The following is a 57,513-nucleotide window of genomic DNA, read 5'->3' on the forward strand; positions in this document are numbered from 1 at the left end:
AGCCCCACGCGGATCCAAGGAGGAGCAATGCAGCTTCGTGAAGGAACAGCCGTTTTTGTTCGCGCGAACGGAGACGTACAAGTTGGCATGGGGCCAGCGAGCACAGTACTCACCGGTCTTGAACCCGTAGAGCAGTCCTACTTGCAGAGTTTGAAGTTCCACTCGTCCAACACAGCCACACATGCACGCGCGAAGAAGCGCAATATTTCTGAAGCTCGCGTCCACAAGCTTGAAGATCTACTAAAACAGCGCCATCTAACCCAGCTTGCCGCAGAGGTGCAGTCAACCAGTGACAGTAAGCGACTAATGCGAAGAGATGGCACCACCAACGCCCTCGGCAAGCGCGAGCAGATCCGCGTTGACATAGTGGCGCACAGTTGTGGCGATCCCACGCAGTTCCTCAAGATGAGGACCTATTTGTCAGCCCTCGTGGAGTCGCTTCGCGGCGCGTCGATCAAACGACTTGACCTGCGGTATTTGGGCGATGACATGGGCAATTCTTCGCGCACAACGTTAAATCGGAGTGTTGGTTTGGGCAAGCCGTTGGCATCTGAACCACATCTCATTATTGCGTTGTTCGCGAGGGCATCGTCATACTCGCTGATCCGTGAGTGGCAGGATTCGGGTATCCCGTTACTATCAGTAATTTTTAACGAGGATAATGTCCAGGTTGGCCCATTTGTCCGCACGGGCGGATCCCCGTGTCTGGAGTGCGTGGACCGCAACTTACGCGACGTTGACGAGGAGTGGCCCGCGTTGCAGGTTCAGTGTCGCCATCAACCATTTCCGAGCCTCTCCCCTGACTTGATAGCAGCCTCGGCAATGATGACGGCGCGCCTGGTGGCGAACGAGATAGATGGTTATGGTTTGCCACCGGGCGAGGTTCGGTTCATTGACGAGAATTTTGTTGTGGATAGATTCAGCTGGCCGATCCACCGCGAATGCTCATGCACTGGCCTGCCAGCGAGTGTGAAGGTTCCGGTGCAGAAGCAATCGGATCACGACTAAAAAGATAAGTCAGCGAAATGGAGGAAACACACTAGTGTCGCAGTGGGAGCACAAAGCAGGTTTTCGCCCCCGCCTCCTGGCGAGCGCCGAGGCTGCAGCAACAAAGCGGCGCTTCCCCGGGCGCATAAACAAAGCGGCCCTCGCCCGCGTTTCATTCCCCCGCAAAGTCTCGAATAATCTTCAGAACATCGGCGCCGTACTTTTCGCTCTTAGTGGCTCCAATACCGGGGATTGTCCGCAGTTGAATCAGCGTTTCGGGTTTCGCGTCGGCTATGGCCATGAGCGTGCGGTCGGTGAATATGGTGTAGGCCGGTTTGGAGATCTCTTTCGATAACTGCAAGCGCCATTGTCTGAGTTCTTCGAATAGACGCTTTACATCTTCGGGAGCGTCGGCAAGCTCGTCTTTCAACTTGGGAGCGACACGTTTAGGCTTGATGGGTTTGTACTCTTCAACGGGCCAAATCGAGTCGAGGAATCTCGAGTTCTCACGCGTCTTGTTTCTGCCTGCTCCGCGCGATTTGGCGTAGGAAACCACGAGGCGTGTTTTCGCTCTGGTTACTCCCACATAGAGCAAACGCCGCTCCTCCTCAATCGCTTCCGGTGTTTTTGCAAGCGAGATGGGAAGTAAACCCTCGGATGTACCCGCAAGGAAGACGGCTTCCCATTCCAGGCCTTTCGCAGCATGTAGTGATGAGAGGGTGACGCCAGAAATGGTGGGGGCCAACTGAGCTTCGGCTCGTTCATTGAGCTCTTGCACAAACTCAGCAAGCGGCAAATCTTCTCGCTCAATGGCAAGGTTCACGAGGGCGTCGAGACTCTCCCATTTTTCCCGTACCGCACCCTGCCCTGATGGAGGTTTCACCGTCCAACCCAGCCCGGAAGCAACGTTCTTGACTGCTTCGACGGTGTTCTCTTCAAGGCCCAGCCCGCTAGCGTCCACCTGTTCTGGTTTACCGGGTGCGTCTAGATTTCTGGCTTCACTCCCTCCTCCAGAATTCGTGGCAGCACCCGGCAGGTTAATGCGTACCAGCTGACGCAGGATCACCATCGCGCGTCGAATTTCTTCGCGTTCAAAGAACTTCTCTCCCCCGCGAATGATGAAACCTATGCCGGCGTCCGTGAGCGCTTGTTCGAAGGCTTCGGATTGCGCATTAGTGCGGTAGAGGATCGCGATGTCTTGAAGTGGTACGCCGTCTTCTGTTAGGGATTTGATGTGGGCGGCGATACCGGCTGCTTCGGATTGGTCGTCGGCGTAGGAGACGAAAGACACGGCCGGCCCTGAGGGGCGCTGCGATTTGAGTCGAACGGCGCCTTCGGGCATGCCTTTGCCCGCAGCGGTATTTCTACGTCGGGTATTCGCGGTTCCTTCGAGGACTTTGTTAGCAATGGAAACGATTTGCGGCGTGGAGCGGTAATCTCGGTTGAGTTGCACGCGCCGCGCTCCGGGATGGTATTTTTCGAAATTTACGAGATAGGCCGGGTCTGCTCCGGCGAAGGAGTAAATTGTTTGGGCTACGTCTCCTACTACGCAAACATCGTGCCGGCCGCCGAGCCATTCTTGGAGGAGTGCGAATTGAAGAGCTGACACGTCTTGGAATTCATCGACAACGAAGTTGCGGTATTGGGATCGCACGGCTCGCGCGATATCGTTGCGTTCCTGAAGAAGGCCTGTTAGCAGAAGGAGGACGTCTTCGAAGTCGATGACGCCCCGCTCGTCTTTGGAATCTTCGTATGCGGCCAGCAGGTTTGCCATGGTTTCGAGGTCGAGGTCGGCGGGCGCTTCGCGTAGCTGCGTTGTGGCGGTGTCAACGTACGCATCGGGCCCGATCATGGAGACTTTTGCCCATTCAATCTCTGCGGACATGTCGCGAATTGCGGTCTTGTCTATGGACAGCCCCAGGCGTCTGGCGGCGTTGGCGACGATGGGTGCTTTGTAGTCCATGATGGGCCGCATGGGCCCGCCAATGGCTCGTGGCCAGAAGTAGCGAAGTTGGCGTAGTGCGGCGGAGTGGAAAGTTCTGGCTTGCGCGCCGGGCACGCCCAGGTCTCGCAGCCGCGTGCGCATCTCGGCGGCTGCGCGTTGGGTGAAGGTGACAGCGAGGACAGATCCCGGATCAAACGCGCCTATAGCACTGCCGTATGCAAGCCTGTAGGTGATGGCACGGGTTTTACCGGTTCCGGCGCCGGCCAGCACGGATAGCGGCCCGGTAACTTGCATGGCCACTTGGCGTTGCTCCGGGTCAAGTGCTTCAAGTAGGGCGTCTGGATCTTGTCCCAATCTGCTTTACCTCCTGTCCTCAACCATTATGCGTTAGGGGGCGGACATCAAATTGTGGGCGCGTTGGTTGTGGATTGCAAAATTTACCTAATTCGCGTGGTTTTTCCCGGTTTTCAGGCCGGTGGATGACGGTTTGAGCGAGTGACCGCGCGATGGTCAAGGTGCTCCTTGTTGCCCTGGGTTGCGCAGGGGGTGGCTACTCGGGGCAGAGGAAACCAAAGTCGCTGTCAGGCTTGGGTGGCGCCTGCTCGCCAAAGCGGCGCGCCCGTAACAGGGCTACTCGTCGCCGGGCAGGGGCTGTCCGTACCAGTGGCGGATGATGGCGCGGGCGATGGAGATGGGGCCGGGTGCTTCGATCTGCCCATTTTTAAGGGCGGCGCCGTATTCTTCGCGCGTGTACCACCGGGCCCAGTCGATCTCGACTCCGTCCACAGTCGGTTCCAACCCGGCTCCGTCCACAACCCGCGCACGGTAGCCGAGCATGAGGGATCGGGGGAAGGGCCATGCTTGGGATGCGACGTATTCGATCCGGTCTACGCGTAGTCCAACTTCTTCTAGTGTTTCTCGCGCGACGGTCTGTTCGGGTGCTTCGCCCATTTCCATGAATCCGGCTACTAGGGAGGCGTATGTTGGCCGCCACCGCGTGTTGTGCGCTACTAGAATGCGATCGTTTTGATCGTGAATCGCAACGATTATTGACGGGTCGGTTCGCGGGTATTCGATGCGCGCACAGCCCAGACATTTGCGCTCCCACCCTGCGGCTGCGTAGGTTGTGCGCTCGCCGCAGCGCGCACAAAAAGCGCCATTGTCGTGCCAGTTTGCCAGCCCGGAGCAGGTTGCCAGCAGTTGCACATCCGTTGGGTCAAGGTGGGTATTTTGACGCAGGTCGGCATATCCGTCACTGTCTGTGGGGTGTAGTTGAATACCGAGGAGGGCAGCGCGACCCTGCGCTCCGAGAAAGAAAACTCGTTTGATCTGGTGCGGATCCACGCCGTCGAGGCCGTGCCTTGCTCCGCCTTGAGAGCTGGGGATGAACCGGCCTCGTTCACTGATCAGGTAGGCAAAGGTGGTTTCAACTTGGAGGTCGCCGCAGTGTTGCGCAATGGTGTCGTACATTGTTTTGGCGGGGATTTCGCGTTTGGCGACTGCTCGCGGGTCAATGAATGGACGCGCATAGGTGCAGGGGTCCCAGCTGCCTTGTGAGAGCGGTAGTGGCATGTTCATGTTTCCACGCTATTACGCGGTACGGTTGAAGTATGAGTGATTCGAAGAATGTTTCAATGGTTAGGCATGATGGACGCGCTCTTGACGAGCTTCGTCCAGTTAAGGTTCAGCGCGGCTGGATTGATAATGCGGAGGGTTCTTGCCTGATCGAGTTTGGTAATACTCGCGTGCTTTGTGTGGCGTCTTTGACTGAGGGCGTGCCGCGCTGGCGCACGGGTAGTGGCGAGGGCTGGGTAACCGCCGAGTATGCGATGCTCCCGCGTGCAACCTCGTCGCGTTCGCAGCGCGAGTCTGTGCGCGGCAAGATTGGGGGCCGTACGCACGAGATTTCACGTCTTATTGGCCGCAGTATGCGCGCGGTTGTGAACACGGCGGCTTTGAGTGAGAACACGATTGTTCTTGACTGCGATGTTTTGCAGGCCGATGGGGGCACTCGTACCGCGTCAATTACGGGTGCTTTTGTGGCGCTTTCCGACGCGATTAGCTGGGGACAAAAGAAGGGGTTGATCGCGCCTGATAAGGCAAATCGTAAGGTGTTGTTGGATTCGGTTTCAGCTATTTCAGTAGGCATTATCGATGGCGTGCCAATGTTGGATTTGCCGTACGAGGAGGACGTGCGCGCTGATACGGATATGAATGTGGTGATGACCGGGTCGGGTAAGTTCATTGAGGTGCAGGGCACGGCTGAGCACGCCCCGTTTGACCGAGGTGAGCTTGACCAGCTACTTGGTTTGGCCCAGGTTGGCTGTGAGCAGCTGCGTGAAATTCAGTTGGCTGCGTTAGCTGAGGAACTGTAACGGTTCAACGCGAAGTTGCAGGAGCCCAAAGAGGAAAATAAGCGCCCTGCCGAAGATCGTTAGAAGCTGGAAACAAATTTGCAGGAGGCAAGACAATGCCGGATTTCAAGCTGGTTTTGGCTACTGGGAACAGGCATAAGGTGGATGAGCTACTCGCAATCCTCACCCCCCTGATGCCTGCGCTCACGGCGGATCAGATTGCCACTACACGCGATTTTGATGTGCCGGACCCGGTTGAAGACGCGACCTCGTTCGAGGGCAATGCTCTCATTAAGGCGAGGGCGCTCGCTGTGGCAACGGGGTTGCCCACGGTTGCTGATGATTCGGGCCTGGCCGTGGATATTTTGGGCGGAGCGCCAGGAATTTTCTCCGCTCGCTGGGCGGGCCACCACGGCGATGACGCGGGGAATCTAAATCTCCTGTTGGGCCAGTTACACGACGTTCATGCCCAGCATCGCGGTGCCCAGTTTGTGTGTGCCGCTGCGCTCGTGACGCCGGGTGGAAGTGAAACGGTTGAGGTCGGGGTTATGCGCGGCACGCTCCTAGACGAGCCGCGTGGCCACAATGGTTTTGGCTACGATCCGATCTTCGTACCCGAGGGCATGAGCCAGACAAATGCGCAACTTGCCCCGGAACAGAAGAATAAGATTTCGCATCGGGCTAAGGCTTTCACGGCCCTTGCACCGCGAATCGTTGAGGCCCTCAAAAGCTAACTAAAACAGGGATTTCTTCGCTTCAGGGCCGTTACTCCGCTCCAGGCGATATTAGCTTCCTTGGCCCGTCTGCCCCCGCGCGGCCAATCCTTAAAGCGAGTAGGTGGCCCCTGCGTATGCGGTGGAGATCGCGCCGTCCCACTCCTCACGCGCCTCCGCGATGACGATCTTCGGGTCGGTCCAGGGCTGAATGTGGGTGAGGACGAGCGACTCCACGCCTGCCTCGCACGCGATTTTCGCAGCTCTCCCACCCGTCAGATGGATGCCGCGGGTGGTGTCGGCGCGGGTGAAGCCAGCCTCAGACAGAAGTAGGCTGACACCGTTTGCCATTTCTTGGATGCTGTCGCAGGTGTCCGTGTCTCCCGTGTAGGCGAGCTCCACGCGGCTCGAAGGATCGCCCTCAGAGGGGCCTTCCACGCGGAATCCAAACGCGGGAACCGTGTGGTTAGCCGCGTACGGCGTGATGGTAAGCGGCCCTACTTGAAGCGGTTCTCGGTCGGCCAGTTGCACCGGCACGAACTCTTTCTCATAGGTTTCGTCAGGCGCGTACCCGTCAATGCCGCGCACCCGGTCCATCATTCCCTCCGGCCCGGCAAGTAACAGGGGCGATAGCGGCCCGGTGGGATACCAGCGCCTGTGGACCTGCAGTGAAATGACGTCTCCCATGTGGTCGGCGTGCAGGTGTGAAAACAGGACTGCGTCTAGTTTCCGCGCGTCAATGTAGCGCCACAGCGCGCCAAATGATCCGGGCCCAAGGTCCATCATTACGTTCCACGTGCGGATTTGACCAGTGTCGGAGTCCGCTCCTCGAGCTTGTACCAAGTATGCGGACGCCGCAGAGTACGGCCCGGACATGGAGCCGGTGCATCCAACTACGGTTAGCCTCACGAGTGCACCTCCATGCGCGAAATATCTCCCACCTGCGGGCCGAGGAAGCGCTTAGCCAGAGGGGCGAACTTGCGCTCGTCTCCGGTCACGTAAAACTCCGGCACGGGCTCACCTAGGCCCGGGTCGCGCAGCTTATCCTCTTCCACGAGGCGGCGGTAAACGTCGCGGGCCGCGGACTCTGACGAAGACACGAGCTGCACGTCCTCCCCCATCACGTAGGAGATAACACCTGTCAGTAGCGGGTAGTGCGTGCACCCGAGCACCAGGGTGTCAACGTCGGCCTCTTTAATTGGCTCTAAGTATTCGCGGGCAACTTCCAGCACTTCATCGCCGGTAGTGATGCCAGCTTCAGCGAATTCAACAAACTTGGGTGCTGCTTGTTGCACGATTTCGAGGCCGGGAACAGCCGCGAGCGCATCCAGATAGGCGCCGGATGTGACTGTGGCTTCGGTACCAATGATTCCGATTCGCCCAGTTCGAGTTGTGCGGGCCGCTCGGCGGGCGGCCGGTTGGATGACTTCAACCACGGCGATGCCGGCGTCAACCTCGTACCGTTCACGCGCATCCCGAAGCACGGCAGCCGATGCCGTATTGCACGCAATTACAAGCATTTTCACGCCGCGCTCGGCTAAACGGTCCATGACGTCCAGCGCGAGTTCGCGCACGTAGGCAATGGGTTTTGTGCCGTACGGCGAATGCGCCGTGTCACCAACGTAAAGAATCTGTTCACCCGGCAGCTTATCCATTACCGCGCGGGCAACAGTTAGGCCTCCGACGCCGGAGTCAAGTATGCCGATTGGAGCGGAATCCATAGTTTAGAGGTTACTAGCAGTATCTCCCTCTTGGACGGCCTGAAGTAGTGAATCTTGCCACCAAGACACAAGTACGAATACGAGGCCCACAAGCTCTTCCGCACTAATCTTGCGCGGCTTCGCGGAATCGTGAGCGAGGAGTGCGGCGGCGCGCTCGTACCAGTATTCCGTATCACCCGGAGCACTCACCTCGAGGCGACCAGCGAGCACCAATCGAAGATCATTGAGGCCGGACAGCCACTGCCACACGTCCTCACGCTCGATGGTGAACGTGCGCGATTCGCTGGTGGCTAGCTCGGCGAGTTTTCGGCCGATTATTTGCAGGCGCTCCGTCTTGAGCGTGCGCAGGGTATCTTCGGTAAGCGCGCGAAGGGCGGAGGCCTCTTCGGGATCGTTGCTCATCGAGGGCAAGAGGATCTTCAGCGTGGGGTCATCGGGCTCATCCCGCTCATCCTCAGATAAAAGCGCGGAGAGCAAAGGTTCTTGGGTGGGCGCGTCGAGGATGAGGATCGTCTCGCCAAGCAGAGTCTGCATTAAGACAGCGACGTCCTCGTCAATCGTTGTTTCGTAGCCGCCGGGTGTGGATCTGAATTCGCTAAGTAGCATTAGTCGCGGGCTCAATAGTGGCTTTAAGGCCGTAGGAATGCATTGCGTAAACGTCTGCTTCCATGCGTTCGCGAAGGCCGGTTGAAACGATCGCCTTACCGGTTTGGTGAACTTGAAGCATGAGGGCACGGGCGCGATTTTCGGTATAGCCAAAATGGCGCCGAAATACGCCAACGACGTACGCTTGCGTATTGATGGGGTCATCCCACACCACGGCGCACCACTGCGCGTGGTTTTCGCGCGTAGTGGCGGCATCAGCCCTGACGCGGGTGGTGGTTGTGGGGGTTGCACTCATGTTTTCAGCCTAAGAGATTGAGGCGCACAAAGTGCCGGTTTGGGGATAAACTCGACTTATGCCTGCTTCTACATCTACAGCACTGCTAACCGACATGTACGAGCTCACTATGCTGGACGCCGCTTTGAAAGCGGGAACAGCGGAGCGTAAGTCCGTTTTTGAACTTTTTGGGCGGCGTTTGCCCGCAACGCGCAGGTTTGGCGTAGTTGCGGGTACGGGCCGAATATTGGAGGCGCTGGAGCGCTTCACTTTCTCTACCCACCAGATCGATTACTTGCATAAGAACAAGATCGTGTCTGATGTGGCGTTGGACTATTTGAAGGATTTCCGCTTTTCGGGCGACATTTTTGGGTATGCCGAGGGCGAAGTTTACTTTGAGGGTTCTCCCCTGCTGACCGTTGAGGGTACGTTTGCCGAGGCCGTGCTTCTGGAAACGCTTGCTCTGTCAATCTTGAACCATGACTGCGCGGTTGCATCAGCCGCCTCGCGTATGACGATCGCAGCACATGGCCGCCCGTGCGTGGACTTCGGGGCGCGTAGGACGCATGAGCGCGCCGCTGTTTCGGCCGCCCGCGCCGCTGTTATTGCAGGGTTTGTGGGTACTTCTGATCTGGAGGCCGGCATCCGCTACGGAATCCCCACCGTTGGCACGTCCGCGCACTCGTTCACGCTTTTGCACGACTGCGAGGAAGACGCGTTCCGCTTCCAGATTGAAAGCCTTGGCCCATCCACCACGCTCCTCGTGGACACTTACGACATTTTTGAGGCCGTGGAGCGGGGTGTGAAGCTCGCTCGTGAGATGGGCGGCGAACTTGGCGCGGTCCGGTTGGATTCGGGCGATCTTGTGGCCCTGGCGTTTAAGGTTCGCGGACTGCTCGATTCGCTGGATGCGAAGTCCACTAAGATCACGGTGACAAATGACCTCGATGAGTACGCGATTGCCGCCCTGGGTGCCGCTCCCGTGGATTCGTACGGTGTAGGCACGAAGATGGTGACGGGTTCTGGTGTTCCCACCGCCGCCCTCGTCTACAAGCTTGTTGCGCGCGAAGATGGCGCCGGCAACATGGTGAAGGTGGGGAAGAAGTCCGCGTCAAAGTCCACAGTTGGCGGTCGCAAGATCGCGGGCCGCATTAGGGACGAGGAGGGCTACGCCTCCGAAGAGCTCATCGTTGCCGGTGGAACCGTGCAGGAGGCACACAAGATTTTGGAGGCGGAGGGGGCCCGTCCGCTGCAGATTCCGCTGGTTACGGACGGGCAGATCCGTTCTGAGCTGTGGGGGCCTGGCGCGCTGGAGGCGGCCGCGGAACGCCACCGCCAGTCGCGCAACGAGTTGCCGTACGCCGCGTGGCGCCTGTCAGCTGGCGAGCCGGCAATCCCCACCAGGATGGTCAAACTCGACGACTAGCCCAGCGTTTGGAGGGATAACCTCGTTGGGAGGGATAGCCTCTCAGAAGGGACACTCCCGCATGGAAGTTTGGTGGCGGCCGCCACTCGTTTATGAAGGAAACCGCCCCTTGGGCGGTTTCCTTTTCAGGCTTGTTTCTCTATCAGAGATTGATCGGCTTGGTTATTCGTTACCGTCGGAGTAGGGCCAGTTGGGTCCGTGTGCCCCCATTTCGTCGCGCAGGGCTTTGCAACGCGGACAGACTGGGAACTTGGATGGATCCGACATGGGGATCCACACTTTGCCGCACAGCGCGATCACGGGTTGCCCGGTGATCAAAGACTTGGTTACGCGATCGCGGCGCACGTAGTGAGCAAATCGGTCACCATCACCTGGAGAGCGTTGCTCTTTAGTTTCGGTTCGCTCCAGCACCGAAGTACTGGTTGAGCGCGAGGGCGCGCTTGGCGCCTGCGGCTGGTCTGGCGCATCCAAGTTGAGGCTGAACATGCCTCTAGTTTAGGTAGTTTCCAGCCCCTGATCCACTGCCGCCCGCCAGCGCAACGATTCAGACCCAAACTGCCGTAACGGTATTCCGACCCAAAGCGGCAAAAACAGGCCCCAGAACCGGCACTTCCCCTCACGGACATGGTTTTCGAGGCCACCCGAAACAGTATTCCGACCCAAAGCGGCAAAAACCAGCAACCAAATCGGCACTTCCCCTCACGCACGTGATTCCAGGAGCCACCCGTAACGGTATTCCGACCCAAAGTGGCAAAAACCAGCAACCAAATCGGCACTTCCCCTCACGGACGCGGTTTTGAACGCCACCCGAAACAGTATTCCGACCCAAAACACCCAAAACAGGCGCCAGAACCGGCACTTCCCCTCACGCACGTGGTTCTAGAGGCCCCGCTCGCGCGCCTCAAACCCCCGCCTGGCTTAGAGCACACAAAAGGGCGTGCAGGGCAGAACTTGAAAAGTTCGCCTGCACGCCCCTCTAGTTAGCTTAGAAGTTGGCTGAGTAGTAGTTATCCCAGTCTTCACGGTAGTTGGAGGCAAGTTCAAGCTCGGAAGCCGCTTCCTCATCTACAAGCACGTAGACGAAGGGGTGGAGCTGGAGCACGGACGCCGGCCAGCGCGACGAAATACCGCCCTCAACCATTTCGCGGATTGCACGCGCCTTACCCTTACCCTGAGCAAACAGGATGATCTTGCGCGCCTCGAGGATGGTGCCAAGGCCCTGCGTCATGGCGCTGGTAGGCACCTGGTCAATGTCTCCGTCAAAGAAACGGGCGTTGTCGCGGCGCGTCTGGTCGTGAAGGTACACAACGTGGGTGCGCGATGCGAGGGAATCTCCCGGCTCGTTGAACGCAATGTGACCGTCTGAACCGATGCCGAGAACCTGGAAGTCAACTCCCCCAGCTTCGCGAATGGAAGCGTCATATTCGGCGGCAGCGGCGTTGAGGTCCGCGGCAAGCGCGTTCGGAGTGTTTACCGCTCCCTCAGCGAAATCAACCTGGTCGGTGAATTCGCGGTGAATGAAGTTCACGTAGCTTTCCGGGTGTCCAGCTTCGAGGCCAATGTACTCGTCAAGAGTGAAAGCGCGGCACTGGGCAAAGCTGATCTTGCCTGCCTGGTGGCGTGCGATGAGTTCTTTGTACAGAGGCAAAGGGCTAGAACCCGTGGCCAAACCAATTACTGAATCAGGCTTGTCTTTGAGTGCCGATTCGAGAATATCGGCGCCGACTTTACCAATAGCTTCGTTGTTTGGAAGAATTGCGATCTTCATTCGTTTTCCTTAACTAGATTGGTTAGCGTAGCCAAGCTACGCATTAGATTATATGCACCCTCACTTGGGTAGATTGATTAGGAAGAAGAAAAGTGGCGAGGTTATCCTCGCCACTTTGTTTGGTTCGCTTCATGCGATGCTTACTTCTGGACAGCCTTCTTGAGGGTGGAGCCAGCGGAGATCTTCACGCCGAAGCCAGCAGGAATCTGGATCTGCTCGCCGGTCTGCGGGTTGCGACCGGTGCGGGCAGCGCGCTCAACACGCTCGACGGAGAAGAGGCCGGTTACCTTGACGGGCTCGCCAGCGGACAGGGACTCAATCAGGACTTCCTGGAATGCGGCTAGGGCAGCGTCAGACTGAACCTTGGTGAGGTTAGCCTTCTCGGCGATCTTAGCGACAAGCTGAGTGCGGTTTACGGACATGTTGGAACCTTCCGGTAGAAAACCAATATGAACAGTTACGAGCGAGTTTCGCTCTAACACCCACACACTAAGGCTTTAAGGGCGTGTTGTCAGCTTGAAACAGCGAGTTTTGAGCGTTTTGGGGTAATTTCCCACATTTTTTAGCCGTATTTTTACGCACGTTAAAAATCGTGTTAGGATCGCAAGTTTTGCGCGTGTTCATGGGCTTCCCGCGGGTGTTTTTAGATTTTGGGCAGATTATTCGGGCGCCGGTGCTTCTAGCCGAGCCAGAGGGTTGTTTTGTTCTGTATTGTTTGCTCTACTCCGTGTTTTAGAGTTGAGAGGCAAGCATAGAAAGGATGATGATGCGTATACCTTCTGCGTTGGATCGCGTAACGGATGATTTTGTAGCAAGTCTTATTGGTTTGGTTCCGGAAGTAGCGATTGGCATGGGTGCGCCGTTCGCGGACAGGACAATCTCGGATTTTTCTCCCGAGGGCGCCGCGGAGCTTGCACAGCTTTATAGGCACACGCTTGAAAATGTTGCCAGCGTGCAGGATGAGGACGAGGTTGATTCGGTTACTCGCAAGGCTTTGGCGTGGGATTTGGGTAACCAGCTGGAGTTGCTCGAAGCCGGTTTAGCAGTTGGCGAGCTGAACAATATCGATTCGCCGGTGCAGGCAATCCGCGACCCGTTTACATTGATGCCAATGGAGACCGCGGAGCACTGGGATGACTTGGTTCGGCGCGTGCAGGAGGTTCCACAGGCGTTCAGCTCTTATAAGCGCGGTCTTGAATGGGCGATGGAGGCCGGGCGTGTCCCCACGAGAGCGCAGGTTGAGTTCGTGCTTGGCGACCTGACGGCCCAAGGCGGCGCGCAGGATCCGTATGGCAGGTTATTGAAGGAGTTCAATGCTTCGAGCGTGGCCAGCGATACGGGGCTACACAAGAGACTGGAGGAAGCCGCACGGAGCGCACAGGCTGCAACGCGTGATTTCAATACTTGGCTTAAACAAAAGGTAGCTCCGGTTGCAACTAATCGCGATGCGGTTGGGCGAGACGAATACATCCTGAAGTCTGCTCACTTCTTGGGCAAAAAGATTGATCCAGAAGAAACGTATGAGTGGGCACTGGAGGAACTGCGCGATATTCACGCCCAGCAAAAGGCAATCGTCGAGGAGCTTTACGGACCTTCGGTGACGGTAAGTGAAGCGTTTGAGAAGCTGAATAATGATCCGGCCCACCAGGTTCACGGCGTGGACGGGCTTCAACGCTGGATGCAGGAGACCTCGGACGAGGCGGTGGAGTACTTGTCGGGTCGTCATTTCACGGTGACGGACCAGATGCGCCAGTTGGCGGCGAAGATTTCTCCAGCTGGCGATGGGGGCATTTTCTACACTCAGCCAACGGATGATTTTTCCCGGCCGGGAACGATGTGGTGGGCTGTGCCGCCGGGCGTGGAGGTTTTCCACACTTGGCAGGAGAAGACAACCGTCTACCATGAGGGAATGCCCGGCCATCACATTCAGCTTGGGCGCGCAGTGTCTTTGAAAGACACGCTAAACACGTGGCGCCGCCAGTTGTGCTGGTTCTCCGGTCACGGTGAGGGGTGGGCGCTGTATGCCGAACAGTTAATGGATGAGCTCGGATTCTTAAAGCACCCTGCTGAGCGGCTCGGCATGCTGGATGCGCAAAGACTACGCGCCGCACGAGTCCTCGTGGATATTGGCGTTCACCTGGGTCTTGAAAGGCCTTCAAACGCTTACCTGTCTTCTATTGGCATTTGCAACGCCGCATACGAGGATGCCTTGAACTCCTCCCCGTACTTAGACCTCGGTAAACCTGACACAGCAAAAGGCGTGTGGGATCGCAACGACCTGTGGGCATTTATGAGCTTGAATGTGGCTATGGATCCGAAGTTCCTAGAGTTCGAGACCACCCGCTACCTGGGTTGGGCAGGGCAAGCATCTTCTTACAAGGTGGGCCAGCGGGTCTGGCAGGATCTGCGTAGCAAGTGGTTGTCCGCGCCGACTGCACAAGCGGCTCAGAGCAGGTCCAGTCACACGCGTTTGCGCGAGTTCCACGACACTGCGCTTGCACTTGGCGGCCTTCCACTCGCCGTGCTTGAGGACGTGATGAGCGGTGAGTGAATCCCCAGCCCGTTCTCTTGGCAATCACGGGGAGGCCAGCACTGTCCTGGTGCTGGCTTCGGCATCACCCGCGCGGGCCAAAACGCTTCGCGCGGCGGGCATCGAGCCACTTATCCGCGTGTCGAATGCGGATGAAGACGCCGTCCTCGCCCAGTTTGAGAACTCGGGGTCCGCTAATCAGGCGGCGCAAAAGGTCATGGCCCTAGCGAAGGCGAAGGCCGGGTCAGTAGCTCAGGCACTTAGCGCAACTGAGATCTTCGAGTTCGCACGCCAGCAAGGAATGCCCGCCCCGTCCTCGGCAATCGTGGTTGGCTGCGATTCAATGCTGGAGGTAAACGGTGCGCTGGTTGGCAAGCCTCATTCCCCTGAGGTGGCGGCGCGTCGCATTCGCGAGCTTTCGCGCAATGACGTGGTGTTGCATACTGGTCACGCGATCACGGCACTACACATAGATCATGATTCGGCCGTCTCGCGAGGAAGCTCGAACGGTAGCCCAACCGGATTAACGGTTCTGGAGACTCGCTATGACTCGTGTGCTACTACGGTTCATTTCGGCGAGCTTGATGAAGATGAGATCCGCGCTTACGTGGCCACGGGAGAACCTTTGGAGGTTGCCGGAGCATTCACTATTGATAGCCTCGGTGGCCCGTTCATTGAGGGAGTGACTGGCGATCCCCACTCGGTGGTTGGAATCTCACTTCCCCTGCTGCGCCGAATAACGAAAGAGCTCGGCGTTTTTTGGCCTAGCCTGTGGAACAGGTAGGGCGGCTACCGCAATACGCAGATAGGGGGTGGGTTGGACCGAGAACCGGTCCAACCCACCCCCTGCTTAGTAGCTTCGTGAGTGAGCTTTAGTTGCTCTTGCGAAGGCGGTTGCGGAGCGGAATGTATTCGCGCTCGGTTTCACCAACGTAAACCTGACGCGGCCGGCCAATGCGGCCCTCCGGGTCGCGAGCCATCTCCCTGTACTGAGCAATCCAGCCGGGCAGGCGGCCCATGGCGAACAGCGGGGTGAACATCTTGGTTGGGAAGCCCAAAGCCGAGTAGATGAGCCCCGTGTAGAAGTCGACGTTCGGGTAGAGCTTGCGCTCAACGAAGTAGTCGTCGTTTAGAGCCATTTCTTCAAGCTCCAACGCGATGTCCAAAAGCTCGTCCTGCTTACCCAGGCGCTCCAAAACATCGTGGGCCGCGCCCTTGACGATGGCGGCGCGCGGGTCATAGTTCTTGTACACGCGGTGACCAAAGCCCATGAGGCGGACGCTCGAAGACTTGTCCTTGGCCTTCGCTACGAAGTCCTTCACCGTCATGTCCGAGTCGCGAATCTCCGCGAGCATACGCAACACGGCCTCGTTAGCACCACCGTGAAGCGGACCGGAAAGAGCGCCAACACCCGCAGCCACGGATGCGTACATGTTCGCCTTCGCGGATCCAACCATGCGTACGGTCGAGGTGGAGCAGTTTTGCTCGTGGTCGGCATGCAGAATCAGAAGCATGTCGAGAGCTCGAACGATGGCCGGGTCAATGTCGTACGACTGGTATGGCAGGCCGAACGTCATGCGAATGAAATCTTCGGTGTAGGAACGCTGTGCGTCCGGGTAGAGCGGCGGCAGGCCGGCAGCGCGCTTCGCGATGGTCGCAATCATGGTTGGCACCTTTGCTAGTAGCAGCACGGATGCCTTATCCATCGCCTCGTCATCGTCCGGATCCAGCGTGTGTTGGTAGTACGTTGCGAGGCCGGCAACGCCAGCCTGCAGGATGGCCATGGGGTGGCCGTTGCTGGGGAAAGCACCAAAGAAGGCCTGGAAGTCCTCGTGTAGCAGACGGTGACGCTGCACGCGGCGAATGAACGCTTCGAGGGTTACCGCATCGGGAAGTTCGCCGTAGATGAGCAGGTATGCGACTTCGAGGAAGCTGGAGCTCTTTGCGAGCTGCTCGATAGGGTATCCCCGGTAGCGAAGGATGCCTGCACCACCATCGATGTAGGTAATCGAGGACGAGGCGGACGCCGTATTAGTGAAGCCGGGGTCGTAAGTGGTTACGCCGGTGGTTGCAAGAACCTTGTTGATGCCTAGACCGTCCGAGCCGGCGGTGGCCACTACTCGCGGAAGCTCAACTTTGTGCTCATCAACCGTGAGTAGCCCGTTCGCTTTCTTGGTGTCTTCCACCTTCTCGGCTACTTCTGCCTTTGGGGTCTTGCCCTTTTCAGTTGCCATCTCCGCCTTCCTCCTGAGCTTGCGGAAAACCTTGAGCTTCGCTCCTTTGACGAAGCCGTCAAAATCAGATTATCTCAACATCGAGATTATTTCGCGGCGAATAAGGTTTTTACCTGTGACAAACGCTCGACAGCAGCGCGGATTCGTTCATCCTTACCCGATAGAGAAACTCTTATGAATCCTTCGTTACCTTCCCCATAGAATTCTCCCGGGGCCACAAGGATTCCGAGCTGGGCAAGTCGTTCCACAAGAGCGCGCCCATCCACCTCGCCCCGCTTATCACGCAGCCACAGGTATAGGCCCGCACGCGATTGGGGGTCATTTTCGAGGCCGACGCTTGCAAACGCGGCTTCGAGTTTAGCCCGGCGCCTAGCGTAGATACCCCGTTGAATAGACACGTGTGAAATCTGATCGCGCATGTCCGCTTCTGCATTATCGGGGACGTGTTCGAGTCCTTCGCGGGGGTTAGCGAATGCCGACGCGCTATCGAGTAGCGCCACGCTCATTGCGTGCATCACGGGTGAAGACACCATCATTCCCGCGTGCTTGCGTACGGCCACCGCCGCCTCAACCAGTTTCGGGTCACCCATCATGATGCCCCCGCGATACCCGGCCATGTTGGACTGTTTGGAAAGCGAATACAGCACCAACAGACCGCTCACATCGCCCTCGCACACCGCGTCGGACAGCAACGAAGGAACTCCCCCGTCAAGCAAGGATTCATCCCAAACGAGGGCGGCGTAGCACTCATCCGACGCCACAACCGCGCCGCGCTTCCTTGCCCACCAGACGATTTTGCGCAGTTGCTCCACGTCGAGCACATGACCGTTTGGGTTTCCCGGCGAGTTGAGCCAAACCATCTGAGCGTCTGGCCACTGCACGGGATCTTCATCCACCGCAATGGGCTCGGCGCCAGCCAGGCGCACCCCGATGTCGTAGGTCGGGTAGGCACACCGCGGGATTAGAACGCGGTCTCCTGGCCTCACCCCCAGCATGAGGGGAAGCCACGCAACCATTTCTTTAGAGCCGATCGTGGGGATCGAAGTGGCACCCTCGTCCAATGCGGATATTCCGCGTGCCCTGGCCCAAAGCTTGGTGGCTTCGAGGACCTCCTCCGTTCCAACCACCGTGGGATATCCCGGCGCATTTGCTGCCTCTTTCAAGGCGTCTTGGATTATTTGCGGGGTCTCATCTACGGGTGTGCCGATGGACAGGTCCACGATTCCGCCCGGGTGCGCGCTAGCTACCTTCTTCGCTTCAGTTAGCGTGTCCCACGGAAACTGCGGCAGATCAACGCCGCGCGGTAATGAGCTTGTCATAGCTTGCCCCTCTTCTCCCCCGCTATACCTGGTTGCACTCTAGCGACCTTTTGCACCCGCCTCGACATATGCGAAACCCTCTGCGTCTTGCATGCGTCGCAAAGTTCAAGTGCACGAGTTTCAGCCGAGCTTTCCCCTCGATAAAGATATGCAACAAGGGCCCGACAAACGCCGAGCCCCATTACAAAAATCTGGCTAATCCTGATTTTGGGGAGGTAGCTTCGCAATGACCTCGTGGTCGTAATCCACAGCGCCCGTGCGGGCAGCGCCACCTGGTGAGCCAAGCTTGTCGAAGAAGTGCACGTTTGCCTCGTAGTATTCGGACCATTCTTCAGGAAGGTCATCTTCGTAGAAGATCGCCTCAACCGGACAAACGGGCTCGCAAGCACCGCAGTCTACACACTCATCCGGATGGATATATAGGCTACGCGCGCCTTCATAAATGCAATCAACTGGGCATTCATCAACGCATGCGCGGTCTTTAACGTCTACACAAGGTTGCGCGATAACGTAGGTCAAAACGGTCTCCTTAAGTCATTTTGCGTCGAAAATTCGCGGGCTGAAAACCCCGGCTACTTTTCGTGCCTCATATGGGGTTTATTATCTCACCATGAGCAGTTTTTCGACACCCGACCCGAACGAGGCTCCCCCAAGCCTGCCGTGGATGCAGTGGCAGGTGGGCCAGCGCGTTGTTGTCCGCTACCGCAAACCTGATGGGTTGTATGACGCCCTCGGCCACCTGACGGAGGTGGCGCCAACCCACGTCACGGTAAACACACGCAAAGGGCTCGTTACCGTTCCAGCTAGCGTCATGGTTACCGGCAAGCGAGTGCCAGAATCACCGTTCGGCAACTAGATGATTTCAGTTCGCCCAGGCAAAAGGCCCGCTCCGGTTTTAGCCAGCATGGCGGCATTAATACCAGTGCGCGCCCGCGCGGCCTCGGGTATCGAACTACTTTGATTCGCGGCGTGCGCGCGCAGCTATCTTGAAACGATCCTGAGTGGAAAGCACGTTCTTGCGGATGCGAACAGCGTTGGGTGTAACCTCAACGCACTCGTCCTCAGCCGCGAATTCTAGCGACTCTTCAAGCGTGAGCGTGCGCGGCGTATTCAATCCTTCGTAGGAGTCTGCCGATGCTGCGCGCATGTTCGTCTGCTTCTTTTCACGCGTGAGGTTCACATCCATGTCCTCATTGCGCGAGTTTTCACCCACAACCTGCCCCTCGTAAACCTGGCTGCCAGGCTGCACAAGGAACGTGCCGCGCTCTTGCAGATTGATCATCGCGTAAGGCGTTGCCTGTCCGGCGCGATCCGCTACGAGTGAGCCAGTGTTGCGCGAAATGATGGTGCCCTGCCACGGTTCGTAGCCCGCCGCGTAGGAAGAAGCGATGCCAGTGCCACGCGTTTCGGTAAGGAAGCGCGTGCGGAAGCCGATCAGGCCGCGAGCGGGGACTAGGAACTCTAGGCGCACCCAGCCCGAACCGTGGTTAGCGATGCTTTCCATGCGGCCCTTGCGAGCGGCCAGAAGCTGCGTTACCTCGCCCATGTATTCTTCAGGCACGTCAATCGTCATGTGCTCCATAGGTTCGCACTTGACGCCATCGATAACGCGGGTAACAACCTGGGGCTTGCCAACCGTCAGTTCAAAGCCCTCGCGGCGCATTTGTTCAACAAGGATTGCGAGGGCCAGTTCACCGCGGCCCTGCACCTCCCACGCGTCCGGCCTCTCGGTGGGTAGGACGCGCAGAGAAACGTTGCCGACCAACTCACGGTCAAGGCGGTCCTTCACCTGGCGCGCGGTAACCTTAGTGTTCTTCTCGCGGCCAGCCATCGGCGACGTGTTTGTTCCAATGGTCATAGAGATCGCGGGCTCATCAACCGTAATCAGAGGTAGCGGACGCGGATCTTCTAAATCAACGAGGCTTTCACCAATCGTAATATCTGGAATACCCGCAACCGCCACGATGTCGCCGGCTTTCGCGGTTTGGGCTGGCACACGATCCAGGCCTTCGGTGCGGAGCAGCTCGGTAATCTTCACGGAGGTGAGGGAACCATCGGCATGCGCCCAGCCCACGTTCTGTCCCTTGTGGAGTTCACCGTTGTGAATGCGCAGCAAGGCGATCCTGCCAAGGAACGGGGATGCGTCAAGGTTCGTGACGTGCGCCTGCAGGGGCGCGTCTTCGTCATAGGAGGGACCGGGAATACGGTGGAGCAGCGTTTCAAACAGTGGCTCCAGGCCCGACGTGGGAACCTCCCCAACAGCGGGCTGTTCAAGTGAGGACTTACCAAGCTTTGCCGACGCGTACAGGACGGGCACTTCAAGCAGGCCGTCCACGTCAACCTCGCGCCCCTCATTCTGCAGATCTTCCGCGATGGATAGGAGCAGGTCCATGGTCTCTTCCACGACCTCCTCAATACGCTGATCCGGGCGATCAACCTTGTTCACCACCACAACAACCGGTAGCTGCGACTCCAGCGCCTTGCGGAGCACAAAACGCGTTTGCGGTAGCGGGCCCTCAGCCGCATCCACCAGGAGGAGCACGCCATCAACCATGGAGAGAGCGCGCTCGACCTCGCCTCCAAAATCTGCGTGTCCAGGCGTATCAATCACGTTAATCGTGATGCCTTCAGGTAAGCCTAGCTTCTGTGCAGAAGGACCCCGATAGTGAACGGCCGTGTTCTTCGCGAGGATCGTAATGCCCTTTTCCCGCTCTAGATCACCAGAATCCATGACGCGCTCACCACGCGACTCCACGGTGTCGTGGTCAGAGAAGGCTCCGGACTGCCATAGCATTGCATCCACGAGAGTCGTCTTACCGTGATCCACGTGGGCAACGATCGCGACGTTACGAATATCTTCGCGAATAGTCATTTTGCCTCCAGGTCTCCTCTTCTAAGCGTGCGCGCCAGCGTGGTTTCGCTAAAACATGCGCCCTACTACCTTATGCCCCGGAGCTTTCGATCACGCACTTAGGTTTCTGCGAAATGCGCCACTACCCGATAATGCGTTGCCATCTAAAATGGAGGCATGCATCCAACGATTAAGATCGCCTCTGCTCCTGCACGCTACGGAACATATTTTTTTGCCGTGCTGGCGCTGGCCGTTTCAATTGTGACTATTACGCGTGATGGCGTATCCGTAGCTGTTGCAGCCCTGCCGTATGTTTGGCTGGTATTTTGGGCGATTTTCATGCTGTGGTGGATGCCGCGCCTTACTATCGCGCCAGACAAAATAACGGTGCGTAACATGATTTTCTCGTGGACCGTGCCGTGGGAGCGCTACACGGGCGCGCGCCTGAACCTGGGCCTCATCCTAGAGACACGCGACATAGATATTCGCGCAGCCGCTGCTCGTCCTCGTACCGGCGTTCGAAACATGAAAGCGCAGTACGGCCCCCTGCAACTTCCGCACATTGACGAGGAGGTGCCGAGCCAACTTCTTGACTTGGATTCATCTCAAACAGCCGAGTTGCTGCGCACCTACTATGAGCGTCACCTCGAGGCGGGGATGACGAATGCCACTACGAAGGTAGAGCGCAAGCTCAACACCGCTCCCCTGCTGGCTGCACTCGTGTTGCTTCTGGCCACATTCATTCCGCGCCTCTGACTCAGTTAGTTTTTATCCCCCGCGCAGGTTTGCCGATACATGAAGGATCGCCCCGCACATTGTGCGGGGCGATCCTGCTACGTTAGCTATTCAGCTAGGCTCGTTTCACCAAGTGTTACTCCGAGACGTAGCCGATGTCCTCAACCTTGCCGGAAGAGAAGCCGAAGGCGCCGTAGTTGGCGAGGGTCTTCGGAACTGCAACGTACTCGACGCGGCGGTACAGCGGAACAGTCATGACACGGTCCCAGATGGCAGCGTCAACTTCGTTCGTGTACTCAACGCGCTTGTTGTGGTCCATCTCGACGTCGATCTTCTTGATCAGCTCGCTGATCTCATCGTCGCATAGGCCCGAGAAGTTCGAGTCGGAATCGCAACCGTAGATCTGGCCTACGTTAGCCATCGGGTACGGGGTACCCTGCCATGCGAACGAGGTGATACCGAAGGTGCCATCAAGCAGGAATCCGGGGAAGTCATCCGGCGACTTGTTAACCATATTGACCTTTACGCCAATGTTGGCCATGTCAGACTGAAGGAGCTTACCTTCGTTTTCAGAGGTTGGGATGCCCTGGAGTAGCTGGTACTCGATTTCGAGGGTCTGGCCGTCCTTGGTACGGAATTCTGCGCCGTCATCAAGCTTCCAGCCGAGCTCGTCAAGCTGCTTGCCTGCAGCCTCGGGATCGAACTTGAAGTCTTCGGAGTTGTCGGCGTAACCTTCCTGGCCAGGCATGAAGAAGTGGTTACCCATCATGAGCTCTGCCGGCTCAACGGGCAGACCAGCAAGGTCAGATGCTGCGATAGCTTCACGGTTCAGGCCCTTAACGATTGCCTGGCGAATGCCCTTGTCCTGCAAGAGGCCAGAGTTCGTGTTGAACGTGAAGTGACGCCACTGCTTGCCACCTGCTTCACGGATTTCCGCATCTGCACGGCCGGCAGCAGTCTGGTACTGGTCGGCGTTGATAAGACCGGATACGACGTCGATCTCCTTATTAGCGAAGGAACGGGTCGAGGTCGACGGGTCGAGCTCGCGGAAGCTTACCTTGTCGAGCTTCGGAGCATCGCCCCACCAGGTGTCGGACGGAACGAGGGTGACGACGCGCTGCGAACGGTCTACCTCACCGAACTTGAACGGACCTGCGGTGAAGTCGTTGTTTGGGTTATCCTTACGCGCGTTGTCGAAGTCTTCAGGTGTAGAAATGGCAGCCTTCGGCTCAACGCCGGACCAGGTTGCAGACCAGTCAGCGTAGGTCGTGTTGTACGTGATTACGACCTGGAACTCGTCCTTGCCCTTCTCGACCTTTGCAACCTCGCGGAAACCGTCGGTGGTAGCTACCTGGTAGTCAGGGTTGGAGCCGTTAGCGGCCTTCCAGGTTGCCTCGTAGTCTTCCCACGTGATCGGCTCGCCGTTGCCCCAGTGTGCATCCGGGTTCAGAGTAAGGGTTACTACCTGCGGAGGTCCGTCCACTACCTCGTAATCGAGAACGTAGTTCTTGTTCGGCTCGAAGGTGGAGTCCTCTGCGTAAATCCAGTTGCTAGGCATTACCCAGCCGGCAATCTCGTTGTTGTCCACCTGGTTTCCGGCAGCATGCAGGATGTTCCACTGCTCAGGGAACTGGCCGATTGCGAAACGTAGTTCGCCGCCTTCTTGCACCTTGTCGCGGGCTTGTGCGTTGATATCGGAGAGCGCCGGCAGATTTGCGTCGCCGCCGGATCCCGATTCTCCGCCACCTGCACACCCTGCGAGTACGAGGGTTGCGGCGGCAGCTACTGCAGCGAATGAACGTAGTGAACGCTTCACTGTTGTACCTCCATAATGTTGACATCTCTTGCCGGGCGTACCCGGCCACGATGGATAGGCTACTTTAGCGCACCGGCTTCTTGATAGTTGAGAGCCGCCTTTCGGTCCCTCCTTGTTCTAATCGCAACAAAAGTCCCAAATAATGAGAAAACGAGCATTCGCCAAGATTTTCGTATATGTCTGCGGCGCGTGATCTCGCTTGTCGATGTCTGCTCACCTTTCTAACTTCCGCCCTTGACCGCAATGCGGTCAACAACCTTTCGCCATTTTGATCCTAGATATCGGTTTACAAAAACCGGCGGCCTGCATCCATTTTTGGTTGCAAACCGCCGGCTTTGAAGTTGGTCAGTGGTAGAGCGTGCGCACAAGGCGTTACTCCACCCGGCTAGAACATGTGGGCCTCTTCGGGGTAGTGGCAGGCGTTCATCGAGTCGACGTCGCCGTCACCCTTGAGCTCAGGATGTTCGTTGACACACCGTTGCTGTTCTGCTTCGCCTAGAGTGAGGAACTTCGGGCAACGCGTCCTGAAGCGGCAACCCGAAGGCGGGTTTGCGGGCGAAGGAAGGTCACCTTCAAGCAGGATGCGTTCACGGGAACGTTCCTTGCGTGGATCCGGAATTGGGATAGCCGAAAGCAGGGCTTGCGTGTACGGGTGACGCGGCCTGTCGAAAACCTCTTTAACCGCTCCAATTTCAACGATCTTACCCAGGTACATGACGGCCACACGGTCCGCGATGTGGCGCACAACGGAGAGGTCGTGGGCAACAAATAGGTATGAGAGGCCGAGCTTGGCGCGCAACTCCTCAAGTAGGTTAATGACACCAGCTTGAATCGACACGTCGAGAGCCGAAACCGGCTCGTCAAGCACGAGTAAGCGCGGACGCAACGCGAGCGCACGTGCGATACCAATCCTTTGACGCTGACCACCGGAGAAGTGACGCGGGTAGCGGTTAAGGTGCGCAGGCTCAAGGCCAACGAGTGTCATGAGTTCCTCAACCCGCTCGTCGATCTTGTCCTTTGGATAGTTGTTGTACTTCAACGGCTCCGCGATGATGTCGGAAATCGGCATGCGCGGGTCAAGCGAAGCCATCGGGTCTTGGAATACAACCTGTAGGTCTTCACGCACCTTGCGGCGCTCGCGGCCAGACATGGTGGAAGCATCCTTACCGAACACAACGATGGTGCCACCCTGCGGCTTTTGCAGGTTCAGTACTTCCAGAAGAGTTGTGGTTTTACCGGAGCCGGATTCGCCTACGAGGGCCAGAGTTTCGCCCTCGCGAATGTCCAACGAAATCTCATCAACGGCGTGAACCGTACCCACCTGTCGCTTGAATACTGCGCCCTTCATTAGCGGGAAGTATTTCTTGAGGTCGGTCACACGCATGACTTCGTCACGCTTCATGCGGTCTTCATCGGCAATCGGAGAGCTGAATGCTTCCGGTATCGGGTAAATGCCCGCGTGATCCCAGTTGTTTTCAACGATGTCTTCAGCACGCACACAAGCAACGGTGTGATCGACGCCGTCGTTCGGATTGTTATTGGGTGAGACGCGAAGTTCCGGCTCGCCGTTAAGGCACGCGTCCGTGGAGATCGGGCAACGAGGCGCAAACGGGCAGCCCGTGGGTTCTTGCAGCATCGAAGGAGGGTTACCTTCAACAGATGCGAGGGGCTCAGAAGAGTCCTGATCTGGACGCGGCAGAGAACCGAGAAGCCCAACCGTGTACGGCATCGTCGAGTGATAGTAAATGTCATCAACCGAGCCGTATTCAACGCAACGTCCCGCATACATAACGGCAACGCGATCAGCCATACCCGCAACGACACCGAGGTCGTGGGTAATCATGAGGACAGCTGCGTTAGTTTCGCGTTGTGCCTTCTTTAGCAGGTCAAGAATCTGCGCCTGAATGGTTACGTCCAGTGCGGTGGTTGGCTCGTCCGCGATGATTAGATCCGGATCGTTGGCGATTGCAATTGCGATCATCACGCGCTGGCGCATACCACCGGAGAATTCGTGCGGGAACGCCTTGAATCGAACCTCGGGGTTTGGAATGCCAACGAGTTCGAGTAGCTCAATCGCTCGCTCTCGCGCCGCGGTCTTGCTCATCTTCTGGTGAATGGTCAAGGCTTCCACGATCTGATCGCCAATCGTGTAAACGGGCGTTAGTGCAGATAGCGGATCTTGAAACACCATCGCGACTTTTTTGCCGCGGATCTTTGACATCCACGCGTCAGATTTGCCGAGGATCTCGGTCCCGTGTAGCTTCACGGAGCCTTCAACCTTGGCAGATTCGTCAAGCAGGCCCATGACAGCCAGCGAGGTAACGGATTTACCCGAGCCGGATTCACCAACAATGCCCAGCACCTCGCCGGGGTGAACTTTCAGGTTGACGCCGCGAACAGCGCGCACAACGCCGTCTTCGGAGGGGAAACTGACGTTTAGATCCTGGATGTCAAGAACCGGAACGCCTTCTTGGCGTTGCGGTACCGGCGTGTTGTCTAGCTTGCGGTTTTTACTGCTCATGCTTGACCTCCAGACTTTGAGGACGGGTCGATTGCGTCGCGTAGTCCGTCGCCGATGAAGTTTACGAAAATGAGGGTCAGGGTCAGGATGGCAGCCGGAGCCATAAAGATCCACGGCGAGGTAGTTGCCATGCCCTGCCCTTCCGCAATGAGAACGCCGAGCGAGGTCTCCGGCGGTTGCACGCCGAAGCCAAAGTATGAAAGCACCGTTTCTGACATGACCGCTGCAACGAAACCGAGCGCCGCATCGATGATCAGGTAGGACGCCACGTTCGGAATAATGTGCTTGGTAATGATGACGCGTGCCGGTACCGACATGTAGCGCGCCGCCGTTACGTACTCGAGGTTCTTAACCGAAAGCGTCATCGAGCGAACAACACGAGCGGTCAGCATCCAGCCGAATCCTGCCAGCAGAAGGATAAACAGGAACGTCGAGGAGTTCTGCCCACCGGTCTTCTGCGAGATAACAGCGATGATGAGGAAGGACGGGATTACGAGTAAAAGGTCGATAACCCACAGCGCAGCTTTTTCAAAGAAACCACCGAAATAGGCTGCGGAAGCGCCAACGATTGCAGCAACAGTTACCTGGATTGCTGATACCGAAACGCCAATGATTAGTGACTTGCGCAGCCCCTCCAAAGTTAGTGCGAGGACATCGCGCCCACCCTGGGTGGTGCCAAACCAGTGTTCAGCGTTTGGAGGTTTCAGGAAGGAGCTAGTGACCTGCTGGTAGTCCCACGGAACCACCATGGGGCCAAAGATCGCGATGAGAACAACCAGCGCGAAGCCGATAACACCGATCTTGGAGGTGGTTGAGCGCATGAAGCGCCGACGAATTAGGGTCGCGCGAGAAAGACGCTTGGATTTGCCTTTTTCGTTCTTGCCGTCCGCCCCGTTGGGCGCGGTCTCTTTTGTGAGGTCCGAACCTGCGGTCAGGGCGGTTTCGCCGCGCGCAGTTTCAGCGTTGCGGACGTCGCGCTCTTGCGGTTGAGATTGGTTCGACATGTTTAGCTCACCCTTACACGCGGGTCGACAACGACGATGAGGAGGTCAGACAAAAGCGCACCGGCTAGCGTACAGACGCCTGAGAAGGCAACTACTGCAGTGGTGCCGTTGATGTCTTGACCGCGAATGGATGAGACGCCGAAGATGCCCATGCCGTGCCAGCCGAACACCTGCTCGGTAACGGTTGCGCCGAGGAACAGGGTGGCTACTGCAAAAGCGAAGAACGTTGCCATCGGGACTAGCGAAGTACGCAGTGCGTGGCGGGTGACAGCCTTCGACTTGATGAGACCCTTGGCGCGCGCGGTCCGCACGTAGTCAGCTCCGAGCGTGTCAAGCATCAAGTTGCGCTGGTAACGCGAGTAGGAGGCAATGCCGGTTAGTGACATGGAAATCGTAGGCAACAGTAGGTGTTGCATCCTGTCCACAAGGGCCGCGCCGAAGTAGTTACCTACTGTTCCGGTCTCGCCTGTGAACTCAAAAAACTGCGTACCGGTTGCGACGTTGAACTGGGTCGCTCCGATCTGCAAGAGGTTAGCAAGAACAATAACCGGCGTAGAGATGATGATGAGGGCGAGGATCGAAACGATGCGGTCGGTCTTGGAGTACTGCTTAGTTGCAGTCCACGCACCCACAGCCACGCCACCGACCATGCCGATGATCGAGCCGATGATAATAAGCCTGACAGAAACCCAGATACGAATGCCGATGATGGAGTTCACGGAGGCGCCCGTTGGCGTCATGCCCCAGTCCCAGTCGGTGAACACGCGGCCAAGCCATATAGTGTACCTATCCCACACGGGCACAGTGTCTGAGATGTTGTATGCAATGAACATTCGCTCAAGCGCGTCCCAGTCACGCGTGGGGTCCGTGAGGTCGTAAGCGGCCTTCGGGTCTAGCGTGTTGGAGGCGATAATGTACGCCAGTGACACGGCAATGAACAGCAGGAGAGCATAGTTGGCAAGCCTGCGTGCCAGGTAGTAGAACATAGGCTCTGACTTTCTTCAGGTCATGTTTGTCGCATAAGGCGTTTGGTATTCCTCTTAGCTCGCAAAATTTCCTGATGGTTTCAAAATTATTGTCAAAACTGTGTATTGACTTTAGTGAATTTCGTGGCAAATGAGAAACCAGAAAGGCATTTTATCGAGGTTTATCGACCTTCCGGCCGGTTTTTAAGGCCTACCTCCTAGTATTCTGCGCAGACGTTTTTGCAACCACTACGGTTCATAATTATCCCGTCTGGGTGCCGAATTTTAAGACAGTTATCTCATTTAGTTCCCCATTGTGTGGAATCTGCGTAATGCTCGGAACACTTCGGATGTGGCGTTCTTGACATTTATTTCCGCGCCGTTCACTTCCCTTTGACGTTTAGCACTTGACGCAGTTCGTGGACGATTTCAACAAGGTCTGCGGCGTCCGAAAGCACGCGAGGCACGACCTCTTTAAACATCTCTATTCCTTGCATTTTTGAACATGGTTTGGTTGGGCCGCCACTCGGAATACGCCGTCCTAAACCTCTCGTCAGACGTTATGAATAACATTCGCAATGTTAATCTAGTGATGAACAGATTAATCGACATCATGTGAAGCAGTTCAAGGAAATATCTACCACTTATAAGCGTTTAGCTACTGATTAAATCACTGCGGTCGAGACATACGACGGCGTAGAGATTGGACATAAGCAGATGAACAACCCATTAGTAATCGCTATTGATTCTTCAACTACCGCCACGAAGGCGGTTGTGATCGACACGTCGGGAAACGTTATATCGATGGGACGAGCGGAAATTGAGCTCCTCTCCCCGCAGATGAATCACTACGAGCATGACCCGCGCGAGTGGTGGGGTTCCACGCATCAGGCAATCACGGAGGCGGTCAGTAGCCTGAGCGAGAGCGACAGGGCGCGTATTGCCGCTATTGGGATTACGCACCAGCGCGAATCGTTTGCGCTTATCGACGAGGATGGCAACCCGATCCGCCCGGCAATCTTGTGGCTCGATTCGCGAGCGGGTGAACAGATCAAGGAGTTCGGATCTGACCACATCCACGAGTTGTCCGGCAAGCCGGCTGATACTACACCCGCACTGTATAAGCTGGCTTGGCTTAAGAAGCACGAACCAGAAGCTCTAAGTCAGGCCTTCAAACTGGTTGATGTGCACGCATACTTGTCCCACGCGCTTACCGGAAAGTGGGTTTCTGCAGAAGGCTCGATTGACACTCTTAACCTGTTTGATATTGCGGCGCGAACATTCTCTGAAGAGCTACTTGAGATCGCGGGGTTGCGCCCAGATCAGATGGTTGAGTTCACCAGGGCGGGTGATGTTATTGGCACGCTGCTACCGAGCCTCGCTAACGAATGGGGTTTGAGCCCGGAGGTTGTACTGGTTGCGGGCGTTGGTGATGGTCAGGCCGCTGGTCTGGGCACGGCCGCGATTGACCCGGATGTGGCTTACGTGAATATCGGCACCTCGGTTGTGTCGGGAACTCATTCGAACGAGTATCAGTTCGATCGCGCTTACCGCACACTGATCGGCGGTATTCCGGGCACTTACGTACTGGAGATCGTTCAGAACTCTGGTTCGGTGCTGTACAACTGGTTTAGGAAGAATCTTGGCGATCCTGCTCTAGAGGGAGGCTTGGACCCAGCTTTGGAGGCAGAGGCGAGCCGTATTGCCCCTGGTTCTGACGCCTTGTTGACGCTACCGCATTGGAATGCAGGCCAGTCACCAGATTGGGATCCGTTTGCGACTGGAGCAATGGTGGGATTCACCACGGGGCATACGCGTGCCCACGTTTTCAGATCTATTGTTGAGGGCACTGCGATGCTACTGGCAGAGAATCTGAATCGCGTGCAGGAAGTGACGGGCCGAAAGCTGGTTGAACTTCGTGCCACAGGAGGGTCGGCCAGGTCCCCCTTTATTAGGCAGATTTTTGCAGACGCTACGGGCCTTCCAATCGTAATGTCTGAGGTTGATGAGCTGTCCGCACACGGAGCTGCCATGATTGCAATGGCTGGCGTTGGCGCGTATCCCGATGTTGAATCGGCTGCGCGAGCGATGGCTCATTTGGGTGAGAGGACGGAACCGAATCCGCAGGCTCACGAAAAATATGTTACTTGGATGCGGCTACATAGCCGTATTTACCCACTCCTTGCGGAGCTTATGACCGATATGAAGAATGTTGAAGACTAGGAGAAGTGATGGCAAAAATAGTCGTATTTGGTTCGGGAATTATGGGGACGGCACTTGCGTTCCCTTCGGCAGAGAACGGCAACGAGGTGCACCTGGTTGGCACCTTCTTGGACCGCGAGATTATTGAATCGATCCAGACCACGGGTGTGCACCCCAACCTTGATTTGAAGGTCCCCGAGTCGGTTCAGGCCCACCAGCTTGAAGAGGCTACGGAGGTCATCAAGGACGCGGACGTCGTGATGGGTGGTGTGAACTCGTTTGGCGTTGAGTGGGCGGGCGAGCAGTTGGCCGCCATGATGCAGCCCGGTCAGCACTTCCTGTGCGTAACTAAGGGTATGCGCGCGGATGAGGATGGCAACCTGAAGCTACTGCCCGATGTTTATCGCTCCTATTTCGATCCTAAGCTCGCCGACTCGATCACGTGGAACGCCGTTGTTGGCCCCTCCATTGCAGGTGAGGTTGCGGTTCACCACGACACCGCGGTTGTGTTCACCGGCGAAGACAAGGAAGCTTTGGAGTACTTGGCTGGCCTTTACCGCACGGACTACTACCACGTATGGACGTCCACTGACTTCGTTGGCCACGAGACTGGCGCCGCGACGAAGAACATTTACGCTTTTGCTGCTGGCTTCGCAGACGGCCTGCTTCGCAGCCAGGGCAAGGAAAATGACCGTTACGTCATGTACAACATGGGGGCTGCTCTCTTTGCTCAGGGCCAGAAGGAGCTGCGCTCGTTCGTTAAGTTCATGGGCGGCAAGCCGGAAACGGCTGACGGTCTAGGCGGCGTTGGCGACATGTTCGTGACCTCCATGGGTGGCCGCAACGTGAAGGCGGGCGGCTACGTTGGTGAGGGCATCCCGTTCTCTCGCGTGCGCGACGAGCTGATGAAGGGTGTCACGCTCGAGGGCGTTGCCGCGATCAACGTTGTTGGCGCGGCTTTGCGCAAGCTGACCGAGCGCGGCGTGGTTCGCGAGGAGGAATACCCGCTGTGCCGCTTCCTCTACTCCGTGGTTGCCGAGGACGCTCCCCTAGATATTCCGTGGGATAAGTTCTTCGCAGACCTCGTCTAGCCCGCTAGCGCCCATGCCCGAGATTAACGTGATGTGTGTTCGAGGCCGAGGCTAGGCAAGCTCATACAGTTGTTGCCGGCACCTTTTGGTGCCGGCAACAAACTTTACCTGGACTGTTTGCTCGCTTCGTCCTCGGACACGAAATGGATGGGCCGTATCAGGTTTTAGCGTAGCGAGGCGAGTGCGCGTTCCATCTTGGCCAGCTCATCCAGAGCGGGCGCTACAGATTCGGCGATAATCTCATTTGGCGCAAACTTGCCGTCCACAATATGTGCGCCAATCATCGGGATCATAACCTGCTCGGTGATTGGTACCATTTTCAGTGCCGAAAGCACTGGCTTCAACTGCTGCACAGCACGGAGGCCAGCGGAGATACCGCCGTATGAAACAAAGCTGACCGGCTTGTACGCCCACTCTTTAAATAGATAGTCAATCGCATTCTTGAGTGGCGCCGGGTAGCCGTGATCATACTCGGGCACAACAAAAACGAATGCATCCGAGCGTTCCACAATATTTGCCCAACGCTTAGTGTGTTCGTGCTGGTAGGCCTGCATTATGGGATGATTCGGCTCGTCCTTTAGAGGCAGGTTCAGCTCTGCCAGGTCGGTAACCTCAACCTCAAATGCGCCGTGTTTACGCGCCTCCTCCGCAAACCATTCGGCCACGATTGGGCTCACTCGACTGGGGCGAACACTTGAAACAACAACCTGCAATACCGGCTTAGACATTCCTGTTCCTCTCAAAACGAATGCGGTTCTGTTCAAATTTAAACTAACTCGCTCGAAGTGGCATCACGAGTCCAGGCGACAGTAGCACTCCCAACACAACCATGCTCATTTCACATCTCACGACCGGGGTGTGAAAGTTAATGCACGTTCCAGCTTTCTCGACCCAAATATCTCTCTTTAAGGCATAGCTTTTCGGTAGAGTCTTGGCTATGACGAGTTCCGGATCACAAATCGAATTCTTCTCTGATGGCGAAGGCCTCATTATCTTCAGTCAGGATGAGGATTTAGAAGAGTTCGATAACTGTGATGGGTTTTCCGTTTCAAAGGTTTCTCCCCAAGTCCTATTTCGCGCTCAGAATGTTTTCTCCACATTCAGCGAATTTCAAGTGCGCTCAAGCCGCTACGTGAAACTCAGCCCGGAGTCAGCGAAGCTTATGAGGCAACGCGTCACCAAAGGGCCCGTGAGAGGAGCGTTTCGGCGCGGTGATTTCAATCTTGTCGGAAACCCGGGTCAGTTTTTTCGACAAATTGAGATACGGAGTACTGGCACCTTGGCCCCGGCATTCGCGACTGCGGGAGCTAGCCTAATCGCACAAGCAGCTATCGAAGCAGCGATAGCTGAAATCAAGGATTATCTCGAGACCATCGACGCAAAGCTCGACGCGCTTCTGCGACAGAGCAAAGTGGAGTCTTTGGGAGAACTCGAAGGCATCTCGAATGCTCTCAAAGAAGTTGAAGATTACTACCGAACAAATAACAGTGTTTCAGCAACCAAATGGTTAACGATCAGTCACCTAGGCGCCTCCCTCCACACCATGGAAACTACCGCGCTTGAGCAGATATCGAGTTTGGTGGAACAACTGGCGGCAAGCCAAGGTAACTCGAAGAAAACAGCCGAATCCTTCCAGAGCCTAGATGAGAACCTTTCATTCTGGCTCGGTAATCTTGGCTGGAGTATTTGGCTACATGACCGGTTTTATGTCTTGGAGATCGCACACGCACAAGAATTGGAACCCGACCACTTCGACGGCTACCACGCTTCAATCCAAAGAACACGTCAGGAAAGAATCGAATCTGTAGCCTGTCGGTTACTGAGAATGAACGATTCTATTCGTGCCACTGCGAACTTGGGGAACAGTGTTTGGGCCACGCATTACCAACGAGCTAGAAAGATAATCGAAGCAGCTAACAGGGCAGAAAGCTCAATTCAGCGTTTTGCCCTTCACGTTAATCTCAGCTTTGAAGAAAAAAGCGAACTTCAAATACGGGGGTGGAAAGAGTCTGTATCGGGTTTTGTAGGCGACTCTGTACAAGCAGTCAACCAAAGCCGCCAGAGAGGTGTGGAGCAGATACAAAAGACTGGTGAACGGTTGCGCACGTACCGCGAGGATAGGACTCTGGCGAAGGCGGACAAGATTAGGGCTCGGCGAAATGCGAATAATAACCCGCCAGATTCCCCTTGATTTGCACCGTTGTCGGTGCTTACTGTCTACTGGCCGCTTTTCTTGGTTACACGAGTTTTCGGGCGCGTACCAGTTCGTCATAGGGGTGCTTTGAGTTTGCGCCTCGTTCAATGACTTCGTATTTCTCGATCGTCCACTTTGGCGACAGATTTTCGAGGACTTCGCGCGCGCTCATAACCTTCGAAAAGTCCGGGCCGTGTCCGCGTGGCTTATCCGGGTCAGGCATGTGGTGCACAAACAGGAGGGTTCCGCCTGGTTTCACGAGCGCACAAACATGATCGAAGAAGTCGGAGCTCTTCTGAATCACGGGGTAGAAGGCACTGACTAGGTCATATTCCCCACTAACTTCGCGAGCGTCAGCGACAATCCAGCGCACATTCACTGAGGCCTTGTGAGCCGCAGTCTCGGCTCGGTCTATAGCAATCTGTGAAATGTCTACGGCACTCACCTGCCAGCCTTGCTGGGCCAGCCAGATCGCGTCTGCCCCCTCGCCCGCCCCAACATCGAGGACGGTACCTGGCTTCATGTCTTCAATTTCTCTGCGTAGGAGAGCGTTGACTTTACCGCTCCACAGGCGCTCTTCCGAGGCGTAACGTGCATTCCATTCCTGCGCTTCAGTACTCACGCGAATAAGGTTATCGAAATCCGCACCCTATAGCGCTAGCCAGCACCCTAAATAAAATTCAACGCGAAATAACGTTAGATATAGATGCTGATGAAAATGCCGTAATAACCCAAGTTATCAAGGGATGCGAAAACAAAACTCCACTTATATTCACCGACACCGAAGGCAAGGTGCAATTATTCCAGTCGAAAGTGTCGGATACGTGCAGTGCAATTCAGGGAACACTAGACGCGTCGGATTTGGATTCTATTTCAGCACGCCTTTGGTTATCGTGTATATCTGATCGGCAAAGCTAGATGTGTCCGAATCGTGTGTAACCACTATCACCGCGGCACCGTCATCAGTAGCTGATCGCAACAAATTCATTACCAATCCGGTAGACTCCTCATCTAGATCTCCCGTGGGCTCGTCTGCTATGACCACCTCAGGTATGTTTATCAATGTGCGCGCAATTATTACACGGCGCGTCTCACCCCCAGATAGTTCCCGCGGGTAAACCTCGCTTAGGCCCTCAATTTGCAAAGCTCTCATTAGTGATTCAGCCCGCGCATTGACGTCGTAAGGTTTTTCTATACCCCGTTCTTTAGCGATCAACGCCGGTAACAAAATATTTTCACGAACGTTAAGACTAGCGATAAGAGTTTCCTGTTGCGTAGCATATCCAATTCTGCTGCCACGCAAAGTCGAAAGCTCAGAATCATCCAAGTCGCCTAAAAGCTGGCCGCATATGCGAACCTGCCCTCTAGTTGGTTGCAACAATCCAGCAAGCATATTAAGCAAGGTGCTCTTCCCGTTGCCGGATCTGCCCTGAATCATTACCATCTGCCCGCTACTAACCTGTAAATTTGCCTCTTCCACAGCGTTAAAATAGCTTCCACGCCGATAAAACTCGCGGGTTAATCCACTGGCTTGCACAACGACAGAATTCGCCATTTTCCCTCCCTTTACCTTGCCGCACGCAAAGTCAAATAAGTCTCATTTTTCAAGGTTTTACCAGCAGCTATTATCGCTGCGAGTATAGAAATGAGGAGGGCTCCGATTACACAGCAAGCAACTATTACAGACGCTGTTGCAAAACTTATATCAACATAGGGAAGCTCCAACTTGGCACGTATAAGATTGGCAAAGGGATACATTATTACCTCCCCTAATACGCCACCAATCAATCCACCACCCAAGCCGATGAAAAAGCACTCTTTCCCTAGCATAAACATGAGGTTCTTACGAGTCGCTCCCATTATTCGTAATGATGCCAATTCCTTTTTACGTTCACCTACGGATGTGGCCACAACTGCTACCAAAACTATCAGGCCAACCAACCAAAACATTGCAACTATCAACCAAATGTAACCGATTATAGTTATTGCATTAGCCTTTACCTGCGATGCCATTCCCGCAGAGGAAACTACACCCACATGTTGCATTTTATTGGCCAAAGCATCCCCTACGGCTTCTGCCGGATAGTTCGGATCAACTTTTACCAAGATAGACGAAATTGCTCTACCGTTTGGAGGGTTGTGAATATACTCCACTTGCGAAGAATATTTAAACATTTTCTCCACTGTGTTTTGATTTACGAACACAACGGTGTCATACGAAGTTCCTGTGCGCGCTAACTTAGCAGCAACATGCCAAAACTCATTAAAAAGACGCACCTGCCCATTTGGGTCAGCAAACACGTCAGCGCCTACTATAACTTCGTCATCTTTAAGCTCACCAGCATACTCACTGGCTATCCACGGTTGCACTACAAAGTCGGTTTTTGGGTTGAATCCAATGATCTGTACATCCACCGCGCAACAGCCAGCATCAAGTGAGGTCAAGTAGGTTTCAGGGGTTGCAGCTTTAACTCCCTCTACCTTACGTACCTCTTCCAATATAGAGTCATCGTTAAAATAAAATTTTTCTTTGGACTTACCAAGTAGAAAGCTTTCGGCTGCCTGCTGGTGTTCGTTTGGAAACACAATCAGATCAGCCCCCATGCGTTCCTCCATAGCAGAAAACCCTCGGCTAAGAGCTAATGACATGAAGGTACCGGAGAAAAAAATAACACTTAAAACAATTACTGTGATTGAAAGACCTAACGTGCGTCCCGAGTAATATTTAAGATTTTCCTGTGGAAGCTTTCGTAGCCCGACACCTACCGACGAACTTTTTCCTGCCATGGAACAACCCTTCTTGAGTGCCTATTTACAGTGTTTACGCACTTTTATTTCGCGATCTTTTCACTACGGCAGTCAAACCATATAGCCACAAGCGCACACAGCAACGCCAAAACGCTCACTATTACGAGAGTTGGCAACATTACCTGCCTGCAATGCATGGTTGGCATATCACATACGCCTATGAGCAACGTAACCACTAATATTTCCAATACCGCAGTGGCTGCTACTGAGATATTTAGGCCAATGCGTGTTGGAGCCTTTACTAAGAAGTTAATAAGACCCAGTACGGCTATCATGGCGCCAATACCGAGCGAGGCTTTAGCGCTCCAGTGACAAGCCATCATCGGATGGTCACCATGAATTGGACAAGGCTGAGCGATTGTCATAGGCGCTATCGCTATCATCGTTCCAAAAAGAACTGCTGGGATTCCAGCGATATATTTGTTTTTCATGTGTCTCTTACTTCTACTTCAGTGTCGATTAGAAACGCATTGTGCGAGTCTAAGGCTTCACCCGTCGCGAGCCATGGCTATAATAACCTGTTAGGTAAGCCTTACCAATGTCTTTACGGTGTTTGGTGCGAATCTAAATGCTCATAAAAATAGCTTTCCCCTGCAAATAAACACATCACACACCAGCTCGCCCCCAGCAAGCTACGCTTTTCACTTCACACACGATACTGTAAAGACCACTTAACCATTTGAGGATTAAAATCCCATGCTGGTTAATTACCTCGCGCTTTGCTCACCAGCACTGCTCGTATTGTAGGATGATTTTAGGGATGCCTGGTCGTCAAGTTTATGCAAAAGGGTTTTCACGATCGGCTTGCGGGTGCTTTTTATCTGACGCACCCTGGAGTGTCCTAGGTTTTTAGGTCCAGGTGACTTGAGTGTGGTCCATTGATACCCCGCCACTAGGTGGGGAGAATGGAGCAATGGTGAAAAAGTTCAGTAAACACGCGCCCGAACAAATTGTTCGCAAGCTCGACAAAGCGCGAGAGTTGAGGGAATCAGGATCGACGACAGCTCAGACTTCAATCTTCTTGTGCGGTGCAAATTCGGAATATCCCAGCCTATCTAATACCGCTGTATTTAACAGTGTTTTAAATCAGCATTACACCCAAAACTAAAAGCTTTTTATTGAGTCCTAACTCGCTGTGCTTCCAGCCACTGCTGCACTCCCGGATGAGCAGTAATCTGCAAATTAGGACTAGCTAGCACCCGACCATCTGCCGTGAAAAAAACCGTGTCTATGTGCTGTTGAGTCGCATCCAAATCCATAGCTCTTTCCAAACCCAACACTAAGAACGCGGTTGCCCAAGCCTCACACTCCATACCATCAGCCGTACAAACTAAAACGGCAACAAGGTCCGTAAATGCCGGTTTTCCAGTACTTGGATCTAAAACATGGCTAACGCGCTTACCCGAACCTATTCGCGTAGCTGTATCAGCACTAACAGAAAGCGCCGGATGAGTAAGCAACAAGTGCCCAAACTCTTCTAATCCCTCCCAAGGGCTTTGCAGGCCAACGCATACTGGGTCACCCGCAATCGAAATAGAGGAGGAACCAAATGACACCACCACGTTTTTCCCCCCCTTAGAAACTACCAAATCACGCACCTGATCTGCCGCATACCCCTTGGCGATACCTCCAAAATCAATTATGGAATCACTAAGCTCAAATTCTCTATTCGCCCTTTCAGCCACCAATTTTTTCCAAACATGCATTTGACGGCCCAAAAACGGGTAAAATGCGCCTTGAGTCAAATTCGCGAATTTTACGGATGCTTCCATGACTCGTGCCAGATCGGAAGAAAACCGATTTGCTTGCAATATATCTTCCAATCGGAAAAGTAATTCAGCTCCAGCATCATGATTTTCCAAACCAACTTCCGCGCTCTCTGCCAAGCTGTAAACGTTGGAAGAATGAAAGAGGGAGCTTCTGAATTTTTTCAAAATATCTTCCGAACCAGCATTTAAAATACGGCTAAGTGCGACCACCTGCGAAGTTTGCTTAAATATGCTAAGCCTATTTTCTAGTTCCCTAACTCGTTGACGAATAAGACGCTGAATTTCTTCAACATTCCCCGCCGGTTCCCAAGTGGCGCACACCAACGTACCCATAGCGGGAAAGCTACATGAACCATGCCCGATCACTCAGATTACCGGGTCTTACTTTTCGGCGCCAGCGTTAAGCACGGCGTCTTCAACCGCCTGCATGAATAATCTGTGTGAAAGAGATCCACCAGCGATGCGCTCAACCTGATTTTGATCCGACGTCTCCTGGAACTTTTGCACATAGCTATTTTCGTGCTTTATCGCGTCTTGCGCTCTTTGATAAAAAATCGGATCATGTGCTTTGCCATCGGTTCCCAAACCATAATCTTCATCATGGGGCGTACCATCAGCATCCTTTACTAAAAAGTTTGCCTTAGTGACTTTTCCTCCACTAATTGTGAAATTCACTGTGCCGTAAGAACCATCAGCTTCTTTTTGTGAAACTCCTTCATATTCCCCATCTGGCAAAGTGTTTGCAGCCGGCACATCGGCCGAGCATCCGCCAAGTACTGCAACTCCCACAATCGCTGCTATAGCTAACAATCGGGAACTTCCCATAAGGCCCTCCAAGTTTTCTAACTTTTAAATATTTGGCATTTTGTGATTATTCGGCTCCTGTTAATAAGTTTCACCGAAACGTAATTCTTTTATAGGAGAATCGGCCAGATCGGTAACCTCTTGGGCAATTCGCCCGTGCTCTAAAATTATTTGTCGCTGCCCTTGTGCAGCCACTTCGGCATCATGCGTTACCACTACCAAAGTTGTTCCCTCTTCATGCAGGCGATGAAAGAAATCTATAACTATTTTTTCATTAGTCTCATCTAAATTTCCGGTGGGTTCATCAGCGAGTATCACGGCCGGACGATTTATCAAAGCTCTGGCCACACAAACACGCTGTTGCTCCCCTCCAGAAAGTTCATGAGGTAGATGCGTAGCTCTGTCTTTCATCCCCACCTGTTCCAGTGCTTCAAGCGCTTCCTGCTCATCAGGAACCGAATGATAGTACTGCGCCAACATCACGTTTTCCACAGCGGTTAGGTGTTTAACAAGATGGAACTGTTGGAACACTAGGCCGATTTTATGACGGCGCACATCTGCCAGCTCCACCTCGCCCATTTTATCTAGGCGGTCGCCTTCTAAAAGAACTTCACCCGAAGTGGGGGAATCCAAACAACCCAAAATATTCATCAGGGTCGATTTCCCCGAACCAGATGGGCCCACTATGGAAAGCCATTGACCACGCGGAATTTCCAAGCTCACGTTGTCGAGTGCCGCAAGATCGCCGTAGTGCCGACTAGCCGAGCGTACTGAATATATAGAATCTGCGGGCATTATTCTCCCCCTAGAACTTGTGAAGGATCTATTTTGGTGATTCTGCGTGCTGGCATCAAACAGCCCAGCATCGCTATGACTATTGAAAATATGAGTGTTATTGGCACGACCCACCAATTTATATTCAGGTTTATGGCAAACACACGGCGTGATATTTCCGCTGCGATCCACACCCCTGTAGCTGCACCTAACGTCCCCCCGAATACTCCCAGCATAAGCGATTCTCCTACGAATTCGCGCATAACATCACCGGGCAGTGCACCAAGAGCCTTCTTCAATCCGATTTCCTTGGAGCGTTCCGAAATTATCGAATTAAGAGTTGTGGAAACCGCTATCAAGGTGAGCAGCGATATTATTGCCGAAACTATCCAAATTAAGGTACGCAAAGTGGTGGCGATTCCGGTTTCCGCCTCTGAAATACGGCGCACTACTTGAGCGTCAGCATTTTTTACTTTAGTGTTTATTTGTTTGGCGTATTGCGCAATTACTTTAGAGTCTGCATCTATTGAGTACTCGATGATGTCATAACCACGATCTCCTAAAAATTCACTTAGTGTTTTAGTGCTCATTACTATCTGCTCGTCTTCCGGCCCTCCGGTGTGAATAATTCCAGAAACCTTCATCTGTTTAGAGACCGCATTTTCAGACGTGGGTTGCATCAGACCAACCTCATCCCCAATTGAGAAACGATAACGCGTAGCCACATCTGCGCCCACCAAGAATTCATCATCATTAGCAGGCATTTTCCCATCTAAGTTCCAATATGGGCGGACACCTTGCACAGCGTCCAAATCCGTTGCCATTACCTGCAATGGCTGCTGATTGTATAGTAGGTTTCCATACTGGTATCCGGCGCGTTTAAGTACGCTGTTGCCAACTATGGAATCAGTTTCCTGCAATGTGCCATCCGTAAGGTTTTCTGAAGAATCAGGCAATATAACCATATTGGCACCAAACGCACGCAACTCCTTACTCATTTGGGCCGGAACAGTGAAGGCCACCAAACCCAATGCGGCCAAAGTTGTACCCCCCACCGCTATTGACAGGGAGGCAATGAAAACACGGGTAATCCGATTTAAAAACGCCTTCCAGATCATGCGCAAATACATCGCAGTATGCTTATTCTTCACGGTTACCTCCCGTGCAACACTTGGGCCGGCTGCACACGTACCAGTGAACGGATGGCAGGCAAAGATCCCAAAAGTACGGTTACAAACACAATTAACGCCATTAGAGGGGCCACAATTGGCCGCATAGCTATAGCGGATCCAAAAACAATGTGTCCGATTAGTTGAGCCAATCCGAAACCTAAAGCAAATCCAACAACTCCGCCAAACAACCCAACGATAAGAACCTCTGCCAACATGAGTCGAATAATTTCTCGGTTTCGTGCACCTATAGCCTTCATTAAACCAATTTCACGTGAACGCTCCATAACCGAAGCGAACACCAAATTCGCAATCCCTAAAGACGATCCAATCACTGCAAATAGGGCAACAAAAGCCATGATAAGCTCAGTTTTATTAAGGATCTCCCCCTCAGTATCTGCAACTTGACGTACGGGCTTAGCCACTGCGTTGGTCATAACTTCCTCTATCTGATAGGCAATAGAGGAAACATAGGCCGTGCAATACCATGTTTCCCACTCGTCCAAAGTGAGCAATGTAGGATCTTCAGCAGCTTTACGAGACAGATCATTATCCGGCGTAGTAATTGCGCGTACCTCTACCCGATCAACCTCATTATCCCGCCCGGTAAGCTGTTGAACCAGATCAAGATCTGCATATATTTGCGAATCTTCTGCATCTCCGCCCGTAAAAATTCCGGAAATAACCACATCGACAACATCACCGTTTTTATCACGAATTTGTAAAGTATCGTCAACTTTCCAATCATTCTTTGTGGCAATACGGGAACCCACTATTACCTCTTTAGGCGTCTTTCCCCAAGTTCCCTCCCATTTCCACCATTCCCGCATGCCGTCCATACCCGTCATAACCTTTTCTCCGGTTGGAATGGCGAGTTCTTTATCAAACCAGGTACCCCGCACCTGCTCTTCTTTACCGTCTACTTCAAGCTTTGTTTCCAAATAGGGAGTGAAGTTTTCAATATTGTACGTCCAAAATATGGTTTTCATATTCGGTAATTCATCTTCCCGCAGCGCGCCGCCGCCCTGCTCGGAAGAGTCAATATTGTACAAATCCGCGGCCATTGCCCTACCTTGGGGAAGAACCTGCAAATTAGAACCATAAGAGCTGAGTTCTTCTTGCACTTTATCTCCAACATCAAACATCACCGCCAGCATCGATGTTGTAAGGGAAGCACCCAACATTACTGTCACAGCTATCATCAGGCGTTTAACTGCCTGCCTACGCAACGCGCGGGCTATCATAATCCAGAAAAACATATCAGCTAAACACCTTCTCGTGGCTTTCTAACTCTTCAGCGAAAAACTTTAAGCGAGTATCTTCCACCTCATATTTGATTGGGATCGGGTTGCAACCGCCGGGGAATCCAATGGTTTGCACGTTCATCATCACGTCACACTTAGAACAAATTATTTTTCCCTTATCTTCGTAATATCCCGAATCTCCGCAAATTTCACAGGCATCTAAACCTACGCCAAAAGCGACCTCATTTTTACGCACCACCAAAAATCTAACTTCCACTCCGTTTGCTGTTTTGTACCCAAAACGATGTAGGTGACCATCAGAAACCAGCAGACGATCCACGTATACAAAATCGCCTTCCAAGGTCGTGGCTTCCAAATCTGTTAGTTCAGGAACATACTCTGAGCGTCTCTTTCCATCCGTCAACGACCAGGCAAACGCAATTGCAAGGACCGAAGATAAACCAAAAAATTGACGGCGGCTTATGGTGTCTGCTTTTTGTAAACGGCGCTCTGCAGGATTATGTGGAGGTTTTTTAACCTGCGTCCACAGCGCTATAAAACCGGGGAAAGCAATTAGAAACACTAGTATCAGCTGAGTCATCGCCTCATTGCGTTGAATCCACAAAACTATGTCAAATAGGCCGGGGAAAGACGGCACTATCCGCCTCGTAGCGAACTGTTGATACAGCAAAATCATGCGGGGCAGTATCATCGCCATGAAAACTACCGAAGTGACTAGGGTGCGCACCCACCAAGGAACTTTTTTCGCACATTGGACATATCCCCAACAGGCAACCACCGCCAAAATTGTTCCTAAAGAAAACCCGGCCAAACGTAAAAGGGAGGCGGTTTCAAAAACTGATCCACCCGTGTGCACAATCGAATCGGTGGAATAAAAATATGGAACCGCATAGTAAAGAGCAGAGGTACATATAGCCAATATCGCGGTTACGGTCAGCCCCCGGTGGCGCATTCCCTGGTTTATATCATGCAAATCCCTATCGCCAAACAACCAAAGCATTACCAAAAACGCGAACATGGTAATAAACAGCGCGATTCCCGCCCAGGCGGTAAAAACAGGAATATCAACGTGCGGGGTGTTCAACCGCAACCATGTGAAAACACCCGCGCCCAAAAGGCCAATAGCGGTTGAAGCAAAAGTTAGTTTGGCAACCGTTTGTCGCTCCATAGGTGCATGAGCTCGGCTGGCTACCAAAATACTCACCGCTAGACACAAAGGAAGCGCCGTTTGAATTGAAACAATGAACAATTCCAACATGTAAATCCCTGCAAAAAGTTAAAAATAGCTACTAGATTATTTAGTTAAAATAACCGATCATGAAACTGTACATAAGTGTGAGAGCTCGGCGGCAATGCCCCGAGCTCTCACACGCGGTTAGCTTAAAGCAGCTGGCCGTCCCACTTCCAGTTTTCGAAAGTGAACTTCAGTGGCTCGGTCCAGAAACGCCCGTCAACAGCGGAGGTATCTTTTCCAGTGTGCAGCATGAACTTGTCAGCAGGTGAAGGAATCTCAACTTCAACACGGTACTCGCCCGGTTCCAGCTTGATGTTATTTCCGTAGTGCGGGCCGTCAGAAGCCACCATGGGCATCATCGTCCCTAAATCCTTGACCAAGCCACCCGTGGCCTGATCATAAATTTTCACGTTTATCTCCAAGTAAGGCATGAACTGATCGGCTTCATAACCGATTTCAGCAGCCTTCTCATTGGTAGCAACGTCAACTTCGAAGTGCATGTCAGATTCGGAAGCCGGCGGTACTAGCACCGAGCCTTGCTCCATGTCGATTGCCTGGAAGTAAACCAAATCAACAGTTAACGGACCACTGGTCTGCGGGCCTGAATCGCCAACCGGAATTTCGTTAATTCCTACTGCCTGCCCTTTTTCAGCAGAGCTCGTCTTTTCGTCGGCGGTAGTCTGCACAGAAGTACCCTTTTCATCCTTGGGCTTGTCACCAGAATCATTCGAGCAACCAGCAAGACTCAAGGTAAGCGCGAATGCCGCTCCAAGAGCAACCATTGCTTTCTTGATCTTCATTTATTTTTCCTTTCGTGTTTCGGGATTTCCCGGCCAAAATTGGAGATGTTAGAACTGATGTAACGTTACTGACTAAACAGAAGTTGTATCTTTCACCGATCTTTGTTCGTTATTTGCTGCGCTAGCACAGCTCTCCCGTTTTGTGTTTTTGCTGATGCGATATTGCACAACAGCCATAATTATGAGAATTACAACCACAATTGCCTGTGCCACCAAAGTCTGAACCGTTGGGTAAAGACCAAGCACAGCTATTTCCGGTACGCCCGGAACATCAGTTGTATGCAGCCAAGTTGCATCCTGGAACTCTTTAGCAGCGCCACCCGCAATGGTAACTGCCAACATGCCCAACAGAACCGAAGTCCACCGGAAGAACTTCCTGATTGGTAGACGAACTCCAAATACCCACACCAGTAGGAATAGGATTATCAAAATGACTAGTGCAACTCCCACCCCAAGCCAAATGAATGCGTAATCCGAACCGGAACGCGCCGCGGTGAGTATAGGAGAGAAGAACAATATGGTTTCCGCGCCCTCACGCAATACCGCCAGGAACGCAACCAAGGCTAGTCCGAATACGCCACCCGACTGAGTCTTAGATCCGGCAACAGATTGCATGTACTCATTCCATTTGGCCCCATGAGACTTGGAGAAGATCCAGTTGGAAACGTATATGAGCATCAGCACCGCAGCAATACCGGTAAAGCCCTCGATCAACTCTTGTGCCAACCCTGAAACGTTTGATGTGAGGCGAGCCAGCACTATAGCGATCATTACCGACAAAACGATGGCTGCGACCACGCCGACTATGATTCCAGCTACCTGATCCTTACGCTTTGCCTTCATAGCATAGGTAATAACAGCAGCCACAACCAGGAGGGCTTCAGCACCCTCACGCAGCAGAATTAGGAACGAGGCAAAGAATCCCTTCCACCCAAGTCCCTCATTGGAACCAGCCAGCTTGTCCAGCTCAGTGGCGTCCTCATTCACCATTGACTTTAAGTTTTCAGCTATCTTGACAACTTCATCGTGTGCCAATCCGCCACGAATTCCCTGACGCAGATCTCGGAATCCGTTTTCAACTTCAGAAACTCGCCCCTGCCCTATGTAGGAGATTGTTGCCTTCTCTAGCCCCTCGGCTTCATAGTGTTGTAAGTAGGCAGCGGTAGCGTGCTTGTAGCCCTTATCCACATCACCCGCGCCGTACTCTTTAACAGAGGTGTCAATATTTTCCACGATTGCTTGGGCTACCCTAGTCCACTGATCTGAAATAGTCTTAGTGGTGGCAAGTTCGGCAACGTCTTTATTTAGATGGTCAATGGCAGTTTTTACCGCTTGTTCGACCTCGTCTTGAGGTGCCCCCTCATTGGAAAGCGTGCGCACGTTTAGCAAAACTGCAACAAAGTCTTCTTGCCTATCCCGCCCGAGCCTGTGGCGAATTTGATCTTCAAGGCCGGAAACCTGGTAAATATCATAGTAAGCTTTTCTGATGGAGTGTTGAACTGCCTTAGAATCTCCCGAAGCATACTCGGCAGGAATACCCTCCAGGTACTCTTCCATTTTTGTTACTACCGGCTGCCAATCCTCTTCTTCTTGTGCATTCGCCGTAAGAGACGAAGAAAGAGCGAAGAACACTCCCACAAAGAGGAAAATCGCTAAAATCTTCGATATTCGCGCGCCCGATGCACTGCTAGGCGAAAACGCCATCATTCGCCCTCCAGCTTTTGTTAGCCTAACCTAATAACCAGTATGAGCATACGCGCTACCACTTTAATTGCGCAAGGCCGGCATGTTGAAAATAGGATCTTTGAGAACAAGTTCTCAAGGGATACTCCAAATGAACCGCGAGTTCAAGAAGCAGTTCGGCATCTCCATCCCCCCTCATCCCCTTGAAAGAAACAGGTTAGATCCACGCTGGTAACGCCACGCGCCTAGACTGGGACGAGGCCTGCCCGAACAACGGCGAAGACGAGATCTACCTGATCGGCAACCCACCATATGTGGGATCGAGCATGCAGACCACAGAGCAGAAGGCGGATTACCCTGTGGTTTTCGGTAGCTCCAAGTACCCGAAGAAGCTCGACTACATTTCTCTCTGGTTTATCAAGGGCGCCGCTACATCTCCGGCACCCGTGCCGAGCTGGCCTTTGTTTCTACCAACTCCATTACCCAGGGCGAACACGTCGGTCTTCTGTCCCCCCTGCTTCACGAACAAGACGTAGAGATCGGGTACGCCTATACCTCATTTAAATGGGGGAATAATGCCAAGTTCAACGCCGGCGTCACGGTTGTGGTTGTAAGCCTGCGTCCCATCTCAAATGCGCCCATATATTTCCATGAGGATATTCGCACAAACGTATCCCAAATAAATGGATACTTATTAGATGCACCGTGTGTATACGTTGGGCCTCGACCGCGCCCGTTGAGCTCAGAGCTACCAAAATAATAAAAGGCTCTCAGACTACGTATGGGGGGGGGAAATCACCTACTCACGGTGCCGGAGAAAGAGCACCTTAACGGCATTTCATCGCTAGCCTCGTCTTGGATCCGTAATTATGTGGGATCGACGAGTTTATTAACGGTTCACAACGATACTGTCTTCGCGTTCCGGATGCAGACCTTGAGCGAGCGCAGGACGCAAAAGGCGGCTTCGGAAACCCGAAGCCGCCCTAGGCGAAAAACCGGATTGAGTCCTAAACGTTGAACTTGAACTCCACGGAGTGTCGGCGATAAATAACCATTTTATTCGCAAGTGCGGAAGTAGCAACGAAATACCGCTAAAACGGACAACATGGGGGTGCACAGAAATACATATAGGTTCTGCGGAAAACCTATAGGGATCGTCGCTATAAACCGCTGTGCGTGGAAAACATAAAGGGTTTACGGACCCGGTCCCAGCCCCCTCAATACTCTGAGCCGGGAGAATGGAAAATGGAAGTCGATGTATCCCCACTATTCATTTTTCCGTTCTTCGGAGTACACCGGGAGCTACTCCTTCGGACCAGCTCCGTGTGAACTAGATGAGAAAGCGCAGCAGCGAATCATCGACGCTGGACAGTTGGTACTGCGGGCCCGCGAGCGGCACCCCGAGGGGTCACTCGCGGAGCACTACAACCCGTTAGCGATGGACCAAACTCTGCTCAAGGCTCACGACGAAATGGACCGAGAAGTAAATAAAGCTTTCGGTGTGGCACGCAAACTCACCAACGAGCGCCAGCGCCAGGAGCTACTGTTCGCCAGCTACGGGGAGTTGTCGAGGGGCTAATCTCCTCGCTTCCATCAAAATCGAAACCACCAGCAGGGTCGTTCCCCGTGCGGGTAATTTTGATCGGCCCCGCTGCTGGGTATAGAACCCTGTCGCCGGCAACGCCGGGAACTATGACTGTGCCCGACGAGAACACGTCACTGTCATAACCCGGCTCACGGTAGACCAGCACTGGTCGTCCACTACTACTGGTGGATTTCGGTTTGGGTGGCGGGGAGATTAACGCCGCCGGCCTCGTTTTTTGCGTTGAGGAGGGCGTTGACTACTTCCCGATTGTGAAATTGGCCGATGGTGCGATGGAGAGGAACCAGTCACCTGAAAGAGATCGATCCAGTCGCTGGTGCGCAATCTGGGGGGTAGGGTTGCGGGGTCGATTCCTCGCGAGCGCAACCATGATTGTGTATCTGAACGTGATGAAAACAACCCTGCCCTTCGGAGAATTTCCCCTATCCCGCGTCCCCGGGCGGTGAAAACGGTGTGCACCATAGCCTGAAAGGCTTTGCGTTGCTCTATCGGGATCTTCGGGTCACCCACCCGGCGGATCACTAAGATCCCCCCGTCAACGTTAGGCTGTGGACGGAAAGCAGACCTTGGTACTCGGGAACCAAGGTGAAACGTGAACCATGGGGACCACTGAGCCGTCATCATCGTGCTTGCGCCTACCCCGGCCCGGCGGCGAGCGACTTCCCACTGCATGAGGAGTACAGCGTCAGTCCATGCCGGCGCATGCAACAACTTTCGAAGAATGGCAGTGGTGAGGTGAAAGGGAATGTTTCCCACAATGACGCAGGGAGTGGCGGGTAACGGGAAGTTAAGGAAATCATCATGGACCACTTCGACCGACGCCGAGGCGGTCTTTTTTGTGAGTTTGGCAGCTAGTTTTGCGTCTACCTCAACTGCCGTTATTGCCCTCCCCAAGCGGGATATCGGGTGAGTGAGGGCACCGCTTCCCGGCCCGATCTCGATGATGGGGCCGGTGGTTTGTTTTACAAGATCGACGATGGTGTTGATGATCTTTTGGTCTGTGAGAAAATTTTGGCCATGTTCGTGACGGCCGTATCCGTATGTAGACATCAGGTGTGCTCCGTGGAGTTGAAACGGAGCCGGGCATGGCAAATGGCCGCCCGGCTAAAGTACCGGAGCGGTTTTTGACCCGCGGGAGGGAGAAAACCGCCTTAGCGGTTGGTGAGCGGCCGCATGAAAACGGAACCTGAAATCAACATGGTTCTATCGTATCCAATTAATTTCACAGGGTGCAATACGGTGAGAAAGAAGACAACCGCACCGCAACAGTGCAAGACCTCTCTGGATTGGAATTTGTCCTACCTTCGGGGCGTCATACAGACGCCACTGGCGTATTTTGTCTCTGGGCAACGAGGGGGAGTTACCCCCACCTCCGAATGTTTTTAAGGTGCACCCCTGATTACGCTGGGGTGCGGGAGTAATTCTGTCCGACCGATCGGACTGTCCAGCGAGGTCCCAGCAGATGATCGCGTCGATTTCGCCGCGTTCGAGGGATGCCACCATGGCGTCGTAGTTGGGGCGAGCCACATTCTTCTTTGACGCGGAAATGGACTGATCGACGTCGTTATGTCCTATGTCCAACGTGCAAGCCACGCTGCTTTGCAATGACTTCACAGTCCTGAGGCTGCAGGTCGATGGTGCGGCCATCCACGTCAGCGTCTCGTGAGATACGACGGCAAATAGGAGCGCGTGTTGTCAAACGCTATTAATAAGGCCCTTAGCTACACGTTGTACTTAAATTCAACGGTATGTAGTTGCAAAGTTACTTTCTCGAGAACCTCGCCGCCCACGTCGCTCCCGCGTTGGGCGGCAGCCGAACCACAAAGGATCAGTCATCTGCTATCCCATCGACTAATTCTTGCAGGTCGCAGGACCTTCGCGTAACTGTCAGGTCAGCGCATTTTGAATAGTTCAGCACACGATATATTGTTCAGCACATGCTGACCATTGCTTCACGCCTCGACGTCATGAACCGGCTCGGCCGGGCCATGGCGGATCCGACGCGCTCCAGAATCCTGATGACACTACTCGACGGCCCGAGCTACCCAGCCGTGCTTTCGCGCGACCTGGGCCTGACCCGCTCGAACGTCTCGAACCACCTGACCTGCCTGCGTGACTGCGGCATCGTCGTTGCCGAGCCGGAGGGCCGCAAGACACGCTACGAAATCGCCGATCCGCACCTCGCGGCAGCGCTCAACGCGCTGGTGAACGCGACGTTGGCTGTCGACGAAAACGCCCCGTGCATCGACCCTGCATGCTCGGTGCCCGGCTGCGGCGAGAAGGGAGCGGACGCATGAGCTCGGCGTGTGGATGCGAACACGAACCCGCCGCGGAGGTCGAAGAGCTCGATCGGCCATGGTTGAAGGACCCCGAGTTGCTGCTGCCGATCTTCTCCGGCGTAGCCCTCTGCATAGGCCTGGCGCTGGGCTGGTCCGGGCTAGCGACACCCGCGACAGTACTGTTCTGGGTCGGCCTGCTGCTAGGGGCGTATACGTTCGCGCCCGGCGCGATCCGGAACCTTGTCACGAAGCGCAAGCTCGGCATTGGTTTGCTGATGACGATCAGCGCGGTCGGCGCGGTGATCCTCGGTTACGTCGGGGAGGCCGCGGCGCTAGCGTTCCTGTATTCGATCGCCGAGGCGCTTGAAGATAAGGCGATGGATCGGGCCCAGAGCGGACTGCGGGCACTGTTGAAGTTGGTACCGCAGACCGCGACGGTGCTGCGCGACGGCACGGCGGTCGAGGTCGCAGCGAAGGAGCTCATGGCTGGCGAGCTGATGCTCGTGCGCCCCGGAGAGCGGATCGCCACGGACGGCATCATTCGGTCTGGGCGCTCCAGCCTTGACACCTCAGCGATCACCGGAGAATCCATTCCGGAGGAGGTTGCGCCCGGCGACGAGGTGCCCGCGGGAGCGATCAACTCCGCCGGTGTGCTGGAAGTCCAGACGACCGCAGCTGGAACGGACAACTCGCTGACCACACTCGTGGACCTGGTCGAGCAGGCGCAGGCGGAAAAGGGCGACCGCGCCCGGATCGCCGACCGGATTGCCCGACCCCTCGTGCCCGGGGTGATGATCCTGGCGGTGCTAGTCGGCGTGATCGGCTCGCTGCTGGGCGACCCCGAGACGTGGATCACCCGTGCGTTGGTGGTTCTGGTCGCAGCGTCGCCGTGCGCGCTGGCAATCTCCGTGCCGCTGACGGTCGTGGCCGCGATCGGCGCGGCCAGCCAGTTCGGCGTGGTCATCAAGTCTGGCGCGGCGTTCGAGCGGCTCGGCGGCATCCGTCACCTGGCGGTGGACAAGACCGGAACCCTCACCCGCAACCAGCCCGAGGTTACCGGCGTGGTCCCGGCAGACGGGTTCGATCGGGCGCAGGTGCTTACTTTCGCTGCGGCAGTTGAGCAGCAATCGACGCACCCCCTCGCCGCGGCGATCGCGGCAGCGGAGCCCGAAGCACCCGCCGCCCTGGACATCAGCGAGGAAGCCGGACATGGCATCGGCGGCACCGTCGAAGGCCGACGCCTGCTGGTCGGCAGCCCCCGGTGGATCGACGCCGGGCCACTGAAGGGAGACGTTGAGCGCATGGAATCCGAAGGCCAGACCTGCGTCCTGGTCACCGTCGATGACACCCTCGCCGGAGCGATCGGCGTCCGCGACGAGCTGCGGCCCGAGGTGCCCGAAGCCGTGCAGACCCTGCGCGCCAACGATGTGGAAGTGAGCATGCTCACCGGCGACAACACTCGTACCGCCCGGGCGCTGGCTGAAATCGCCGGAATCGACGACGTGCGCGCCGAGCTGCGCCCGGAGGACAAGGCAAGCATCGTCGCCGAACTCTCCTCCAAGACGCCGACGGCGATGATCGGCGACGGCATCAACGACGCGCCGGCACTGGCGGGCGCAACGGTGGGCATTGCGATGGGAGCAACCGGCTCTGACGCCGCGATCGAGTCCGCTGACGTCGCCTTCACTGGCCACGACCTCCGGCTGATCCCGCAGGCGCTGCAGCACGCCCGCCGAGGCAGCAGGATCATCAACCAAAACATCGTGCTGTCTCTGGCCATCATTATCGTGTTGATGCCACTGGCGATCAGCGGTGTGCTGGGCCTGGCCGCCGTCGTGTTGGTTCACGAAGTCGCCGAAGTCATCGTGATCTTGAACGGCCTGCGGGCTGCACGAGCGAAACGCTGAGGCTGTGACCGGCAAGTCTTATAAGAGTTAAACCACGCGCCGAGCGCACACACGTTGGACCAGGCGAGTCATTCGAGTTCACCACCTGGTCCTTCTCGATGCGTGCAGGCACGGGAACTGTGGGTGAACCTAATAGTTCAACGGCCCGATACCGCTTGCAGATTCTACACACGAGGTAGCGGAATGGACCGAGGCCGAACGAAAACCGGAGTTAGAGACAGCGCTCTTCAACCTACCCCCCCCAATAACGCGAAACGTCATTAACGCTCCGCGTTACACGTTAAATTTGAACTCCACCACTTCGACATCAGTCGCCAAGAAGTCTTCCGGTGGTGCATGCGCTACAACACCCGCAGACGGCACTCCTGGTGCAACTTTCTAGCCCCCAATGACTTCGAAGCACTCACATCAGCTACGCTGACCCAAGCAGCATAGCTAACCCCCGACGTGTCTACTTTCCGGGGGTCAGGCCCGTGCTCGACAACCCCAGCGGACTCAACGCCCACGCCAGCGTCGCGGACCATGCGGCCGGGTACCGGAAGGTGGCCAAGGCCGCGGGCATCGCGATTTAATCCCGCGCAGAGCCGGAGACTGTGACCTGGCGATCATTGATGCGCAAGGTGCTGTCAGCGGCAGCAATAACTGCGGCATCGTGCGTGGCGGCCAGAACGAGTGCGCCCCCGTCCGCAGCTCGCCGCAGGAGCGCGATAACTTGGTCGCGGTTAGTGGGGTCGAGGGAGGCGGTCGGCTCGTCAGCGAACACATAAGCCGCGCCGCGGAGCAGGGCTCGGGCGATCGCCAGCCGCTGCTGCTCGCCTCCGCTGAGAATAGCTGCCGGCCCGTCGAAGGGGACATCAAGACCGACTTCGCCGAGGGAGTGCAGCAATTCTTCTTTGGAGTATTGCTTCCTGGATAGCCCGAGGGTGAGGTTATCTTCGCAGCTTAGTTCGGGAATGATTCCGTGGTCTTGGTGGATTATCGCTGCGCGTTCTCGCCAGAACCTCCGCCTCCGCTTCATCCTCCACGCGGAGGCATTCTCACCGTCTATCCGGAGGAGGCCGTCCGCCGGCGGCAGGAGCCCGGCCAAGGTGTTGAGCAGCAAAGTCTTTCCGGAACCGCTGGCTCCACAGATGGCGACAAAGCCTGGCCCGGGTAGGGAAAACGTTGCATTTTCCACGAGGGACTTCTTCACCATCCGCGTGCTGCGCCCCACAGAAAAAGTCGACTCCGCGGCGAGACAGAGATGAGAGGTGGAAATCTCCGGCGGCGGAGTGGGGGACTGATTGGGGCTAGCCAATGACATTGTGACTCCTAGGGGAGGCGGACATGTGCTGAGAAATACTGAGACGGACAAAACCGAGGTAGACGATTAAGACAAGGCAGCTTAGCGCGGTGAAGGTGTAGAGGAACGGGTTGGGAAGCAGTAGCGGAGCCAGGACGGACAATATGACGACAACTGTCAGGCTGACCAGTTGGCTTTTGAATAGTCGCCACATCGTTTTGTCCGGTGATTGCCCAGCGCTGTGGAGGAGTACCAGGAGGCGACGGTGAACTCGGAGCTGGATGCGCGCCTGGACTATCAAGGCCGCAAGCGTGGCGAGCAAAGCTCCGAGGGCGCTCAGGATACTCAGCCAGAACAGCGCCGTGCTGGCTACTAGTTCGGCCAGACCGCGATCGGCGGCGCGTACCGGGTAGACGTAGCCTTCGAGGCCGGCAGCGGTAAGTTCTGGACCCAGTTCCGAGAAATCCGCGAAGAGCAAATTTTCACTCGAAGCTGTGGAGCTTAGGAAGTCTGCGTCGAAGCCGGATAGATCGTCCGTTTCAAGCACGTAAAAACAATCGCCGGGAACCAGTTCCCCCGACATTGTTCCACTAATGAATCCGACCGCATGATCGGCACTGACCGGACCAATTTGCGCAGATTTAAGGAGCAGGTCGCCGGATTCCTGAGCCCACAGATCCACGGAAGCTGCGAAATGCTCTTGGGCTGCGGAATAGTCGACCGAGTGGTTGTCGTCTCCGGGACGGAACTGATAATCCTGCAGATCGTGCCATTGGCGGTTGGCAAGTGCCACGGGGCAGGAGTCCGGCACACCGGTACCTTCTTTCGGCAAAGTATGGCTGAGGACAGCCCCGTGCTCCCGTTCCCAGCTGAGCGCGAAGTCGCGGAAGTTCTGCTGCAGACTGGGCGGCAAGAGCTCGCCTCCTTCCACGCGGCCAGCAGGGCCGTCGAAGTTGGCTGAAAAATGCAAGGCTCCAAACTCCGCGAGAGATTTCCAGGTCTGCTGGGCCTCGGATTCCTGCTGGTAGGAGCGGAGCGCAGCCGCTGAGCTAAGACCCGCTGCTACAAAGGTCACGCAGGTAAAGACCGAAATTACTTTCAGCGCTTTTCCCGCCGCCTTCTCTGCGGGGGCACGCTGCCCCAGCAGCGCTACTGCGCGGCGCAACAATGGGGCGGTGACGGCTACGGCCAAACCGGTGGTAGCCAGGGCCAAGCCTATCCCGGCGGCGTAGAACCTGAGGAACAGGAGGGCAAAAGAATAGCTCCCTTGGCGGGCGAGGAATGTACTCGCAAGGCCAATGAGAACTAGGTGCGGGAGGATGACAAAGGTCCATTGCCGCCAATTGCCTTTTTGACTGCGGTGCCCTCCATTTATTGTGCGCAGCGCTGCCAATCTAAGACCGGAAACCCGAAGAACAAATACCAGGGCAAAAAGGGAAACGACAAATAGAAACAGGATCGCCACCAACGCGGGCAGGCGGAATACGACCGATTGGATGAGGTGAAGGAACTGCGTCTTTTCGCTTAGCCTGAGCCCGTCATTCCTGGCCGATTCGTAGAAGTGGTTCGCATTGCCACCCGTTGCTTTGGGAACCAAGACGTAGTCACCGTGGTAATCCAGCGACCCAAGCTCACTGGCCGCTTGGCTCAAGGCATCCGGCCGGTTGAGCCGGGGAATGCGTTCCGGTGCTGGATAATTTTCCTCCAGCGGGATGAAAACCTCGTGGGAAGTCCCGCTTGCGTCATCGGTGCCAGTCAGCCGGTAGATGGAGTAGCCGTTCTGCTCGGCCAATGAAACCAGTGAGTTACGGATTACCGTCGGTGCGTAGTCTGACTCAAGTTCCTCCGCGAGTGAAGTCTTAGGCTCGACGTAGTCAAGACTAAAGGTTGATTCGACCCCTAAGGACAAGGGCTTGGTGGAGTCAACCAGGGCTGTCAGCAGCCACCCAGTAGTCGCGATGACTGCAGCAAGAAGTAGGCTCAAAAGCCCAAGTACTAGGGGTCGAATACGCATGAGTTCTAGCAGAAGTCGTAGTAGTAGCTGTCCTTAGTGCCCGGCAAATTCGTTGCCCAAAGCTCGGCGATCGACTTCTGGCCGCCGCGGGTGTCGATGCTTCGTTGCGTTCTGTCGTTGACGATCACAGTCGAAGTATGGCACCGATTCACGGTGAAATAAGAACGCGCCTTAGCGTCCCAGAATCCGTACTCCCAGGTACCGCCACCTGCAGGGTAGCGAACTTTCCGGCCGACAGATGCCCAGTAGGTTGTGAAGGCTGGTGCTGCCTCGCCGAGTAGCTCGGCCATCACACCGGAAGCAAAGCCTCCCTTGGCGCCGTGGTCTTGGAATTCTTCTGCGGAAGCAACGGCTGAGTTAGATACGGAAACGCTCAGAGCAGAGGCAATCAGCAGCGCTGCAAACTGCCGAGTGCGCTTTTTGGGGGTCATAACAGTCTCTTTTGAGAGAGGAAATGAGGCGGGATTGCCTCAAAAGGGAAACTACCCTAAGTGAATACAAATGGGAATAGAACCAGTTTTCTAATTATATTGGTACTTTTCACAGGCCTTAGGCTCGGGAGGGCGGTGGTTGTCCTTGGTCCGCTATGTCTTGGATTCACCCCGTACGGAGTGGGGTTGCCCGCAACACGCCCTTTCGTCCTTGCTCTCTTCTGACGTCATCCTCGCCAACGTCAGCTGCGCGAAACTCCTGCCTAGTTTCGCACGCCGCAAGCGCACGGTGTCGTGCGCTTGCTTAGGCCGCCCCTAAGGCGCAGCACATGCGCGCGATTGTTGATGTGCCACACACTGCAACCTAGTTCCACACGATCTGCACCGATTCAGGGTTGAAGGTCTTGGTGCCGCGCACGCCACGGCGCAGGCGCACCTGGCACAGGGTGTTGATGACTCGACGCTGCACGGCAAGCTCTGCGCTGTCGAAGGCGTCCACGGGCGAGGCGTAGCCGGTTGTGTCGAGCAGCGCCGATGCGCCAGCAAGGCGGGCACGGCGCGTTTCGAGTTTCTCGATCTGCGGCTCATAACGGTTTCGCGCGCGCTTGAGGTCACGGGCCTCGATAAGCTCCTCGTCGTAGTCAGCCTGGACGCGGGCGAGCTTTGCGCGAAGCTCAGCGAGTTCGTCGTCGATGGCGTTGACCTCGTCGTCGTCCGCAGTCGGCAGCAGGTCCGCCAGGTCGTCACGACCAAGACGGGCACGGATCACGGCGAGGACAAAATCATCGACGCTATGTGTGCGCACTAAGCCACAGGCCGCGCAGCGGTAGCGGTCGGCATGCGTGCGCACGGGGTTGCCGCACTCGTCGCAGACATACAGACCCGAGCCGAGATGGCGGCGAGTGTTCCGGCGCTCCTTGTTTGTCAGCCGGTCGGGATCGTCGAGCACGTTCTGCACGCGCCACCACAGATCGGGTGTGACGATCGGCTCCCACTGCCCTTTCACCGGCTCGCCGGTATCGGGGTCGCGGACGATATGCGTGACACGGTGGTATTTGTCCTTCACGCCCTTGCGCTTGGCTTTCTTATAGGTGGGATAGCCCGCATACACGGGGTTGCGCAGGATCGAGTGCAACGACGTGTAGGCCCACGGCTGCGCGTCTGGAACCTGCTTTTCGGGCTGGCCTGCAGCGCGGCGGCGTGCGTTGCGCTCTGTGACCACGGTGTGCATATGGCGCGGCGTGGTCGGGATATCCGGCAAGCCCGGCTGATCGACCCCAGACAGAGCGCGTGCGATGTCGCGCATGGAGTTGCCCCGCTCGACAGCCCGGAACATACCGAGCACGGCGGCGGCTTCGGATGGGATGATCTCGCCGGTCGAGGTGTAGCCGATCGGGCGCACACCGCCGGAGTACCAGCGGCCCTGCTCGGCGCGCTGCTGTTGCGCACGGGATTGGCGCATGCTCTTTCGCTCGATCTCGCCGCGCGCCACGGCTGCTTTGATGCGCGCATACATTCTGCCGCCGTCGGTGGCAAGGTCAGCATCACCGTTTGCGGTAACGAGTTTCAGCCCCTGATCTTCTGCCCTGTCGATCCACTCTTCGAGCTGCCAGGGCTGCCGCGTGAGGCGGTCGAGGTCCCAGCAAATGATCGCGTCGATCTCGCCGCGCTCAAAGGACGCCACCATGGCGTCGTAGTCGGGACGGTCCACGTCCTTCTTTGATGCGGAGATCGACTGATCGACGTAGGTATGCACGACGTCCCAGCCACGCTGCTCGGCAAGGGCTTCGCAGTCCTGGCGCTGCCGGTCGATGGCAAGGCCGTCCATGGCAGCGTCGAGCGAGATACGGAGGTAAATAGCAGCGCGTGTTGTCATGCTGCTAACACTAGCGCGCCTCAGGTTACATTGAAACGAAACTCCACCACGTCGCCGTCTTGCATCACGTAGTCTTTGCCTTCCAAGCGTAGCAGGCCTTCAGCGCGGGCCTCCGCGATCGAGCCGGCCTTCACTAGGTCCGCGAACGAGACGACCTCGGCCTTAATAAAGCCGCGCTCAAAGTCCGTGTGAATCACGCCAGCAGCCTGGGGCGCCGTCCAGCCTTTGCGGATCGTCCACGCGCGAGCTTCCTTCGGGCCAGCCGTCAAATAGGTTTGCAAACCAAGCGTGTCAAAACCAACTCGCGCAAGCTTATCCAAGCCGGATTCTTCCTGGCCAACCTCGCCAAGCATCTCGCGAGCCTCGTCCTCGTCAAGCTCCACCAGCTCCGACTCAAACTGGGCGTCCAAGAACACGGCCTCCGCTGGAGCAACAAGTTCGCGCAGCTCCGCCATTTTCGCCTCGTCCTCAAGGCCCTCGCTGTCCATGTTAAATACATAGATAAAAGGCTTCGCAGTCATCAGCTGGAACGACTTAACGATGGCCGGGTCAAGGCCAG

Annotated in this window: 51 protein-coding genes and 2 pseudogenes (1 of these 53 cut by a window edge); 16 read left to right on the top strand and 37 right to left on the bottom strand. The window is 55.3% G+C overall.

Annotated elements, in window-relative coordinates; genetic code table 11:
* The first annotated feature begins 27 nt into the window (after nt 1-27).
* A complete protein-coding gene (locus HMPREF1628_RS05715) occupies nt 28-1,008 on the top strand; it encodes a hypothetical protein (protein ID WP_034509211.1) in 981 nt (326 codons plus the stop codon).
* 151 nt (nt 1,009-1,159) lie between these two features.
* On the opposite strand, the gene HMPREF1628_RS05720 is transcribed toward HMPREF1628_RS05715, so the two are convergent.
* On the bottom strand, nt 1,160-3,286 hold the full coding sequence (locus HMPREF1628_RS05720; RefSeq protein ID WP_034509213.1) for an ATP-dependent DNA helicase UvrD2: 2,127 nt from the start codon (nt 3,284-3,286) through the stop codon (nt 1,160-1,162).
* Between the two features lie 276 nt (nt 3,287-3,562).
* Entirely contained in the window at nt 3,563-4,510 is a 948-nt protein-coding gene (gene nudC, locus HMPREF1628_RS08670; protein WP_052038920.1) for an NAD(+) diphosphatase, read from the bottom strand.
* A gap of 32 nt (nt 4,511-4,542) precedes the next feature.
* On the opposite strand from nudC, the gene rph reads away from it, so the two are divergent.
* Nucleotides 4,543-5,307, top strand: coding sequence for a ribonuclease PH (rph, locus tag HMPREF1628_RS05730; protein ID WP_034509215.1), 765 nt, complete (start codon nt 4,543-4,545; stop codon nt 5,305-5,307).
* 95 nt (nt 5,308-5,402) lie between these two features.
* Nucleotides 5,403-6,020: an RdgB/HAM1 family non-canonical purine NTP pyrophosphatase gene (gene rdgB, locus HMPREF1628_RS05735; protein WP_034509218.1), complete on the top strand. Its 618-nt coding sequence runs from the start codon at nt 5,403-5,405 to the stop codon at nt 6,018-6,020.
* A gap of 90 nt (nt 6,021-6,110) precedes the next feature.
* Here the strand turns inward: rdgB and HMPREF1628_RS05740 are convergent, their stop codons facing one another.
* From HMPREF1628_RS05740 to clpS, 4 genes are read right to left on the bottom strand one after another with little or no spacing between them, the layout of a single operon-like run.
* On the bottom strand, nt 6,111-6,908 hold the full coding sequence (locus HMPREF1628_RS05740; RefSeq protein WP_034509222.1) for an MBL fold metallo-hydrolase: 798 nt from the start codon (nt 6,906-6,908) through the stop codon (nt 6,111-6,113).
* Nucleotides 6,905-7,720 carry a glutamate racemase gene (gene murI, locus HMPREF1628_RS05745; protein WP_034509225.1) on the bottom strand — a complete coding sequence of 272 codons (816 nt, stop codon included), beginning with the start codon at nt 7,718-7,720 and terminating at the stop codon, nt 6,905-6,907. Before murI ends, HMPREF1628_RS05740 begins: the two co-directional genes overlap by 4 nt.
* 3 nt (nt 7,721-7,723) lie before the next feature.
* Complete coding sequence (locus HMPREF1628_RS05750) at nt 7,724-8,326, bottom strand: DUF2017 family protein (protein WP_034509228.1); 603 nt, start codon at nt 8,324-8,326, stop codon at nt 7,724-7,726.
* On the bottom strand, nt 8,316-8,621 hold the full coding sequence (gene clpS / locus HMPREF1628_RS05755) for an ATP-dependent Clp protease adapter ClpS (RefSeq protein ID WP_034509231.1): 306 nt from the start codon (nt 8,619-8,621) through the stop codon (nt 8,316-8,318). The genes HMPREF1628_RS05750 and clpS overlap by 11 nt, the downstream gene beginning before the upstream one ends.
* A gap of 58 nt (nt 8,622-8,679) precedes the next feature.
* On the opposite strand from clpS, the gene HMPREF1628_RS05760 reads away from it, so the two are divergent.
* The gene (locus HMPREF1628_RS05760; protein ID WP_034509236.1) at nt 8,680-10,026 is read left to right on the top strand and encodes a nicotinate phosphoribosyltransferase; all 1,347 of its coding nucleotides are present in this window, start codon (nt 8,680-8,682) and stop codon (nt 10,024-10,026) included.
* 162 nt (nt 10,027-10,188) lie between these two features.
* On the opposite strand, the gene HMPREF1628_RS05765 is transcribed toward HMPREF1628_RS05760, so the two are convergent.
* From HMPREF1628_RS05765 to HMPREF1628_RS05775, 3 genes are all read right to left on the bottom strand, one after another.
* Complete coding sequence (locus tag HMPREF1628_RS05765) at nt 10,189-10,512, bottom strand: DUF3039 domain-containing protein (RefSeq protein ID WP_034509238.1); 324 nt, start codon at nt 10,510-10,512, stop codon at nt 10,189-10,191.
* Between the two features lie 499 nt (nt 10,513-11,011).
* Nucleotides 11,012-11,794, bottom strand: coding sequence for a glucosamine-6-phosphate deaminase (gene nagB / locus HMPREF1628_RS05770; RefSeq protein WP_034509239.1), 783 nt, complete (start codon nt 11,792-11,794; stop codon nt 11,012-11,014).
* Between the two features lie 140 nt (nt 11,795-11,934).
* On the bottom strand, nt 11,935-12,216 hold the full coding sequence (locus tag HMPREF1628_RS05775; RefSeq protein ID WP_016444879.1) for an HU family DNA-binding protein: 282 nt from the start codon (nt 12,214-12,216) through the stop codon (nt 11,935-11,937).
* Nucleotides 12,217-12,560: 344 nt separating this feature from the next.
* On the opposite strand from HMPREF1628_RS05775, the gene HMPREF1628_RS05780 reads away from it, so the two are divergent.
* Nucleotides 12,561-14,345 carry a DUF885 domain-containing protein gene (locus tag HMPREF1628_RS05780; RefSeq protein WP_198030415.1) on the top strand — a complete coding sequence of 595 codons (1,785 nt, stop codon included), beginning with the start codon at nt 12,561-12,563 and terminating at the stop codon, nt 14,343-14,345.
* A complete protein-coding gene (locus tag HMPREF1628_RS05785; RefSeq protein WP_052038922.1) occupies nt 14,338-15,108 on the top strand; it encodes a Maf family protein in 771 nt (256 codons plus the stop codon). Before HMPREF1628_RS05780 ends, HMPREF1628_RS05785 begins: the two co-directional genes overlap by 8 nt.
* A gap of 88 nt (nt 15,109-15,196) precedes the next feature.
* Here HMPREF1628_RS05785 and HMPREF1628_RS05790 read toward each other — a convergent pair whose 3' ends face one another.
* From HMPREF1628_RS05790 to fdxA, 3 genes are all read right to left on the bottom strand, one after another.
* On the bottom strand, nt 15,197-16,558 hold the full coding sequence (locus HMPREF1628_RS05790) for a citrate synthase (RefSeq protein ID WP_084703270.1): 1,362 nt from the start codon (nt 16,556-16,558) through the stop codon (nt 15,197-15,199).
* Between the two features lie 86 nt (nt 16,559-16,644).
* Nucleotides 16,645-17,877: a succinyldiaminopimelate transaminase gene (dapC, locus tag HMPREF1628_RS05795; protein WP_034509241.1), complete on the bottom strand. Its 1,233-nt coding sequence runs from the start codon at nt 17,875-17,877 to the stop codon at nt 16,645-16,647.
* Between the two features lie 195 nt (nt 17,878-18,072).
* Nucleotides 18,073-18,396 (bottom strand): ferredoxin, encoded by a 324-nt coding sequence (fdxA, locus tag HMPREF1628_RS05800; protein ID WP_034509243.1) that lies wholly within the window; start codon nt 18,394-18,396, stop codon nt 18,073-18,075.
* Between the two features lie 91 nt (nt 18,397-18,487).
* On the opposite strand from fdxA, the gene HMPREF1628_RS05805 reads away from it, so the two are divergent.
* Nucleotides 18,488-18,733, top strand: coding sequence for a putative acetyltransferase (locus tag HMPREF1628_RS05805; protein ID WP_083309450.1), 246 nt, complete (start codon nt 18,488-18,490; stop codon nt 18,731-18,733).
* Between the two features lie 96 nt (nt 18,734-18,829).
* Here the strand turns inward: HMPREF1628_RS05805 and typA are convergent, their stop codons facing one another.
* Complete coding sequence (typA, locus tag HMPREF1628_RS05810) at nt 18,830-20,749, bottom strand: translational GTPase TypA (RefSeq protein ID WP_034509248.1); 1,920 nt, start codon at nt 20,747-20,749, stop codon at nt 18,830-18,832.
* Nucleotides 20,750-20,905: 156 nt separating this feature from the next.
* Between typA and HMPREF1628_RS05815 the strand changes: the two genes are divergently transcribed.
* Complete coding sequence (locus HMPREF1628_RS05815; protein WP_034509252.1) at nt 20,906-21,484, top strand: PH domain-containing protein; 579 nt, start codon at nt 20,906-20,908, stop codon at nt 21,482-21,484.
* Between the two features lie 115 nt (nt 21,485-21,599).
* Here the strand turns inward: HMPREF1628_RS05815 and HMPREF1628_RS05820 are convergent, their stop codons facing one another.
* From HMPREF1628_RS05820 to HMPREF1628_RS05835, 4 genes are all read right to left on the bottom strand, one after another.
* Entirely contained in the window at nt 21,600-23,279 is a 1,680-nt protein-coding gene (locus HMPREF1628_RS05820; protein ID WP_034509255.1) for an ABC transporter family substrate-binding protein, read from the bottom strand.
* A 385-nt stretch (nt 23,280-23,664) separates the two neighbouring features.
* Nucleotides 23,665-25,800 carry an ABC transporter ATP-binding protein gene (locus HMPREF1628_RS05825; protein ID WP_034509258.1) on the bottom strand — a complete coding sequence of 712 codons (2,136 nt, stop codon included), beginning with the start codon at nt 25,798-25,800 and terminating at the stop codon, nt 23,665-23,667.
* Complete coding sequence (locus tag HMPREF1628_RS05830) at nt 25,797-26,804, bottom strand: ABC transporter permease (protein ID WP_034509259.1); 1,008 nt, start codon at nt 26,802-26,804, stop codon at nt 25,797-25,799. Before HMPREF1628_RS05830 ends, HMPREF1628_RS05825 begins: the two co-directional genes overlap by 4 nt.
* Before the next feature lie 2 nt (nt 26,805-26,806).
* Nucleotides 26,807-27,790, bottom strand: a complete 984-nt coding sequence (locus tag HMPREF1628_RS05835) for an ABC transporter permease (RefSeq protein ID WP_034509261.1) — start codon at nt 27,788-27,790, stop codon at nt 26,807-26,809.
* A 696-nt stretch (nt 27,791-28,486) separates the two neighbouring features.
* On the opposite strand from HMPREF1628_RS05835, the gene HMPREF1628_RS05840 reads away from it, so the two are divergent.
* Together HMPREF1628_RS05840 and HMPREF1628_RS05845 are read left to right on the top strand one after the other, a co-directional pair.
* A complete protein-coding gene (locus HMPREF1628_RS05840) occupies nt 28,487-29,992 on the top strand; it encodes a xylulokinase (protein ID WP_034509263.1) in 1,506 nt (501 codons plus the stop codon).
* Nucleotides 29,993-30,000: 8 nt separating this feature from the next.
* On the top strand, nt 30,001-31,062 hold the full coding sequence (locus tag HMPREF1628_RS05845; RefSeq protein ID WP_034509267.1) for an NAD(P)H-dependent glycerol-3-phosphate dehydrogenase: 1,062 nt from the start codon (nt 30,001-30,003) through the stop codon (nt 31,060-31,062).
* A 164-nt stretch (nt 31,063-31,226) separates the two neighbouring features.
* Here HMPREF1628_RS05845 and HMPREF1628_RS05850 read toward each other — a convergent pair whose 3' ends face one another.
* Nucleotides 31,227-31,790: an NADPH-dependent FMN reductase gene (locus HMPREF1628_RS05850; protein WP_034509270.1), complete on the bottom strand. Its 564-nt coding sequence runs from the start codon at nt 31,788-31,790 to the stop codon at nt 31,227-31,229.
* Between the two features lie 203 nt (nt 31,791-31,993).
* Here HMPREF1628_RS05850 and HMPREF1628_RS05855 point away from each other — a divergent pair, with 203 nt between their 5' ends.
* Nucleotides 31,994-33,253 carry a hypothetical protein gene (locus HMPREF1628_RS05855; protein WP_232219400.1) on the top strand — a complete coding sequence of 420 codons (1,260 nt, stop codon included), beginning with the start codon at nt 31,994-31,996 and terminating at the stop codon, nt 33,251-33,253.
* Between the two features lie 46 nt (nt 33,254-33,299).
* Here HMPREF1628_RS05855 and HMPREF1628_RS05860 read toward each other — a convergent pair whose 3' ends face one another.
* From HMPREF1628_RS05860 to HMPREF1628_RS05915, 12 genes are all read right to left on the bottom strand, one after another.
* The gene (locus HMPREF1628_RS05860; RefSeq protein ID WP_052038925.1) at nt 33,300-33,878 is read right to left on the bottom strand and encodes a class I SAM-dependent methyltransferase; all 579 of its coding nucleotides are present in this window, start codon (nt 33,876-33,878) and stop codon (nt 33,300-33,302) included.
* Between the two features lie 246 nt (nt 33,879-34,124).
* Entirely contained in the window at nt 34,125-34,811 is a 687-nt protein-coding gene (locus tag HMPREF1628_RS05865; protein ID WP_034509273.1) for an ABC transporter ATP-binding protein, read from the bottom strand.
* An 11-nt stretch (nt 34,812-34,822) separates the two neighbouring features.
* Entirely contained in the window at nt 34,823-36,043 is a 1,221-nt protein-coding gene (locus HMPREF1628_RS05870) for an ABC transporter permease (protein ID WP_034509276.1), read from the bottom strand.
* 44 nt (nt 36,044-36,087) lie between these two features.
* Nucleotides 36,088-36,495 carry a DUF4418 family protein gene (locus tag HMPREF1628_RS05875; protein WP_034509278.1) on the bottom strand — a complete coding sequence of 136 codons (408 nt, stop codon included), beginning with the start codon at nt 36,493-36,495 and terminating at the stop codon, nt 36,088-36,090.
* 684 nt (nt 36,496-37,179) lie between these two features.
* The gene (locus HMPREF1628_RS05880) at nt 37,180-38,166 is read right to left on the bottom strand and encodes an FAD:protein FMN transferase (protein ID WP_034509280.1); all 987 of its coding nucleotides are present in this window, start codon (nt 38,164-38,166) and stop codon (nt 37,180-37,182) included.
* 48 nt (nt 38,167-38,214) lie between these two features.
* Nucleotides 38,215-38,658, bottom strand: coding sequence for an FMN-binding protein (locus tag HMPREF1628_RS05885; protein WP_016444853.1), 444 nt, complete (start codon nt 38,656-38,658; stop codon nt 38,215-38,217).
* A 60-nt stretch (nt 38,659-38,718) separates the two neighbouring features.
* Nucleotides 38,719-39,432, bottom strand: coding sequence for an ABC transporter ATP-binding protein (locus tag HMPREF1628_RS05890; RefSeq protein WP_016444852.1), 714 nt, complete (start codon nt 39,430-39,432; stop codon nt 38,719-38,721).
* Complete coding sequence (locus HMPREF1628_RS05895; protein ID WP_016444851.1) at nt 39,432-40,562, bottom strand: ABC transporter permease; 1,131 nt, start codon at nt 40,560-40,562, stop codon at nt 39,432-39,434. Before HMPREF1628_RS05895 ends, HMPREF1628_RS05890 begins: the two co-directional genes overlap by 1 nt.
* A 2-nt stretch (nt 40,563-40,564) precedes the next feature.
* Nucleotides 40,565-41,839 carry an ABC transporter permease gene (locus HMPREF1628_RS05900; protein ID WP_016444850.1) on the bottom strand — a complete coding sequence of 425 codons (1,275 nt, stop codon included), beginning with the start codon at nt 41,837-41,839 and terminating at the stop codon, nt 40,565-40,567.
* Between the two features lies 1 nt (nt 41,840).
* Nucleotides 41,841-43,103: a DUF2318 domain-containing protein gene (locus HMPREF1628_RS05905; protein ID WP_034509282.1), complete on the bottom strand. Its 1,263-nt coding sequence runs from the start codon at nt 43,101-43,103 to the stop codon at nt 41,841-41,843.
* A gap of 122 nt (nt 43,104-43,225) precedes the next feature.
* Nucleotides 43,226-43,879, bottom strand: a complete 654-nt coding sequence (locus HMPREF1628_RS05910) for an iron transporter (protein WP_186822309.1) — start codon at nt 43,877-43,879, stop codon at nt 43,226-43,228.
* Nucleotides 43,880-43,951: 72 nt separating this feature from the next.
* The gene (locus tag HMPREF1628_RS05915) at nt 43,952-45,586 is read right to left on the bottom strand and encodes an FTR1 family iron permease (RefSeq protein ID WP_034509285.1); all 1,635 of its coding nucleotides are present in this window, start codon (nt 45,584-45,586) and stop codon (nt 43,952-43,954) included.
* Nucleotides 45,587-45,783: 197 nt separating this feature from the next.
* On the opposite strand from HMPREF1628_RS05915, the pseudogene HMPREF1628_RS09300 reads away from it, so the two are divergent.
* Together HMPREF1628_RS09300 and HMPREF1628_RS09100 are read left to right on the top strand one after the other, a co-directional pair.
* Nucleotides 45,784-46,322, top strand: a pseudogene (locus tag HMPREF1628_RS09300) (DNA methyltransferase).
* A gap of 495 nt (nt 46,323-46,817) precedes the next feature.
* The gene (locus HMPREF1628_RS09100) at nt 46,818-47,141 is read left to right on the top strand and encodes a type IIL restriction-modification enzyme MmeI (protein WP_049189366.1); all 324 of its coding nucleotides are present in this window, start codon (nt 46,818-46,820) and stop codon (nt 47,139-47,141) included.
* 219 nt (nt 47,142-47,360) lie between these two features.
* On the opposite strand, the gene erm is transcribed toward HMPREF1628_RS09100, so the two are convergent.
* Complete coding sequence (erm, locus tag HMPREF1628_RS08860; protein WP_070429178.1) at nt 47,361-48,215, bottom strand: 23S ribosomal RNA methyltransferase Erm; 855 nt, start codon at nt 48,213-48,215, stop codon at nt 47,361-47,363.
* A 153-nt stretch (nt 48,216-48,368) separates the two neighbouring features.
* On the bottom strand, nt 48,369-48,812 hold the full coding sequence (locus HMPREF1628_RS09180; protein WP_223845690.1) for a recombinase family protein: 444 nt from the start codon (nt 48,810-48,812) through the stop codon (nt 48,369-48,371).
* A gap of 290 nt (nt 48,813-49,102) precedes the next feature.
* Here HMPREF1628_RS09180 and cmtR point away from each other — a divergent pair, with 290 nt between their 5' ends.
* The 3 genes and pseudogenes from cmtR to HMPREF1628_RS09185 form a co-directional block, all read left to right on the top strand.
* The gene (cmtR, locus tag HMPREF1628_RS05935; protein ID WP_034509295.1) at nt 49,103-49,462 is read left to right on the top strand and encodes a Cd(II)/Pb(II)-sensing metalloregulatory transcriptional regulator CmtR; all 360 of its coding nucleotides are present in this window, start codon (nt 49,103-49,105) and stop codon (nt 49,460-49,462) included.
* Complete coding sequence (locus HMPREF1628_RS05940) at nt 49,459-51,351, top strand: heavy metal translocating P-type ATPase (RefSeq protein WP_034509298.1); 1,893 nt, start codon at nt 49,459-49,461, stop codon at nt 51,349-51,351. Before cmtR ends, HMPREF1628_RS05940 begins: the two co-directional genes overlap by 4 nt.
* A 312-nt stretch (nt 51,352-51,663) precedes the next feature.
* Nucleotides 51,664-51,786, top strand: a pseudogene (locus HMPREF1628_RS09185) (IS3-like element IS1206 family transposase); the annotation flags it as partial.
* A 133-nt stretch (nt 51,787-51,919) separates the two neighbouring features.
* Here HMPREF1628_RS09185 and HMPREF1628_RS05945 read toward each other — a convergent pair.
* From HMPREF1628_RS05945 to ychF, 5 genes are all read right to left on the bottom strand, one after another.
* Nucleotides 51,920-52,654 carry an ATP-binding cassette domain-containing protein gene (locus HMPREF1628_RS05945; protein ID WP_052038927.1) on the bottom strand — a complete coding sequence of 245 codons (735 nt, stop codon included), beginning with the start codon at nt 52,652-52,654 and terminating at the stop codon, nt 51,920-51,922.
* Entirely contained in the window at nt 52,641-54,425 is a 1,785-nt protein-coding gene (locus tag HMPREF1628_RS05950; protein WP_231376317.1) for a hypothetical protein, read from the bottom strand. Before HMPREF1628_RS05950 ends, HMPREF1628_RS05945 begins: the two co-directional genes overlap by 14 nt.
* A gap of 227 nt (nt 54,426-54,652) precedes the next feature.
* Nucleotides 54,653-55,078, bottom strand: coding sequence for a lactococcin 972 family bacteriocin (locus tag HMPREF1628_RS05955; RefSeq protein ID WP_198030416.1), 426 nt, complete (start codon nt 55,076-55,078; stop codon nt 54,653-54,655).
* A 364-nt stretch (nt 55,079-55,442) separates the two neighbouring features.
* On the bottom strand, nt 55,443-56,954 hold the full coding sequence (locus HMPREF1628_RS05960; protein ID WP_034509301.1) for a recombinase family protein: 1,512 nt from the start codon (nt 56,952-56,954) through the stop codon (nt 55,443-55,445).
* Nucleotides 56,955-56,974: 20 nt separating this feature from the next.
* Nucleotides 56,975-57,513 carry the 3' end of a redox-regulated ATPase YchF gene (gene ychF / locus HMPREF1628_RS05965; RefSeq protein WP_034509305.1) on the bottom strand. It continues 550 nt past the right edge of the window, so only the last 539 of its 1,089 coding nucleotides appear in the window; its start codon lies beyond the right edge, outside the window; the stop codon is at nt 56,975-56,977.

Origin of the sequence: Actinomyces sp. S4-C9 (assembly GCF_000758775.1) — a bacterium.
Lineage (GTDB): Bacteria > Actinomycetota > Actinomycetes > Actinomycetales > Actinomycetaceae > Gleimia > Gleimia europaea.

Excerpts from the sequence above, each read along its gene's own strand:
- murI (WP_034509225.1), bottom strand. The coding sequence starts at position 7,720 with ATGGATTCCGCTCCAATCGGCATACTTGACTCCGGCGTCGGAGGCCTA.
- HMPREF1628_RS05865 (WP_034509273.1), bottom strand. The coding sequence starts at position 34,811 with ATGGCGAATTCTGTCGTTGTGCAAGCCAGTGGATTAACCCGCGAGTTT.
- HMPREF1628_RS05840 (WP_034509263.1), top strand. The coding sequence starts at position 28,487 with ATGAACAACCCATTAGTAATCGCTATTGATTCTTCAACTACCGCCACG.
- HMPREF1628_RS05945 (WP_052038927.1), bottom strand. The coding sequence starts at position 52,654 with ATGTCATTGGCTAGCCCCAATCAGTCCCCCACTCCGCCGCCGGAGATT.
- HMPREF1628_RS05825 (WP_034509258.1), bottom strand. The coding sequence starts at position 25,800 with ATGAGCAGTAAAAACCGCAAGCTAGACAACACGCCGGTACCGCAACGC.
- HMPREF1628_RS05760 (WP_034509236.1), top strand. The coding sequence starts at position 8,680 with ATGCCTGCTTCTACATCTACAGCACTGCTAACCGACATGTACGAGCTC.
- HMPREF1628_RS05870 (WP_034509276.1), bottom strand. The coding sequence starts at position 36,043 with ATGGCAGGAAAAAGTTCGTCGGTAGGTGTCGGGCTACGAAAGCTTCCA.
- cmtR (WP_034509295.1), top strand. The coding sequence starts at position 49,103 with ATGCTGACCATTGCTTCACGCCTCGACGTCATGAACCGGCTCGGCCGG.
- rdgB (WP_034509218.1), top strand. The coding sequence starts at position 5,403 with ATGCCGGATTTCAAGCTGGTTTTGGCTACTGGGAACAGGCATAAGGTG.
- HMPREF1628_RS05890 (WP_016444852.1), bottom strand. The coding sequence starts at position 39,432 with ATGCCCGCAGATTCTATATATTCAGTACGCTCGGCTAGTCGGCACTAC.
- HMPREF1628_RS05780 (WP_198030415.1), top strand. The coding sequence starts at position 12,561 with ATGCGTATACCTTCTGCGTTGGATCGCGTAACGGATGATTTTGTAGCA.
- HMPREF1628_RS05815 (WP_034509252.1), top strand. The coding sequence starts at position 20,906 with ATGCATCCAACGATTAAGATCGCCTCTGCTCCTGCACGCTACGGAACA.
- dapC (WP_034509241.1), bottom strand. The coding sequence starts at position 17,877 with ATGACAAGCTCATTACCGCGCGGCGTTGATCTGCCGCAGTTTCCGTGG.
- HMPREF1628_RS05875 (WP_034509278.1), bottom strand. The coding sequence starts at position 36,495 with ATGAAAAACAAATATATCGCTGGAATCCCAGCAGTTCTTTTTGGAACG.
- HMPREF1628_RS05750 (WP_034509228.1), bottom strand. The coding sequence starts at position 8,326 with ATGCTACTTAGCGAATTCAGATCCACACCCGGCGGCTACGAAACAACG.
- HMPREF1628_RS05910 (WP_186822309.1), bottom strand. The coding sequence starts at position 43,879 with ATGAAGATCAAGAAAGCAATGGTTGCTCTTGGAGCGGCATTCGCGCTT.
- HMPREF1628_RS05845 (WP_034509267.1), top strand. The coding sequence starts at position 30,001 with ATGGCAAAAATAGTCGTATTTGGTTCGGGAATTATGGGGACGGCACTT.
- HMPREF1628_RS05880 (WP_034509280.1), bottom strand. The coding sequence starts at position 38,166 with ATGGGTACGTTGGTGTGCGCCACTTGGGAACCGGCGGGGAATGTTGAA.
- HMPREF1628_RS05805 (WP_083309450.1), top strand. The coding sequence starts at position 18,488 with ATGAGCAGTTTTTCGACACCCGACCCGAACGAGGCTCCCCCAAGCCTG.
- HMPREF1628_RS05885 (WP_016444853.1), bottom strand. The coding sequence starts at position 38,658 with ATGGGAAGTTCCCGATTGTTAGCTATAGCAGCGATTGTGGGAGTTGCA.
- clpS (WP_034509231.1), bottom strand. The coding sequence starts at position 8,621 with ATGAGTGCAACCCCCACAACCACCACCCGCGTCAGGGCTGATGCCGCC.
- nudC (WP_052038920.1), bottom strand. The coding sequence starts at position 4,510 with ATGAACATGCCACTACCGCTCTCACAAGGCAGCTGGGACCCCTGCACC.
- nagB (WP_034509239.1), bottom strand. The coding sequence starts at position 11,794 with ATGAAGATCGCAATTCTTCCAAACAACGAAGCTATTGGTAAAGTCGGC.
- HMPREF1628_RS05850 (WP_034509270.1), bottom strand. The coding sequence starts at position 31,790 with ATGTCTAAGCCGGTATTGCAGGTTGTTGTTTCAAGTGTTCGCCCCAGT.
- HMPREF1628_RS05765 (WP_034509238.1), bottom strand. The coding sequence starts at position 10,512 with ATGTTCAGCCTCAACTTGGATGCGCCAGACCAGCCGCAGGCGCCAAGC.
- HMPREF1628_RS05905 (WP_034509282.1), bottom strand. The coding sequence starts at position 43,103 with ATGTTGGAATTGTTCATTGTTTCAATTCAAACGGCGCTTCCTTTGTGT.
- rph (WP_034509215.1), top strand. The coding sequence starts at position 4,543 with ATGAGTGATTCGAAGAATGTTTCAATGGTTAGGCATGATGGACGCGCT.
- HMPREF1628_RS05830 (WP_034509259.1), bottom strand. The coding sequence starts at position 26,804 with ATGTCGAACCAATCTCAACCGCAAGAGCGCGACGTCCGCAACGCTGAA.
- HMPREF1628_RS05775 (WP_016444879.1), bottom strand. The coding sequence starts at position 12,216 with ATGTCCGTAAACCGCACTCAGCTTGTCGCTAAGATCGCCGAGAAGGCT.
- HMPREF1628_RS05900 (WP_016444850.1), bottom strand. The coding sequence starts at position 41,839 with ATGTTTTTCTGGATTATGATAGCCCGCGCGTTGCGTAGGCAGGCAGTT.
- typA (WP_034509248.1), bottom strand. The coding sequence starts at position 20,749 with ATGACTATTCGCGAAGATATTCGTAACGTCGCGATCGTTGCCCACGTG.
- HMPREF1628_RS05715 (WP_034509211.1), top strand. The coding sequence starts at position 28 with ATGCAGCTTCGTGAAGGAACAGCCGTTTTTGTTCGCGCGAACGGAGAC.
- HMPREF1628_RS09100 (WP_049189366.1), top strand. The coding sequence starts at position 46,818 with ATGTATCCCCACTATTCATTTTTCCGTTCTTCGGAGTACACCGGGAGC.
- HMPREF1628_RS05955 (WP_198030416.1), bottom strand. The coding sequence starts at position 55,078 with ATGACCCCCAAAAAGCGCACTCGGCAGTTTGCAGCGCTGCTGATTGCC.
- HMPREF1628_RS05960 (WP_034509301.1), bottom strand. The coding sequence starts at position 56,954 with ATGACAACACGCGCTGCTATTTACCTCCGTATCTCGCTCGACGCTGCC.
- HMPREF1628_RS05915 (WP_034509285.1), bottom strand. The coding sequence starts at position 45,586 with ATGATGGCGTTTTCGCCTAGCAGTGCATCGGGCGCGCGAATATCGAAG.
- HMPREF1628_RS05835 (WP_034509261.1), bottom strand. The coding sequence starts at position 27,790 with ATGTTCTACTACCTGGCACGCAGGCTTGCCAACTATGCTCTCCTGCTG.
- HMPREF1628_RS05940 (WP_034509298.1), top strand. The coding sequence starts at position 49,459 with ATGAGCTCGGCGTGTGGATGCGAACACGAACCCGCCGCGGAGGTCGAA.
- HMPREF1628_RS05790 (WP_084703270.1), bottom strand. The coding sequence starts at position 16,558 with ATGGCAACTGAAAAGGGCAAGACCCCAAAGGCAGAAGTAGCCGAGAAG.
- erm (WP_070429178.1), bottom strand. The coding sequence starts at position 48,215 with ATGTCTACATACGGATACGGCCGTCACGAACATGGCCAAAATTTTCTC.
- HMPREF1628_RS09180 (WP_223845690.1), bottom strand. The coding sequence starts at position 48,812 with ATGGCCGCACCATCGACCTGCAGCCTCAGGACTGTGAAGTCATTGCAA.